This window comes from Brevibacterium sp. S111 (genome assembly GCF_004745075.1).
Lineage (GTDB): Bacteria > Actinomycetota > Actinomycetes > Actinomycetales > Brevibacteriaceae > Brevibacterium.
In genome coordinates this window covers 115,344-173,014 of the sequence record NZ_RHFH01000004.1, presented here as the reverse complement: position 1 = coordinate 173,014, position 57,671 = coordinate 115,344, and the positions used below count along the sequence as shown (strand labels likewise).

General features: G+C 63.8%; 52 protein-coding genes and 1 tRNA gene (1 of these 53 only partly in view). 39 read left to right on the top strand and 14 right to left on the bottom strand.

Annotation, left to right across the window (positions count from 1 at the left end):
- Nucleotides 1-204: 204 nt before the first annotated feature.
- From EB836_RS06495 to EB836_RS06480, 4 genes are read right to left on the bottom strand one after another with little or no spacing between them, the layout of a single operon-like run.
- Complete coding sequence (locus tag EB836_RS06495) at nt 205-885, bottom strand: hypothetical protein (RefSeq protein WP_135538701.1); 681 nt, start codon at nt 883-885, stop codon at nt 205-207.
- Between the two features lie 17 nt (nt 886-902).
- Nucleotides 903-4,040: a type I restriction endonuclease subunit R gene (locus EB836_RS06490; RefSeq protein ID WP_135538699.1), complete on the bottom strand. Its 3,138-nt coding sequence runs from the start codon at nt 4,038-4,040 to the stop codon at nt 903-905.
- Nucleotides 4,037-5,170, bottom strand: a complete 1,134-nt coding sequence (locus EB836_RS06485; protein ID WP_135538697.1) for a restriction endonuclease subunit S — start codon at nt 5,168-5,170, stop codon at nt 4,037-4,039. The genes EB836_RS06490 and EB836_RS06485 overlap by 4 nt, the downstream gene beginning before the upstream one ends.
- Nucleotides 5,167-6,735 (bottom strand): class I SAM-dependent DNA methyltransferase, encoded by a 1,569-nt coding sequence (locus tag EB836_RS06480; RefSeq protein ID WP_135538695.1) that lies wholly within the window; start codon nt 6,733-6,735, stop codon nt 5,167-5,169. Before EB836_RS06480 ends, EB836_RS06485 begins: the two co-directional genes overlap by 4 nt.
- A gap of 218 nt (nt 6,736-6,953) precedes the next feature.
- Here EB836_RS06480 and EB836_RS06475 point away from each other — a divergent pair, with 218 nt between their 5' ends.
- The 4 genes from EB836_RS06475 (at nt 6,954) to EB836_RS06460 (ending at nt 8,693) form a co-directional block, all read left to right on the top strand.
- Nucleotides 6,954-7,265, top strand: coding sequence for a hypothetical protein (locus EB836_RS06475; protein ID WP_205683319.1), 312 nt, complete (start codon nt 6,954-6,956; stop codon nt 7,263-7,265).
- Between the two features lie 228 nt (nt 7,266-7,493).
- The gene (locus EB836_RS06470; protein ID WP_135538693.1) at nt 7,494-7,919 is read left to right on the top strand and encodes a hypothetical protein; all 426 of its coding nucleotides are present in this window, start codon (nt 7,494-7,496) and stop codon (nt 7,917-7,919) included.
- Nucleotides 7,920-8,139: 220 nt separating this feature from the next.
- A complete protein-coding gene (locus tag EB836_RS06465; protein ID WP_135538691.1) occupies nt 8,140-8,424 on the top strand; it encodes a hypothetical protein in 285 nt (94 codons plus the stop codon).
- Nucleotides 8,421-8,693, top strand: a complete 273-nt coding sequence (locus EB836_RS06460) for a hypothetical protein (protein WP_135538689.1) — start codon at nt 8,421-8,423, stop codon at nt 8,691-8,693. The genes EB836_RS06465 and EB836_RS06460 overlap by 4 nt, the downstream gene beginning before the upstream one ends.
- 68 nt (nt 8,694-8,761) lie before the next feature.
- Here the strand turns inward: EB836_RS06460 and EB836_RS06455 are convergent, their stop codons facing one another.
- Both EB836_RS06455 and EB836_RS06450 read right to left on the bottom strand, forming a co-directional pair.
- Nucleotides 8,762-12,334 (bottom strand): hypothetical protein, encoded by a 3,573-nt coding sequence (locus EB836_RS06455; protein WP_135538687.1) that lies wholly within the window; start codon nt 12,332-12,334, stop codon nt 8,762-8,764.
- Nucleotides 12,334-12,576, bottom strand: coding sequence for a DNA-binding protein (locus EB836_RS06450; protein WP_135538685.1), 243 nt, complete (start codon nt 12,574-12,576; stop codon nt 12,334-12,336). Before EB836_RS06450 ends, EB836_RS06455 begins: the two co-directional genes overlap by 1 nt.
- Nucleotides 12,577-12,967: 391 nt before the next feature.
- On the opposite strand from EB836_RS06450, the gene EB836_RS06445 reads away from it, so the two are divergent.
- Nucleotides 12,968-13,522, top strand: coding sequence for an antirestriction protein ArdA (locus tag EB836_RS06445; RefSeq protein WP_135538684.1), 555 nt, complete (start codon nt 12,968-12,970; stop codon nt 13,520-13,522).
- Nucleotides 13,523-13,673: 151 nt separating this feature from the next.
- Here the strand turns inward: EB836_RS06445 and EB836_RS18640 are convergent, their stop codons facing one another.
- Nucleotides 13,674-13,997 (bottom strand): helix-turn-helix transcriptional regulator, encoded by a 324-nt coding sequence (locus EB836_RS18640; protein WP_135538682.1) that lies wholly within the window; start codon nt 13,995-13,997, stop codon nt 13,674-13,676.
- A gap of 26 nt (nt 13,998-14,023) precedes the next feature.
- Between EB836_RS18640 and EB836_RS06435 the strand changes: the two genes are divergently transcribed.
- Together EB836_RS06435 and EB836_RS06430 are read left to right on the top strand one after the other, a co-directional pair.
- Nucleotides 14,024-14,986: a hypothetical protein gene (locus EB836_RS06435; protein WP_135538680.1), complete on the top strand. Its 963-nt coding sequence runs from the start codon at nt 14,024-14,026 to the stop codon at nt 14,984-14,986.
- Between the two features lie 2 nt (nt 14,987-14,988).
- A complete protein-coding gene (locus EB836_RS06430) occupies nt 14,989-15,771 on the top strand; it encodes a hypothetical protein (RefSeq protein ID WP_135538678.1) in 783 nt (260 codons plus the stop codon).
- Nucleotides 15,772-16,775: 1,004 nt separating this feature from the next.
- Here the strand turns inward: EB836_RS06430 and EB836_RS06425 are convergent.
- The 5 genes from EB836_RS06425 to EB836_RS06405 form a co-directional block, all read right to left on the bottom strand.
- Nucleotides 16,776-19,052, bottom strand: coding sequence for a hypothetical protein (locus EB836_RS06425; RefSeq protein WP_205683318.1), 2,277 nt, complete (start codon nt 19,050-19,052; stop codon nt 16,776-16,778).
- A complete protein-coding gene (locus EB836_RS18145) occupies nt 19,052-19,387 on the bottom strand; it encodes a MobC family plasmid mobilization relaxosome protein (protein ID WP_167854372.1) in 336 nt (111 codons plus the stop codon). Before EB836_RS18145 ends, EB836_RS06425 begins: the two co-directional genes overlap by 1 nt.
- Before the next feature lie 591 nt (nt 19,388-19,978).
- Nucleotides 19,979-20,290 (bottom strand): hypothetical protein, encoded by a 312-nt coding sequence (locus tag EB836_RS06415; RefSeq protein ID WP_135538672.1) that lies wholly within the window; start codon nt 20,288-20,290, stop codon nt 19,979-19,981.
- Between the two features lie 14 nt (nt 20,291-20,304).
- Nucleotides 20,305-22,155 (bottom strand): phage/plasmid primase, P4 family, encoded by a 1,851-nt coding sequence (locus EB836_RS06410; protein WP_135538670.1) that lies wholly within the window; start codon nt 22,153-22,155, stop codon nt 20,305-20,307.
- Nucleotides 22,152-22,376: a helix-turn-helix domain-containing protein gene (locus EB836_RS06405; protein WP_135538668.1), complete on the bottom strand. Its 225-nt coding sequence runs from the start codon at nt 22,374-22,376 to the stop codon at nt 22,152-22,154. Before EB836_RS06405 ends, EB836_RS06410 begins: the two co-directional genes overlap by 4 nt.
- Nucleotides 22,377-22,623: 247 nt before the next feature.
- On the opposite strand from EB836_RS06405, the gene EB836_RS06400 reads away from it, so the two are divergent.
- From EB836_RS06400 to murA, 25 genes are all read left to right on the top strand, one after another.
- On the top strand, nt 22,624-23,871 hold the full coding sequence (locus EB836_RS06400; RefSeq protein ID WP_135538666.1) for a site-specific integrase: 1,248 nt from the start codon (nt 22,624-22,626) through the stop codon (nt 23,869-23,871).
- Nucleotides 23,872-24,158: 287 nt separating this feature from the next.
- Nucleotides 24,159-24,935, top strand: coding sequence for an ABC transporter ATP-binding protein (locus EB836_RS06395; RefSeq protein WP_135538665.1), 777 nt, complete (start codon nt 24,159-24,161; stop codon nt 24,933-24,935).
- Entirely contained in the window at nt 24,932-27,481 is a 2,550-nt protein-coding gene (locus tag EB836_RS06390; RefSeq protein ID WP_135538663.1) for an FtsX-like permease family protein, read from the top strand. The genes EB836_RS06395 and EB836_RS06390 overlap by 4 nt, the downstream gene beginning before the upstream one ends.
- A gap of 68 nt (nt 27,482-27,549) precedes the next feature.
- Nucleotides 27,550-28,725, top strand: a complete 1,176-nt coding sequence (locus tag EB836_RS06385) for an MFS transporter (protein WP_135538661.1) — start codon at nt 27,550-27,552, stop codon at nt 28,723-28,725.
- Nucleotides 28,726-28,801: 76 nt separating this feature from the next.
- The gene (locus tag EB836_RS06380) at nt 28,802-29,587 is read left to right on the top strand and encodes a DALR anticodon-binding domain-containing protein (RefSeq protein WP_167854371.1); all 786 of its coding nucleotides are present in this window, start codon (nt 28,802-28,804) and stop codon (nt 29,585-29,587) included.
- Nucleotides 29,587-31,029 (top strand): diaminopimelate decarboxylase, encoded by a 1,443-nt coding sequence (gene lysA, locus EB836_RS06375; protein ID WP_135538657.1) that lies wholly within the window; start codon nt 29,587-29,589, stop codon nt 31,027-31,029. The genes EB836_RS06380 and lysA overlap by 1 nt, the downstream gene beginning before the upstream one ends.
- Nucleotides 31,030-31,061: 32 nt before the next feature.
- Complete coding sequence (locus EB836_RS06370; protein WP_135538851.1) at nt 31,062-32,369, top strand: homoserine dehydrogenase; 1,308 nt, start codon at nt 31,062-31,064, stop codon at nt 32,367-32,369.
- A 2-nt stretch (nt 32,370-32,371) separates the two neighbouring features.
- Nucleotides 32,372-33,457, top strand: a complete 1,086-nt coding sequence (thrC, locus tag EB836_RS06365; RefSeq protein ID WP_135538655.1) for a threonine synthase — start codon at nt 32,372-32,374, stop codon at nt 33,455-33,457.
- Nucleotides 33,458-33,459: 2 nt separating this feature from the next.
- Nucleotides 33,460-34,362, top strand: coding sequence for a homoserine kinase (thrB, locus tag EB836_RS06360; RefSeq protein WP_135538653.1), 903 nt, complete (start codon nt 33,460-33,462; stop codon nt 34,360-34,362).
- Between the two features lie 224 nt (nt 34,363-34,586).
- A complete protein-coding gene (rho, locus tag EB836_RS06355; protein ID WP_135538651.1) occupies nt 34,587-36,656 on the top strand; it encodes a transcription termination factor Rho in 2,070 nt (689 codons plus the stop codon).
- A 1-nt stretch (nt 36,657) separates the two neighbouring features.
- Complete coding sequence (prfA, locus tag EB836_RS18415) at nt 36,658-37,734, top strand: peptide chain release factor 1 (protein WP_135538649.1); 1,077 nt, start codon at nt 36,658-36,660, stop codon at nt 37,732-37,734.
- Between the two features lie 25 nt (nt 37,735-37,759).
- Nucleotides 37,760-38,641: a peptide chain release factor N(5)-glutamine methyltransferase gene (prmC, locus tag EB836_RS06345; RefSeq protein WP_167854367.1), complete on the top strand. Its 882-nt coding sequence runs from the start codon at nt 37,760-37,762 to the stop codon at nt 38,639-38,641.
- A 76-nt stretch (nt 38,642-38,717) separates the two neighbouring features.
- Nucleotides 38,718-39,368 (top strand): L-threonylcarbamoyladenylate synthase, encoded by a 651-nt coding sequence (locus EB836_RS06340; protein WP_135538645.1) that lies wholly within the window; start codon nt 38,718-38,720, stop codon nt 39,366-39,368.
- Nucleotides 39,369-40,478, top strand: coding sequence for an MraY family glycosyltransferase (locus EB836_RS06335; RefSeq protein ID WP_135538643.1), 1,110 nt, complete (start codon nt 39,369-39,371; stop codon nt 40,476-40,478).
- The gene (locus tag EB836_RS06330) at nt 40,475-40,921 is read left to right on the top strand and encodes a hypothetical protein (RefSeq protein WP_135538641.1); all 447 of its coding nucleotides are present in this window, start codon (nt 40,475-40,477) and stop codon (nt 40,919-40,921) included. Before EB836_RS06335 ends, EB836_RS06330 begins: the two co-directional genes overlap by 4 nt.
- 287 nt (nt 40,922-41,208) lie before the next feature.
- Nucleotides 41,209-42,021: a F0F1 ATP synthase subunit A gene (gene atpB / locus EB836_RS06325; protein ID WP_240689662.1), complete on the top strand. Its 813-nt coding sequence runs from the start codon at nt 41,209-41,211 to the stop codon at nt 42,019-42,021.
- Nucleotides 42,022-42,101: 80 nt separating this feature from the next.
- Nucleotides 42,102-42,329 (top strand): F0F1 ATP synthase subunit C, encoded by a 228-nt coding sequence (atpE, locus tag EB836_RS06320; RefSeq protein WP_062861556.1) that lies wholly within the window; start codon nt 42,102-42,104, stop codon nt 42,327-42,329.
- An 11-nt stretch (nt 42,330-42,340) separates the two neighbouring features.
- On the top strand, nt 42,341-42,892 hold the full coding sequence (locus EB836_RS06315; RefSeq protein WP_135538639.1) for a F0F1 ATP synthase subunit B: 552 nt from the start codon (nt 42,341-42,343) through the stop codon (nt 42,890-42,892).
- Nucleotides 42,892-43,698: a F0F1 ATP synthase subunit delta gene (locus tag EB836_RS06310; RefSeq protein ID WP_135538637.1), complete on the top strand. Its 807-nt coding sequence runs from the start codon at nt 42,892-42,894 to the stop codon at nt 43,696-43,698. The genes EB836_RS06315 and EB836_RS06310 overlap by 1 nt, the downstream gene beginning before the upstream one ends.
- An 81-nt stretch (nt 43,699-43,779) precedes the next feature.
- Nucleotides 43,780-45,414, top strand: coding sequence for a F0F1 ATP synthase subunit alpha (gene atpA, locus EB836_RS06305; protein WP_135538635.1), 1,635 nt, complete (start codon nt 43,780-43,782; stop codon nt 45,412-45,414).
- A gap of 31 nt (nt 45,415-45,445) precedes the next feature.
- On the top strand, nt 45,446-46,378 hold the full coding sequence (locus tag EB836_RS06300) for a F0F1 ATP synthase subunit gamma (RefSeq protein ID WP_135538634.1): 933 nt from the start codon (nt 45,446-45,448) through the stop codon (nt 46,376-46,378).
- 26 nt (nt 46,379-46,404) lie between these two features.
- A complete protein-coding gene (atpD, locus tag EB836_RS06295; protein ID WP_135538632.1) occupies nt 46,405-47,853 on the top strand; it encodes a F0F1 ATP synthase subunit beta in 1,449 nt (482 codons plus the stop codon).
- 3 nt (nt 47,854-47,856) lie between these two features.
- Nucleotides 47,857-48,117 (top strand): F0F1 ATP synthase subunit epsilon, encoded by a 261-nt coding sequence (locus EB836_RS06290; RefSeq protein WP_135538630.1) that lies wholly within the window; start codon nt 47,857-47,859, stop codon nt 48,115-48,117.
- Nucleotides 48,118-48,139: 22 nt separating this feature from the next.
- A complete protein-coding gene (locus EB836_RS06285) occupies nt 48,140-48,607 on the top strand; it encodes a DUF2550 domain-containing protein (RefSeq protein ID WP_135538628.1) in 468 nt (155 codons plus the stop codon).
- Nucleotides 48,607-49,920 carry a UDP-N-acetylglucosamine 1-carboxyvinyltransferase gene (murA, locus tag EB836_RS06280; RefSeq protein WP_135538626.1) on the top strand — a complete coding sequence of 438 codons (1,314 nt, stop codon included), beginning with the start codon at nt 48,607-48,609 and terminating at the stop codon, nt 49,918-49,920. The genes EB836_RS06285 and murA overlap by 1 nt, the downstream gene beginning before the upstream one ends.
- Nucleotides 49,921-49,992: 72 nt before the next feature.
- Here the strand turns inward: murA and nucS are convergent, their stop codons facing one another.
- Nucleotides 49,993-50,688 carry an endonuclease NucS gene (gene nucS, locus EB836_RS06275; protein ID WP_135538624.1) on the bottom strand — a complete coding sequence of 232 codons (696 nt, stop codon included), beginning with the start codon at nt 50,686-50,688 and terminating at the stop codon, nt 49,993-49,995.
- A 30-nt stretch (nt 50,689-50,718) separates the two neighbouring features.
- Here nucS and EB836_RS06270 point away from each other — a divergent pair, with 30 nt between their 5' ends.
- Nucleotides 50,719-51,015 carry a hypothetical protein gene (locus tag EB836_RS06270; RefSeq protein WP_240689660.1) on the top strand — a complete coding sequence of 99 codons (297 nt, stop codon included), beginning with the start codon at nt 50,719-50,721 and terminating at the stop codon, nt 51,013-51,015.
- A 112-nt stretch (nt 51,016-51,127) separates the two neighbouring features.
- On the opposite strand, the gene EB836_RS06265 is transcribed toward EB836_RS06270, so the two are convergent.
- Nucleotides 51,128-52,744, bottom strand: a complete 1,617-nt coding sequence (locus tag EB836_RS06265; RefSeq protein WP_135538622.1) for a cell division protein — start codon at nt 52,742-52,744, stop codon at nt 51,128-51,130.
- A 231-nt stretch (nt 52,745-52,975) separates the two neighbouring features.
- Here EB836_RS06265 and EB836_RS06260 point away from each other — a divergent pair, with 231 nt between their 5' ends.
- The 6 genes from EB836_RS06260 to EB836_RS06235 form a co-directional block, all read left to right on the top strand.
- Entirely contained in the window at nt 52,976-54,166 is a 1,191-nt protein-coding gene (locus EB836_RS06260) for an acetyl-CoA C-acetyltransferase (RefSeq protein ID WP_135538620.1), read from the top strand.
- Nucleotides 54,167-54,237: 71 nt separating this feature from the next.
- Nucleotides 54,238-54,552: a thiamine-binding protein gene (locus EB836_RS06255; RefSeq protein ID WP_135538618.1), complete on the top strand. Its 315-nt coding sequence runs from the start codon at nt 54,238-54,240 to the stop codon at nt 54,550-54,552.
- 79 nt (nt 54,553-54,631) lie between these two features.
- Entirely contained in the window at nt 54,632-54,838 is a 207-nt protein-coding gene (locus tag EB836_RS06250) for a hypothetical protein (protein WP_135538616.1), read from the top strand.
- Nucleotides 54,839-54,944: 106 nt separating this feature from the next.
- Nucleotides 54,945-55,018 (top strand) — tRNA-Arg (locus EB836_RS06245).
- 179 nt (nt 55,019-55,197) lie between these two features.
- Nucleotides 55,198-56,895 (top strand): dynamin family protein, encoded by a 1,698-nt coding sequence (locus EB836_RS06240; protein WP_135538615.1) that lies wholly within the window; start codon nt 55,198-55,200, stop codon nt 56,893-56,895.
- A protein-coding gene (locus EB836_RS06235) for a GTPase (protein ID WP_135538613.1) crosses the window boundary here: on the top strand, nt 56,892-57,671 show its start. Its footprint extends 801 nt past the window's final position; the window shows 780 of its 1,581 coding nt (coding positions 1-780); the start codon lies at nt 56,892-56,894; its stop codon lies beyond the right edge, outside the window. Before EB836_RS06240 ends, EB836_RS06235 begins: the two co-directional genes overlap by 4 nt.

Sequence of the window (57,671 nt, the reverse complement as noted above, 5' to 3'; positions counted from 1 at the left end):
CGGAGACTTTCCGCAACCCGAGTGGTTGCTGAACGAGTTTGCGGACAAATTGAGGCGGTGGTTCGTCTAATCCGCGGCCGATCGTTCAGCGTTCGACATACGACCGTTTGGTGAACGTACCGTCACGCCCTTGCGCGGCCCACGTGCCCGGCGCTGGCGCGCTTGTCGCTGGGGCTGCACTCGGAATTGCGTGCGGCAGCCGTCTTAGAAGGACAGCGCCGCGAAGCTGTGAGCTAGGTTGGCTATGCTTGGAGAAGCAATAGCCGCTTGCGCAGCGATTCCGCCCGTCTTCGATGCGGCTCCACTTGTCATCTTCATCAGCAACGTCTTGAAGATCTTGCCCGCGGCCTTCTCGTCCTTTGCGGCGCGTTTTGCAGCATCCTCCAGCTCCTTCCCTGCTCTACCGAAGAGTTGAGGGCACGCTTTGAAGAACGAACTCTCGTCTAGAACGATTCGCTCACGGTTAAATGAGGAGTCCGTGTAGACGCCTGCCTTTTTTAGCCGGTTGGTGAGTTCGTTTCGCCAGAAGCGATCCTCGACGTTCAGCGTGACTGCCCCGTCACGACTATTCTTCAAGTCAGTGGCCACCTTGGTGACGTTCGCTAGCTTTTCTCGGACGCTCTCTTCAGTTTCGTCAGAGACCGATCGAAGCCTGTAGTTGAAGACCAGGCTGCTTGCCTTGGCCGGCGAGCAGCGCAGTCGTCGGGCTAGATCAAAGGTGTTGGATGTCTCTAAATCTATGATCTTGGACTGTATGAGTTCAGAGAATACGACAAGCTCTAGTTCGGACTTTGGCAGCGACCCAAATGGGGCTTCCATGATCCGATCGTGCATCGCCTCACCGAATTTGGCTAGCTGATCCGGATCAGGCTGATGGTCAGTCATTTTCACTCCCCTTGTTGTCATTTGGATCCAGTCTCACCAGCGAAGAGTTCCGCTTGCTCAAGCACAAGCTCGATCGCCTTCGCCTCGGCATCAGGCGGATAGTCGTACCGAGCAAGAATTCGGCGAACCTTGGACCTCATCGTCGCGAGGACCGACTGCTTGAGGTTCCAGTCGATGGTCGCCGACTGCCGAACCGATCTCACTAGATCCTGAGCGATCGCTTTCAGCGTCTCGTCCCCGAGCTCCATCACCGCAGAATCGTTCTGGGCCACGGCGTCGTAGAACGCGACCTCGTCTTCACGGAGTCCAAGCTCCTCATGACGCTGCTGCGCATCACGCATCTGCTTTGCGAGCTTGACGAGCTCGGCGATGATCTCCGCTGTCGACAGAGACCTGTTGGTGTACCGGTTCACCGCCTCGTCGAGCATCTCCGAGAACTTCCGACCCTGCACGATGTTCTTGCTCTGCACCGTGCGGATCTGGTCATTGAGGAGCCGCCTCAACAGACCCATCTGGAGGTTGGGTCTCTCCTTCTCGGCCAACGAGTCAAGGAACTCATCGCTGAGGATTGAGATCTCCGGCGTCTCCACACCGGCCATCTTGTAGACATCCACGACCTGGTCCGCTGCGACCGCCTCGTTGATGAGTTGACCGAGTGCGGTATCGATCTCCACGGCACCGGAACCACCCCGACCGGAGTCCGGGTTCTGGATCTTGAGAATCGCGGCTCTCACGTCGGTAAACAGACGCACGTCATCCCGGATCGCTGCTGCTTCGTCACGAGCGCCAGCCAGGGCGAAGGCTTTGACCAGTGCGAGGACCACGTCGTTGAACCGCGAGGTGCGATCCGGGTCCGCCATGACGAAGTCGAGGACCTTCGCGTACTCATTCAACCGCTGCGATGCTGTGAGCTCGGGCGAGGAGTCGAAGTTAACGCCATGCAACAGTCCACAGACGACGTCGTGCTTTTCCATCATGACCGCGACCATCTCGTCGATGGGTACACCGGCCTGCTCACGATCCGATGGCGAGTATTCCGACAGAGCGGTCTGCAAGTTGGCGAACACGCCGATGTAGTCGACGATCAGCCCACCAGGCTTGTCACGGAACGTACGGTTCACCCGCGCGATCGCCTGCATGAGCCCGGCACCCTGCATGGTCTTGTCCACATACATCGTGTGCATCGACGGAGCATCGAATCCCGTCAGCCACATGTCCCGCACGATCACGAGCTCCAACGGATCGTCGGCGTTCTTGGCCCGAAGCTTCAGCTCCTTGCGGACGTCCTTGGAATGGATGTGCGGCTGGAACTCTGACGGGTCCGAAGCAGACCCTGTCATGACGACCTTGATCTTGCCCTTGTCGGCTTCGTCCGAATGCCAGTCGGGCCTGAGCGCCACGATCTTCTCGTAGAGGCGCACAGCGATCCTGCGGCTCATCGTCACGATCATGCCTTTGCCGAAGAGAGACTCCCGGCGCTTCTCCCAGTGCTCGACGATGTCTTTGGCCACCAGATCCAATCGTGCCTCGGCACCGACGATTGCTTCGAGCCGTGACCACCGCGACTTTGCTGCCGTCGCTGCGTTCTCCTCGACGGTCTCCGTGATCTCGTCAGCCAGATTATCCAGCTTTGCGAGATCGGCCTCAGAGACGTCGATCTTGGCCAGCCTGGACTCGTAGAAGATCTTGACCGTTGCACCGTCCTCGACAGCCCTAGTGAGGTCATAGATGTCGACGTAGTCACCGAAGACAGACCTCGTCGACTTGTCGTCCGACTCGATCGGCGTGCCGGTGAACCCGAGGTATGTTGCACCCGGCAGTGCGTCCCGCATGTGCTTGGCCAAGCCCGACCTGAGACGACCCTGCCGGTCAAGGGTCTCGCCGAATCCGTACTGGCTGCGATGGGCCTCGTCGGCGATGACGACGACATTGCGTCGGTCAGTGAGCACCGGGTTGCTGTCTCCGTCCTCGCCTGGAGCGAACTTCTGCAACGTGGTGAAGACGATCCCGCCCGAGGCCCGTTTCAGCTTTGCTCGAAGATCTGACCTCGTTGAAGCCTGTACCGGTGTCTCCGGCAAGATCTGAGCCGGGGCGAAAGCCTCACCGAATAGCTGGTCGTCGAGGTCGTTCCGGTCCGTGATGAACACCAGCGTCGGGTTCGCCATCCGCGAATCGCGCATGATCTTCGCGGCGTAGAACACCATCTCGAAACTCTTGCCCGAACCCTGCGTGTGCCAGACGACGCCACCGCGACGGTCACCGTCGGGCCTGGAAGCCTCCACCGTGGACTCCACGGCTAAGTTGACCGCCCAGTACTGATGATACTTCGCCACACGCTTTACGAGAGCCCTGGTGAGCTGTCCGGTCGCTTTGTCGGTGACAGTCTCGTCGCTGAACACGATGAAGTTTTTCAACAGATCGAGGAACCGCTGCCGCTCGAACACGCCCTTGATAAGTACTTCAAGCGCGGAGCGATTGCTGACGACATCGCGCCCGTTGATCGTCTTCCACGGCGCAAAGTGCTCGAATGCTCCCGAGTAGCTGCTCATGACAGCAGAGGTGCCATCAGAGATCACGGTGACTGCGTTCGGCACGAACACCGAGGGGATGTCGTGCCTGTAGGTCTGCACTTGGTTCCACGCCGACTTGAGGGTCGCATGCCCCGCGGCCGGGTTCTTCAGCTCCAACAGCGCCAGCGGCAAGCCGTTGACCATCACCAGCACGTCAGGACGACGGTTCTTTCCGTTCTCCACGATCGTGAACTGGTTGACGGCGACCCAGTCGTTGTTCCGCAGGTGTTCGAAGTCGATCAGCCAAAGTCGAGTCGTACGGAGCTGGCCGTCGTCACCGCGATGCTCCACAGGGACACCGTCGGTGACCAGCCGGTGCAGCCGAGCATTCTCATCAATCGGGCTCTGCGATTCGGCACGACGGATTTGCTTCACGGCCTCATCGACGAGGGCGGGGGGCGTACCCGGATTGATTTGGCGGATCGCTTCACGCAGGCGGCCCCAGAGCACCACGTCCCCGTACGACTGCCGCTCTGAGGCGAGTTCGCCGGGAGCTAAGTCAGGTCCATGCAGCCGGTGATAGCCAAGTTCTGCGAAGTACTCCAGAGCTGCTTGTTCGACGACATTCTCATTGAAAGCTGTCATGGCGTGAATCCTTCCGCCGGGACGCGGATACGACCGGAGAGCAATTCGGGGAGCAGCGTGTCACGCAACGCGGCGAGACGCTGTATCTCGGCGGCGAGCTGGTGGCACCGATTCTCAATAGCGATTAGATCGCTCTCAAGGGCAAGCGCGGATTGGCAAGTGGGAAGTCGAACCAGAAGCTCTGCTAATCGTGCAGCGCTGAGCTCTGTCTGCCCAGTGCTACCTGTCGCTAGCTCCTCAATATCTGATTCTCGATTAAGGAGCGAGTATGCCAATGTAGTCGGCGGGACACACGTCGGGTCCGGCTTAACGACGGAGACATGCCCGTCTACAAACACGTCGCCCGCGTGCCAACGGGCGACTCGCCCCAGCGTCCCGGTACCGGTTGAATTGACAAGAATGTCACCGCCGCTAGCTCGCTTCTCTACCTTCACCTTACGATCCGACATCCTCCGCGCTAGCTGAAGCGAAACCCATCCGTCTCGAATGCACCTCTGGTTGACGACGTACGGTGCAGTTGGGTCGTCATCCGTATATTTGGGGGCCACTCCGCGAGCAATGGAAACTGTGACATCAGATAGCGGAACAGTTCGGCTTTCGCTCAGAATGGCGGATTCGTATCTGGCCTTGCCGAGCGTTCGAAACAATGCTCGCTGCCGTCGATTCGAATCGATCTTATCGTCGAGTGCGCCGAGCGTCGCGGCGATTGCGCGCCAGTGCTTACGCTCTGGGACTTTAACTGTCTTGGACTTCAACGGCCCGGCCGTAATCTGTGGTTGGGCAGAACCGGAAGTTACATCGTCAAACCGCGTGTTAAGGGCCAGATAATAGATAAAATCGTTGTCTTGCTGCGATCCTGCATTTAAGGCCATGGCATTGTTGTTTACCCAAACTGGTTCATTCGGGTACTGAATGAGCCCGCAGTTTGAACCCCGGCATGTAACAAGCGGGACACGCTGAGAATAACTCGCATTGCCGACAAAGCCCAAAATTCCGTTGGCGCCGACAGTAGGAGTGGGGTTTTCAGCGGATCGGACACTAAAAAGTCGGTCTTTCGAAACATACCTTCCTTGCTTGACCGAAACTAGCTCTCCCCACGTAGTTTCAATAATTTCAAAGCTCGATGTCATTTTTCAAGAGCTCCCAGCCGCTGGCGAACTTCATCCTCAAGCTTGTGCCCACGGTCGAACTCTGCGAGCAGTTCGCCGACGACACGCTCGATCTTCTCCTCGATCGGCTCGTCGTCGACCTCGGATTCCTCAGCGCCGACGTAGCTTCCAGGCGTAAGGACGAAGTCGTGCTTCTCGATGACGTCGAGCTTCGCCGCCTTCACGAAGCCCGGCACGTCCTCGTAGGCACCGTGGTGGTTGCGCCAGGCGTGATAGGTACCTGCAATCTTCTCGATGTCCTCATCCGTCAGGACGCGCAGTCTTCGTGACTCCATCGTGCCGAGCTTGCGGGCGTCGATGAACAGTACTTCGTCACGACGTTCGCGATGACCATTTTCGTCGCGGCCTTTCGAGACGAACCACAGGGATACCGGAATGCCGGTGTTGAAGAATAGTCGGTCAGGCATCGCGACGATGCAGTCCACGAGACCGGCCTCGACGAGCTTGCGGCGGATCTCGCCCTCGCCGCTGCTCTTCGACGACAGAGAACCATTCGCGAGGACGAACCCCGCGGTGCCGTTGGGAGCAAGGTGATGGATGAAGTGCTGCACCCATCCGAAGTTCGCATTGCCCTGCGGAGGAGTCCCGTATTTCCAACGAGGATCGTCGCCAAGCTTCGCATCCCACCAGTCCGAGACGTTGAACGGCGGGTTCGCGATCACGTAATCGGCCCGCAGGTCGGGGTGCAGGTCCTCGGTGAAGGAGTCGGCTGAGTGCGTTCCCATGTCGGCTTCGATACCCCGCAGCGCGAGGTTCATCTTCGCAAGTTTCCACGTCGTGTCTGTGAATTCTTGCCCGTAGACGGAGATGTCGGTGCGCTTGCCGCCGTGGGCCTTCACGAACTCGGCTGACTGCACGAACATGCCGCCGGAGCCAGCAGCGGGGTCATACACGCGACCCTTGTACGGTTCTAGCATCTCGACCAGCGTCTTGACCACTGACCGTGGCGTGTAGAAAGCACCGGCATCCTTGCCGGTCTCCTTGCCCGCGAACTGCCCGAGGAAGTACTCGTAGACCCGGCCAAGGACATCGTCGGCACCGTGGTCATCGGTGACCGTGAACCCGATCGAACCGATCAGATCGACCAGCTCGCCCAGGCGGCGCTTATCGAGGCCGTCTCGACCGTAGTTGCGCGGGAGGACACCCCGAAGGGATGGGTTCTCCTTCTCGATGAGGTCCATCGCCTTGTCCAGCTCCTGGCCGATCCCCGACTGCTTGGCCAGCGACTGGATGTGGCCCCAACGGGCGAACTCTGGCACCCAGAACACGTTGTGGCTTGTGTACTCATCGCGCTCTTCGAGGAACGACTCGATGCGTTCCGGCTTGATGCCGTCGGCTGCCAGCTCATCTTTGAGGTCGACGCGGCGCTCATCGAAGCGGTCCGAGACGTACTTGAGGAAGACCAGGCCGAGGACCACGTGCTTGTACTCGCTGGGCTCCTGGTTGCCGCGCAGTTTGTCAGCAGCATCCCATAGCGTCTGCTCAAGCGTCTTGGACGGTTTGGCCTTAGCGGCTCGTCGTGCCATGTGTTGCCCTCTCTTGCACGCTTGGATCGCGTGACGAAGTACTGCCTCTGAAGTTTCTTCTACCATATCCGCAGTTCACAGTGGTGCACTCCTGCCGCGCCGCCGAACGTGACGTCAAGGCTGTACTAACACTGCGTCGTTGGCCGCCAGAGGCGTCCCGGGTTCTCGGGTGCACAAGCACAGACCATGTGCCTTCACCCCTGAGAACGGAGATCACCATGACTGCACAGTCCAATGCCGAAGCCCACGCCCGTGAGTTTCACTGGTTCAAGGGCGACCCTGATCTCAGCGAGGAAGAGGCTCGATTGCACGATCTCATCGCCTTGCGCAATGCCACGACTGAACTCATCCGGGAGCAGCGTGATCTGCTCGGCTACTACGACTCTGACGAAGAACTGTTCGGGCACGAGTACACAGTCGAAGAGATCGTCGACATCGTCGACGGGGCCGGACTGCTCACCGACAGGGACGACATCCGCGCCCGTGTGCTGCGCTTCATTGGCGCCGAGACTCGTCCTTCGGATGGCTGACCGTCCGACGGCGTGTCTGCTCTCTGTACCGCAAGATCCTTTCTGTCGAGGTTGTCTCGTTGGGGTCCGGCGGAGACCGGCCCTGCGTCCTGAACGGAACAATGTGCGCCCGTCTAGGCGCATGTAGTTATTGCCACGACACTGGTAAGTCGGCCGCGCGTAGCGCGGCTCGGGAGTTCTCCCGGTGAGCAGAGCCCGTCTGTTCACAGTCGAACAGGAGAACACGCCATGACCTGGACCACGATCCGAGAAAACGCACTGCTCAGTCTGACCAGTCTCGACCGGGCAGGAGAGATCCGATACGACAGTCGACAGCACGCACTAGTGCTCATCGACCCCACAACTGAGGAGGAAGAGGTACTCACTATGAACCTCCTCAGCTCCGGCTACGTCGCCGAACCTGGTGAAGTCTTCGTCAAGGACTGGACCGAGCACTCTGGCCTGGCTGCTGCGCTCGTCGCTGCCCGTGTGGCAAACCATGTCGAGAGCCTACGAGTGGGTCCCCACGGTGGGACAGCCCATCGATTGCAGATCCTCGACGAGACCAAGTGCGTCGACGACTTTCCCGGCGTCTCCACCACCGGTCGCGATCCTGTGTTCGAAGAGCAGCTTGCCGCAGCTTCCAAGAGGGTCGCGTACCTCGATCAGCACTGATCACTCGGGAGGATCAAGAACGAGCTGCTGTTCTTTCCCGACCTTGGGGTCGGCAGAGTCGTCTACTGCTCTGCCCACGGGGTCCTGCCCATCTCTGAAGTGGTGAGGACAAGGCGGTGACTGCCCTGCCGCCAGTGTGGCTGATGGCCCGCCGGGGGGCGGGCCCGGGGGCATGGGCGAAGGAGACGTCCCTCAGACCGAATCTACCTAGGAGGTTCACATGTCCGCTATCACCGAAGTCCAGCCTGTCGGGCTCGCCCGGCTTCGGCAGATCGACCCTGTCGCGGCGCTGTCCTTCGCGTTCGGCATCGTCGGGCTCGCAATCGTCGCCGTGCCACTTGGGCACGTCGCCCTGCACCGGTCCACGTCCCGGAAGGACAACGTCGCTCGCACCGACAGCCGGCTGATCGCCGTGTTCGGCCTCATCGCCGGGTACCTCGTCATCGCTGTCGTGCTCGCGCTGGCCACCGCGGCCGCAATCACCTACGTCAAGGAGGCGTCATGAAGCGCTCAGACAGCTACCGCCGCGTCGCGGCCGCACGAAGGGAGCAGGCACAGAAGCTGCGCACGATCGCGAACCAGCTGGTTGCTGGCGGCGACGACCCGCTGGACGACCTCGGGCTGCTGAGGCTGGCTGAGATCCAGATCGAACCGACTCGGAAGGCCATCGTCAAGGAGGCCAAGACCGATGGCTTCGACTGGCAGCAGATCGGCGACATTCTGTGCATGAGCGCGGAAGACGCCGAGCTGCTCTACGGAGATAAGGAGTCCTGACGAACACAGAAGATCCCCGGGGGCATCCGCCCTCGGGGATCTTCTTTTCCTCGTCGACTGGCCGGCGTCTACCGGGTCTTGGGGCCTCCCTTCCGTCCGCGCCGCCGCTTGGCCGCATCCGCACGGCGCTTGACAGTCTGCGCCTTGCGCACACCGTCACGAGCGGCCGCCGTGCTGCCACTGCGGCGAGCCTGAGTCGGAGTCGACTTGGCTGCCGGCTTCGGCTGAGCCGCCTGATTCGGCGCGGTAGGACGCGGTGCTGCGGGACGCGGAGCCGGGGGCTTGGGCGTCTGCTTCGGAGCCTGCTTCGATCCCTGCGAGGTCGACCGAGCCGGGGTCTGGGTACGATCGCCGCCACCGTTGCCACGGCGGGTCGGGGCCGAGCCTGAGGGCTGACCCGAAGGTGCCTTCGGTGCCGACGACTTCGGGCTGCTGGGAGCCTTCGGTGCCGAGGCGGAAGGAGCCATGCCGCCGGTCGACGGGGTCTTGCCCCCACCGGTCGGTGCCTTGCCACCGGAGCCTCCTCCGACGCCACCAGCCGCGCCAGCAACACCGGAGACGGTCTTACCCGCGCCGGAGACCTGCTGACCCTGCTTGATCTGCTGCTTGCGCTGCTTGTCCGCCTGGGTGTTCTGCGAGTCGAGGCTGGACTTGCCAACATCCGCAGACGCCTGACGGGAGCGAGCATCGGCCGAGGCGGACTGGCCACCATGGTCGAGAGCATCGCCCGCAGACTTCGCAGCTCCCGCCTCATCACCAGCCACAGCACGACCGGCTGCCAGAGCACCATGACCAGCAGCCTGAGCACCCTCAGTGCCAGCCGAGAGCTTCGCCTGGTCAGCCTCCTTGTACCCCTCCTGCGAGTCCTGCATCGAGCCGGACGCCGCGTCCATGGCATCGCCGTCACCCACGGCAGGCTGTTCGATGTTGCCACCTTCGGCCCCGCCATCAGCGGCGGGTTCGTCGATGCTGCTGCCGTCAGCACCACCCTCGGCACCATCGGCTGCGTCACCCGTCGGGTTCGACAGACCGCTGCTCTCGACCTGCTTGCCGAGCTCAGTCTCACTGGCCGGGTCCGAGCCGTCAGCGCCCGCGGAACCGTCTGCACCGCCCATGGGCGAGCCGGAGCCCTGAGAGCCCTCTGCCGCCTGAGCGGCAGCACCCTCAGCAGCGCCACCTTCGGTGTCGTTGCCTGCCAGAGCCATGGTTCCATCGGAATCGAGTGCGCCATCAGTGTCGACGTCGCCTCCGAGGAAGCCACCGCCCTCGGGGCCCGGACCGTCGGGGGCGACGGCACCGGGACCGTTGGTGCCACCGGTGTTCGAGCCCGAAGGCTTCTTCCCACCGCCACCGCCGCCGCTCATCATCCGGTTACCGACCGCAGCACCGGCCCCCGCCGCAGCACCACCGGCGAGGGCAGGCATCATCCCGCCACCACCTCCGGGTGCACCGACCGAAGAGTCCACGAACTTCTCGACGATCTTGGTCGTCGCCTCCTCGATGGCCTTCACGATCGACTTGCGGGCACGCAGAGCCATGACCGTGAACATGATCGTCAATACGATCGCGGCCAGCGTGATGATGATGGCGATCAGGCCACTGGAGCCCAGGTACAGCATCAGAGCATTGCCCTCATCACCGTTGTTGAGCACGCCCGCGAAAGGCTTCTCGAAGATGGACGGCAGAGCGATGAGGAACTCCTGGACGAACTTGTACAGGAAGATCGTGATGATCACTTCCATGATCAGCGCGATCGAGTACACGATGACCTTGGCGATACCCGCGATGGCTCCCAGCGTCGCGAAGGGGATCGCCGTCACAAGCTGGAGACCACGACGGAGGTTGCCCATGATCATCGAGAACGCGTAGCCGAAGCCGATGAGCACGAACGAGCCCAGCAGCACGACAGCGTTGAACCAGTAGATGAAGCTCATCGTTCCGGTTCCGACCATGCTCACCGAGTTGTGGACCGAGCGCGTTGCTTCGGAGCTCGAACGGCCCGAAGAGTACGTGTGAAGCGACGTCGAGCCGAAGTCCGTGTTGAGGTAGTTGTACATCGCCAGCGGAGCCAGGTTGCACGACATAGGCGCACCACCGGGAGTAGAGAGCTGGCGTCCGCACTCGCCGACATCGCCTGCCGTGTAGAAGGCGAAGTTGCTGTCGGTCCGACCCGACTCCTGGTTGAGCGTCAGGCCCGTGCCGTCAGCCGTGACCAGCAGCGGGTTCACGTTCGGAGCAACAGTCTTGTCCGGCTTCGCCGAGTCCTCGGGGTCCTTCATGTAGCCCTCGAACCAGTCGGGGGCCAGCTCACGCGCCTCAGGTGAGAGCGTGGACTTTGACTCGGTCTCGAACGCAGAAGCCGACACCTGCTCGTTGCCCATGTAGCGCCACAGCATCGACATGATCTGGCCGTACTTGACCTCGTTCCAGTCGGTCTCGCCGCCACGGATGGCTTCGCCCCATGCCACGTCCTCGTCGGTTCCCACAGCCTCGACACCAGGCAGGTCGAAGACCTGGGCGTTGATGAGCAGCGCCGTGTCGCGGACATTGGCCTGCGACGCACCGGAGGGCTGATTGCTGAGGTTGTTCCACTCGATGGTGGCACCCTCAGGGACCATCAGACGCTGATCGAGAGCCCAGCCCTCGAAGTCCACGTAGGTGGAGAGCACGACCTTGGTCGAGCCGGCGTTGCCGTCATCGGTGGCGTTGTTCATGGCGCCCAGGGCGCCGGTGTACATCGAGCCCAGCAGAGGCAGGCCCAGTCCGATGAACAGCAGGCGGATGAAGAGCTTCTTCAGACCCGAGCCCTTGTCCATCTTCTTGAACAGCAGAATGCCCATGACGAAGGTCGCCATAAAGATCGGCACCAGCACCGTCCAGGACAGCGAGTTCAGCACCTGGTACCAGCCGCCGACCCACTCCGCGAGAGAGCCGAGGAAGCCAGGAGGTCCTTCACCACCGGTCATACCGTTGGCGAACTGGGGGCTCACCGCGTTCACACCCACATAGAAGAGCTTGAACGGGTTGAGCCAGTCCATCACCGTGAGGACGATCGAGAACAGCCCGTCGACAGCTGCCGTGAGGATGTAGAGCAGCATGATCACGCCGCCGAGCATGGTGTTGAAGAAGCCCAGCGACAGACCGGTGCTGGTCGAGTCCAGGCCCATTCCGTTGAGCGTGGCTCCGAAGTAGGAGTAGTGCTGTGCACCGCTGAGCCCACCGATGCCCGTGCCTTCGTCGAAGGTCATGAGCGTGCCGTAGCCGATGGCGTCCGAGGACTGTGCCGTCTTCGAGTTCAGCCAGCCGGCGATGGGGTTGAAGTCGCTGTCGACGTAACCGACCATCGACCCACCGCTGGACGCGTTGGTGAAGACCGTCGGCCAGCCCGTATCGGTGAGATCGAGCTTCGACTTCGGCTTGGTCGCCTCAGAGAACAGTGCCGTCACCGAGGAGCTCAGCCGGTAGAAGTTCATCGCCGCGACATCCTCAGCCTCATCCTCCTGGGCAAAGGCGCCCGAGGCAGAGCCGAGCACCAGAGTGATCGGGATGATCAGCATGAGCGCCAGCGCGAGTACGCGCCGGGGCGTCCAATTCCTCCAGGCGCGGATGCCCGGCGTGTGCGTCTGGGTGATGGCGCTCATCAGGCCACCCCCGAGTCGGTGGAGTGCAGCCCGGCACGAAGCCAGGTCTCTACGGCGGGGCGCGGATAGAGGATCGTCCGGCCCTGCTTGATGTGGTCAGGCATTTCGCCGCGGCGACGGCGTTTGCCGAGCCAGTCGCGGGTCCAGCCGAGACGCTCTGCGAGGTCTGCTTCGGAGATGAGGCCCTCGTCGAGCAGCCCGCGAGGCTGCGAGGCCGCTGCCGTTGAATTGTTGTCGTCCATGAGGTCTTCCCGTCATTGACACCTACGGGCCGCGGGACAGCGGTCCGCACGCCCCCGGGTGACGGTTTCACGAGCCAGGACGACAGCGGGTTCTCACATCCGGACCTCTGCCAATTCTACCGCAGTTCCGCGTGATTATGCGGGTTATCAGGGGTTTTGGACGGTCTTGTCGAATGGTCATGGGTGGCCACTTTCTGGCCACATTCTGGCCAGAAAGTGGCCACAGGTGGGCCAGACGTGGGCACATTCTGACCACGCCTGACCGGGCAGGCTTCTGTGGTCACAAGTGGGCCAAACGTGGGCAAATTTTGGCCACAGGTGGGCCAGATGTGGCCCGGCCGCCGGAGGCGGCTCTGGAGAGCACGCGAACTCAACGAGAGAGGAACCTGATATGACAATCGCCAACACCTCCACAGATGAAACCCCTCGGGCCTGGGTCGGCAGTCTTGGTGCCTACAACGCGGGGAACCTGATCGGGCACTGGTTCGACGCTGTGGACTGCGACGACATCACCGCCGACGACGTATACCGAGGCTCAGGACTATGCCCCGAAGCCGATGAGGAGCTTTGGGTCTTCGACCACGAGAACATCCCTGTCTCCGGTGAAATGAGCCCACAAGACGCTGCCGAATGGGGACGAACGCTCGCTGAGGTGCCCGATCAGCAACGATCGGCGCTGTGCGCATGGGTGCGCAGCGGGGATTACGTCGCCTTGGGCACGGGAGACCTGCCGTCCGTCTCCGACTTCGAAGAACGCTACGCCGGTGCCTGGGATGACTTCAACGAGTACGCACGCCAGCTCGCCGAGGACATCGGCCTGCTGACCGATGTGCCCGAGGAGGTCGTTCGATACTTCGACTGGGCCGCCTGGACGCGGGATCTGGCCTTCGACTTCACCGTCGAGGATGCGCCCGGGTCCGGCGTCTTCGTGTTTTGGAACCTGTGATGACGGACAACGATCTGAAGCTCTGCTTCTGCTTCGAGTGCTCGCCACCTCAGTTCGCAGAACGTGCTTATGTCGCCCTACCGGGCAGGGGTCTCTGGTGTGTCCACACTTGCCCCCTCCACGGCCCCGTCTCGGTGGCAGAGCTCGCCGACTAGCCGGCCAGCATCTCGATCGGATCCTCACCGAGAGCGAAGGCGACCTTCTCCATCGTGAGAAGGGTGATGTTGCCGGCCCCGGTCTCCAGGGTGCGAACGTACCGAGCACTCAGCTCTAGCTTCTCTGCCAATTGCTCCTGCGTGATGCCGCGAGACGTGCGCCATGCGCGAAGATTCGAGCCGAATAGCCGTTGCAGGCGAGGCTCGAACTTGCGGTCTTCACTATGAGGCACACCTTCCAGAATCCGCCTGATTATCCACGATAACCAGGATCTATGTGTTCCGGTTGCGATAGAATAGAACCAAGCAATACGACCCATGATCACGACCAGAGAGGCTCGCCACCATGCGCCGCACCACGACGATGACCACCACTTTCGCCGCCCTCGGAGGCGCCGCCCTGCTGCTGGCGGGCTGCTCGGGCGGCTCCGACGCCTCCGCAGGTACCGACGAGACCGGCGGCGGGACCGCCGCGAACGTCTTCGAGTTCCAGACCAACGGAATCGACCCGGCCGAGGAGATCACGGTCCAGGTGCCTGACGACCTGCGTGAGGCGATGGGTACCGAGGCGGACGGGCTCGTGCTCAACGGCTTCACCGTCCGGGCCCACGACGTCGAGAGCGCCGAGTTCTGCGCCGCTGAGCTCAACCTCGACTGGGCCGATGGGCAGCCGGCCGGTTTCATCGAGAACAACACGGAGGACCTCGCCCGCGCCGAGGGCGAGCAGCAGCTGCTCGACGCGACCGGAGAAAGCTCGCTCGACTCCCTGGCCCGCACGCTCGATGAGGTCTACAGCAGCGCTGGCGTCCTCGGCGACGCCTACTCCTCGATCGGTCAGGACTCCTGGGACGAGATCAGAACTGGCTTGGCGGAGAAGGGCGAGGGGTATTCCATCTTCTCGGAGTACGCGACCGTCCCTGACACGCTCACCGGCCAGGAGATGATCGATACTTTCCTCGACACCTCGGTCGAGAACTCTGGTCTCGACGAATCGTCCGCCGTCGCCCAGCTCCTCGGTCAGGATTCCAGTGACGCCGCCTCGATCGACGAGTTTGATCCGAACGCCCCCGAGGAGGGCACCTTCGTCGCGGCCGACCATTCGTCGGCCGTCGTCGTGGGGCACTGCGCAGCCTCCGCCACCGATCCGGACAACGCCTTCGAGGTAGGCCTTGGCTCCGTTGACTCCGACGGCGAGGCCAGCTCCATCGCGGAGGTCCAGCTCTCCGTCATGACGGATGGCACTATCGGAGTTGCAGGTGAAGTCGCCAGCTACATGCGCGACGCCAACGGCAACTGGATAGCGAGCTGAGCGTGAACATGGACAGTGACCCGCGGACGGCTCTCGTCCAGCGCCTCGGATACTTACACCAGCTCCTCCAGTACATTGACGCCCAATGGCGCGCCAAAGCAGCCCTCGGCCAGCGTTATCAGGCGCCCGTGCCGTTGAAGCGGAGGTGGCGCACCTGGGTCGTGCTCCTCATCGCCGTAGGCGCAGGCATCGTCTACATCGCAGGATTCACGACGTTCGACGCGGCGATCGCGATTCTGCCCGCCGCATTGCTTATCGGCTTCCTCGTCCTACTCCTACGCAACCGCGTGGTCGTGCCCAAGCAGCATGCGATCGCCGAGCGAGAGAACGAGAGACGGGAGCAAAGCAATGCCGCGGTTCGCGCCGAGGAGCAGCAGATAGACGGGCAGCTGGTCCAAGCCGGCCGCGACCTTGCGCAGCGTGTCGGCACCGACTTCTATCCGGAGGCGTATCGTCACGAGGAGGCCGTCGCGTTCTGTGCCCAGGCCGTGCAGAACCATCGGGCGAACTCGATCACGGCAGCACTCAACCTCTACGAGACTGAGCTGCACAGGCGCCGCGTCGAGGACATGCACGCCGCACAGCTCGCCGAAGCACAGCGTGCGACGAAGATGCAGGCCGCGGGCAATGTGATCAACGCAGCGATGACCGGTGCTGCCATCGGCACCATCCGTGCTGAGGGTGCGGCCACGCGGCGAGCCAACGCTGCGAACGCGTCCCGCGTAGCCGAGGCTGCCAAGCAGCCGCGGACCGTGCATGTGAAGAAGACTGGTGGCATCTGGTAAAGCAGTTGGTCGGAGAACATGGAAGCCCCGGCAGGAGAGCATTTGCTCTCCTGCCGGGGCTTCTTCTTTCGCTCTCTCAAGATCCCCAGAGATCGCCCTCGTCGAACCCGAATCCGGTATCGATCGATTCGAGTTGTTGAGGCGAGAACAGGTGATTGCCGACCGGCTCGGGATCGCGACCGTAGGCATTTTTCTGAGCTGGGAGGAGAGAACGACTGGTCGTCGAAGTCTGCCGGTCACGGATCGGCGAGAGAGCCGAGATGTTCGCCTGACTCAGGGCGAGACAGCAGTGCGCTGCGGCAGTATGTGGCAACCGCGGATGCCTGCCGGCCACGGAGTGGCAAGGAAGCACGTTCTGTAGCCAAACTCACGGGGTGTGTAGAGGGCCTGCAAACACCATGTTTGCCCAGGTCAACCGGTGTTTAGCGGTGCTTTTAGTGCCTGTAGCGCCTGGCGCCCCAAAACTTTTCTCGATAGGCGCCCTCATGTTCAACGGGTCGCCTTTATATAAACCCTATTTCTGCGATACATCCCCTACATCGCTACAAATCACATATTTTCCCTGGTCAGAGAGCTTTTCCGGTGTAGGGCATCTGAAGCCGGGCAAGACCGACCGCTCCAGACACCGGCACCGCCAGCAGGGCTCTCCACCCGAGCGCACGCTCCCACCCGAGCACCCATGGCCAACTGCGGCCACCGGGCAAGACCGACCGCTCCAGACACCGGCACCACGAGCCGGGCTCTCCACCCGAGCGCACGCTCCCACCCGAGCACCCATGGCCAACTGCGGCCACCGGGCAAGACCAACCGCTCCAGACACCGGCACCACGAGCCGGGCTCTCCACCCCGAGCGCACGCTCCCATGCCGGCACCCATCGCCAGCTGCGGCCACCGGGCAAGACCAACCGCTCCAGACACCGGCACCACGAGCCGGGCTCTCCACCCGAGCGCACGCTCCCACCCGAGCACCCATGGCCGGCTGCGGCTGCCGGGCAAGACCGACCTCACCCGAGGCTCGGCCCGTCCGGCTGGCGCTGCTGATCAACCTGCTCATCATGCCCGGGAGCAACGTCGGGCGCCTTGCTGCGGACGTCCTCGTACACGCCATGCGCGATCTCTTCCCGCAGCTGGGCCCGCCGCCGGTTCGCGACGTTCCTCTCCCGGATCAGCTCCTGCGTCGTCTCGGAGTGCTGCCACATCCCCGTGAGGTCACCACCGAGCTCGGCATTGGTCTTGACCTCGTCGATCGCAGCCTGGGCCTTCTTGCCCTGTTCGAATGCAGCGTTGGCCTTCTCCTTCTTCGCCTGGCGCAGCCGGAGCTGCACGGCGACGGCCGAGTCGAGCTGCTGTCCGAACGCATCGAGGAACTTTGCACCGATGCCCTTGGGCACGGTCTTCTCGTCGATCCGCTCACCACGGGCCAGCACCTTGCGGGCTTCCTCGTCGAACGCCGCCACGCGGGCGTACAGCACCCGACCCTTCTCGCTCTTCGAGGGCATCTCACGCATCGGCGACCGGTATTCCTCGTCCTCACCAGAGGCGGACGGAGCGGGAGCGACCGAGGTAGTCGTGACGACCGGACCCAGAGCCGAGGACGTGTCCCCGGCGACCTCCTCGTCATCCTCTCGGGGCCGAGCGGGTGCGACGGGCAGCTTCTCCTTGGTCTCGTCGTCATGGCGCTCCTCCCGAGCGGCAGGAGCCGTCTCGGTGCGATGAGGCGCTTCCTCGACCCCCCACTTCTGAAGGAGAGCCTCGGCTGCTGTTCCCGACTCCTGCAACTGGCGGTCGACGTCGGCGCTGATGTCCAGAACCCCTGCGGCCCGCCGGGCAGGCTGCCGCGAGCCCGCTGCGCTGGGACTCTTGCTCTCGGGCTTGCTGGTCGCAGTTGTCTGCGGCTCCGACGCCGTGTGATCCTTCTGCCGGGCTGCCCTCCATGTGTGCATGGACCGTCGGAGCTTCTCACGGTCGCCCTCGTCGTCGATCGACATCCCCCGCTCGTCCAGAAGCTCTTCGACAGAGACGTCTTCCGCACGAGCCCAGTCCTCGACCCAGGCGTCGAGCTCTTCCTCGCGGACGAGTTCTTCGATCGTGGCCCTGGCCTCGGTCAGCTCGTCGTCGGTCGGCTTCGTGACCTGGCGTGCTGGCCCCACGACGGCGCTCTCGACGCGCGGCTCGACGTCCCGGCCAGCGGCGACCGCGCACAGCTGCCGGTAGATGAAGTCGGCTTCGTACTGTTCGCCGAGTGTTTCGCCACGGACGTTCGTCGCCATGCCGTCGAGCTTGTAGCTGATCTTGCGCTGCTTCGGCGGCTTGCCACGACGCCAGCCTGGGTCCTCGACCGACAGACCGTGCATGGCCCCGTACTCGGCCATGACGGCCTCGAACGCGCTGCGGTCGACCGTGCGGGGGTCGCCCATCGTGGACAGGAAGGCGTCATCGACAGATCGAGGATCGTGCAGCGCGGACCACATCGCGTCGCGGATGATGTCGTGGTTCGACCGTTCACCGCGCGAACGCATGCGACGGTCCATCACTGAGCGCTTTTCCTTCTTCTGCTCGGAGACAGGCTTCGCCTTCTGCGTGAAGCCCCATTCCGGGTTCTCACGCATGAAGACGTCATGCCGTTCGCGGACGCTGTCGATGTCCGTGAGCGCACCGGACATCTTCGACCCCGTCTGCCAGACGCGGCCTTCGACATCCATGTCCTCATAGACAACGGCGTTCGCTACCGCGTGCACGTGGAACTTCCCGCTGACCTCACCGGTCGTGGGATCGGGTGTCATGCCCTTGCCATCGGCCTGTCCAACCAGGTGGACCTGGAGCCCGGGCATGGTCTCCCGGAAGAGCGCGACCGTGTACTCGAATGCGTGAGCGACCTGTTCGGGATCCTCTGGGTTCACCTCATCGGGTCCGAAACCGATGATGAAGTGCACCGCCTCGTTCTGGCGCACGTACCCGCCCTCGTGCTTGACGTGCGTCGCCGTCTCATCGTCCCGAGCCTCACGCCAGTACCTGCGGCCACCGGGGCGAGTATCGCGCACGTGCGTGGCCTCCTCGCCGTGTTCGGGAAGCTCGAAACGGGCCGGTGACTTTCGCATCGCGCCCTGCTTGCCGTGGCGACGCCGCACTGCTGCGAATTCTTCGGTGGAGGTCTCAGGACGGCAGTGGAGTCCCGCTGCATGCAGCACTCGCTCCTGCTTTGTCGAGCCCGGCTTCGGCTTCACCGTGTACCGCAGCAGGCGCCACGCGACAGGCGTCTTGCCGATCGTCATCGAAGGCATCACAACCACCGCCGAAGCATCGTGGAACGTGCACCATCATCATCGGCCAGGAGCGCCAGGGACTCCTCGATCCGTGCCAGACGACGCGAGACCTGCTCCAATGCAGCAGCAGGCACGCGGTCGCCTGAGTTCGCTGACCGCGCAAGCTGGTTCACGTTGTTGCCGATCTTCTGGAACTGGAAGGCCGCATCCGAGTAGCCGGTTGCGTTCCGGTCCAGCGACTCCTTCAACGAGGCGATCTGGCTCTCGTCGAGGTCGACAGTGCGCAGCTCCTGTGCTCGCGAGGCATCGGTGTACTTCTCGTCGCGCAGTGTCGCAGCCGTGATCTCCACCATCTTGCGAACTGCATCGGATGATGACGACTTCCTGCCGACCAGAGCTGACTTCACGAAGGCGAAATCTTCTGACCCAGACTCGTCGAGTCGAGCGGAAACTACGGTGTTCTTGACCGGTCGTGCCGACCGAGGCTGGACACTTTCCGTGGTGGCGACGGGTCCGTCGCCACTATCGCGAGTCTCAACGCCGGAGGCGTCTCGACCGCGAGAACGGTGCTCGTCGGACACGTCCTCCTCGCCGACAGTCGGGTGCTCTATGTTCACTCGTTCCTCGTTCACTGCACCCTCCCACTGGCCAGGGCCCTGGGGCTCCATTCGTCAACGACGCATTCTGGCGAACGACTCGTACTTCCATTTTGCCCCAGGGCCCTGGCTACTGGCAAGCAATCCGACCGTTTACATTCTCGCTTCGCTCGAATGTTCCGGTCGGCACGGTAGTCGTCGCTGGCGCGACGACTACCTTTGCTTGCGAGGGGCTCCGTGTCCGCGCTCCGCGCGTCCCCTCTGCCCCTTCGAACCCCGCGGGCATGACGAAGCCCCGAGCACCAGAATCGGTGCTCGGGGCTTCGGCCAGAGGGTCTCCGCCCTGCACTACTCCGTAGCGGGGAGACTCAGTGCGTCACGCAGACGAGACAGCCGCTGGCCTTCGCCCACGTCGCCGGTGATCGCCTCGATGCCGTGCAGCTCGTACAGTGCCTCGACGATCTCGACGCACTCCCGTGAGCGCTGAGCAGCGACCTGCTGCTTCAACGTCTCCTGCTGGCGCATGACATCCGCGAGACGCTCCCGGGGAGTCTTCGGCTTCCGGCGACTCGGGGTCTTCTTCGGCTTCGACGACGCCTCCGCGCTCACTTCGGCGGCATCATACTGCCGCCCGCTCATCTCTTCATTCCGATCGTTCATCTCTTCTTTCCTCTCTAGTTTTCACCCGGCGTGTGCGTGTACGTGTGTGTCGGATGCCGACGTTCGAAGCCCTTGTAGTTGGTCTTCTGCGGATGAGGGACACACTTGCCGTAAATGTCCGGACCCCGATAAGAAGGGTTCATCCAGTCCGTGAGGTCGTACTCGGCGATCAGCGGTTCAGGGTTGATCATCAACGCCCCGGGGCGCTTGCAGACGGTGAACTTCCAGGTCGGCGAATCTGCCAGGACGTCCTTCGACTGCTTCGTGAACTCGTTGCGACTCAGCGGAATCCCTGCGGGATGCGTCTCCCGGAACCAAGCGATGAACAGCTGATAGAGGAACGCCGTGGGCAGCAAGTCCCAGACGAACTGGTCCCCGAACTCTGCCCAGTAGTCGTCGACCGGATTGTTCTCGCGCTGGAACTGCTCCAACAGGTCCTGGCAGGCCGCCGGGTTGGAGAACTCCTCATGGTTCTTCTCCAGGGCCACCCGCAGCACGTAGCGCAGGACCTCAGGGCGCTTCAGATAGTCCTGCTTGATGTACCCGCGCTCGGTGTCACCGAACCACTTCCGGAAGGGTACGAACAGCTGACGACGCGTGTACGAGGCAGACTTATCGCGTGACTTCGGGAAGTCGTTGACGCACTGGACCACGAGACCGGAGAACGACACCGAGACCGGATCCTTATACTTGCGGTCAAGAGTGAACGCATCACCGGTGATGACCGACTTGAAGTCACCGAGGTCCTTGGAGAACGCTCCCACGGAGTTCTCGTCGGTGATGATCGCCCGGGCGTGGACGAGCTCGGAGAGGGCGAACGGCTTGCTGAAGTTGGCGATCGGCACCGAAGCGCAGCCGTCGGGTCCCACGAGCTCGCGCAGCAGGGCGCAGAACGTGCCCTTGCCGTTGTTGCCCCGGCTCGAATGCAGGAAGACGGCCTTGTTCCACCGCACACCGGGCCTGAGTGCAGCGCTGATGATCTCCCACAGCAGCTCGGGCACGCCCTCGTCGTCGGAGAGCTCGACGATCCACTTCCCGATCTCCCAATCCACGCCGTCAGGCATCGTGATGACCGGAGACTCGGCCTGCGGGTCGTAGTCGACCGGCGACTTCGCCAGGAAGACGTACTTAGGATCGAACGGCAACAGCTGCTTCTTGTGGTGGTCGAAGATGCCGTTGTTGACCGGGATCAGGTGCGCATCGAGGGTGCGACCTACCACGTCAGCATGCGCCCTCAGAAGCTTGATGATTGACATGACCCTGGGCTGAGGCATGCTCGGCACCAGCTGGCCGATGAGCTTGACGAAGACCCGCTCGCTCGTTGCGTAGGTACCCTCGCCAGAACCTGACGACTGGTAGATAGCGAGCTGCGAGAAGTCGTCACCGGACTGCTTGCCCACCAAGTTCACATTCTTGATGTCGTAGCGATCGAGCATGACCCTGACGATGATCAGCTCATCAAGACAGCCGTCTACCCGAAGAGGCTTCAGCTTCTCCGCCTTGCGCAGAGTGTTCACCTCCTCGATCTTCCGCTCGGTCAACGCCAGGAGCGTGTCGCAGTACTCGCGCAGCCCTACCTGCTTTCCGGACATAGCGGCACGGTGTTCGAGGTAGGCGTCTTCGATGAGTGTGTCGCGGGAACGCCACACAGCCGTGTCAGTGGCCTGAACGTCCACCTCGGCCTGCGGGGTCGGCGCCGGGCGCTCCCGCTGGGCCTCGGCCAGCTCACGCTCCAGACGGGCGATCTCATCTTCCGCCGAAGGAGGCGCAGGCGCCGAGCTATCGGTAGAATGGTGGGAAGAATCCGCCCGATTCTTGATGGCCGTCTCGGTGTCGCCGCCGGGGCGGCTTTCTCTTGTGTTCATGCCCGACCACCGCCGACGCAATCGAGTGAGTCGAGCCAGCGATCGAGATCTTCGACCATATAAAGGGCGCGAGCGCGCGGACCATTGCCGACACGACGGTAGTCGGGGCCGGTACCCTTCACGCGCCAAGCTTCGAGGGTATGACGGCTGATGCCGAGGTACGTCGCAGCATCGCCAGTGGTGTAGGCGCGCTGCGGAATTGAACGGGTAGTTGTAGGCATGACAGAGTGATCCTTCTGAACGAGGAATCACTCCGTGGCTATGGGCGGAGCTGGCGCCATCTTCAGCGCCCAGGTGTCTACGGACCCTTGGCCTTACGCCTTCGGCTCACCATCATCAGTAGGACTCTCGCCAGGGGCGCCCCTTATCAGCGTGGATACTTGCCTTGCCTTCTAGGGTACTGGTCTGTGTCAGTCAGTGTCAACGAACATCCACCATTATTACCGATGTAACTAGTACGCTTTGGACATGTCTACATCGAGAGCATCATTGCAACCCGGGCAGCATTCCATTGACAGAGTTCCACCACGACCCTTCGGTGAGGGCTGGGCCATCGACTGGACGATCAAGCTTCCGGACGGTCAGACTGCGCGCAAGCGCTCCAGGGGGAAGACCAAGGGTGAGGCGCGCGCTCGGGCAAGGGCGGCGGCAGATGAACTCCTTGCGACCGGTCAGAACGCGGCGTGGAAAACTTCCACGCCTATTGGCCAATTCATCGAAGCCGTGACCCGCCCGATGATCACCGACAGCACCACACTCCGCGAATCCACTCGGGAGCGGTACCTCCAGACGCTCGACCTCATCCTCGGGCACTGCAGCCAGCACAAGCACAAGCAAGCCCTTGGTAACGTGCCGATTGCAACGGCTGGACGATTCCCCGCCCTGGAAGGCTCTCTCCAAGAAATTGCGCGAACGCACGGGGCAGGTACGGCTCGGCATGCTCGGGCTGTACTCACCAAGTACGTCATCAGGCCCCTGGTGCGGGAGGGCGTGCTTGCGGGTAATCCGCTTGCGGGAGAGCGGATCGACCTGGACCGCTCCTTGACTGACACCAAGACATCTCGCGGCGGCGTGGCGATCTCTGAGACAGATCATGCACGACTGCTCGACGGACTGCTCGCAATGGATCCTGCCGACGGCGTCGAGGCCCCAAAGCGGGGGCCGGCGACCTTAGGTGTCCGAGTCGCTCGCCGGCAGAATGTTCGCATCGCGACTCTCATCCAAATGACGATGGGACTGCGGATTGGTGAAGTGCGCACGCTCACGTGGGATCGGGTGTGTGATGTTTCCGGCATACCGTCTATTGCCGTGCCGTCCGAAATTGCGAAAAACAAGACGAGCCGGGTAGTCCCGTTTTTGGATTCCCGCGTGCTTGAGGCTGTTGAAGCTCATCGCGAAGAGTGCGGGGGAGAAGGGTATGTCATCGGCACGCCCACGGACCGGTCGAAGATCTGGAATAAAGATAATGCGCAGAAGGCCATCAAGGAGGCATACCAGGAGTGGGCCGAAGTTTACGGGATCCCCGAGCTTCGAGACGCTCGGTCACATGTGTGGAGGGCGACCTTGAACACGATGTATCTAGAAGTTCCCGAGGTTGCGCGCACCGCATACTTCGGTCACACGGCACCGGTGAGTCGGGAGCACTATACCGATTTGGCGCAGGTGGGGCCGATGTTGATCGCTGCCGAGCAGCGTCGGTCGAAGGGTACGCACTAGAGTACGCATTGAGTCCCGTCTACCGCTGTCAATCACCATCCGTCGCTATCAACCGTGGAGACACTTAAATACGGTCTTACCTGGTAAAATGATTACCATTGGTGTGATTCATGGCGTCTGCCTCCGGAGCAGAAGGTCGTAGGTTCGAATCCTGTCGCGGGCACCACGTACCGTCCATCTCATCAGGTGAGGTGGACGGTTCTGCATTTCCGCCTCGAGTGGTCGGCGATGCCGACACGCTCTAAGGTAGTCGGAGGAGAACCCCGAACCGCGATGTGAGGCATGCGATGTCGAAACCTGCTGATGAGCCCTTGCGCGCCGCCTCGGCGGACGAATCCGATATCGTGCTGCGGGCGCAGGATCTGCGGAAGAGCTTCGGTCGCGGCGACACTGCCGTCTGTGCTCTCGATGACATCAGCGTCGACTTCGAATCGGGACGCTTCACCGCCATCATGGGTCCCTCCGGCTCCGGCAAATCGACCTTCATGCACGTACTGGCCGGCCTCGACCGCGTCGACTCCGGCTCGATCATCATGCGCGGCAAGGACATCACACGCCTCAACGACCGGCAGCTCACTCAGCTGCGGCGTGATCGCGTCGGCTTCATCTTCCAGGCCTTCAACCTCGTCCCCACTCTCAGCGCCGAACAGAACATCGAACTGCCCGTGTCCCTGGCGCGGAAGAAGATCGATCGGGAGTGGAAGGCCGAAGTCGTCGAACGCCTCGAACTCGGAGATCGTATGCAGCACCGGCCCCACGAACTCTCCGGCGGTCAGCAGCAGCGCGTCGCCGTAGCTCGAGCTCTGCTGACCCGTCCGGATGTCATCTTCGCCGATGAGCCCACCGGCAATCTCGACTCCCATGCCGGGGCCGAGGTGCTGTCGCTGCTCGGTCGCGCCACGACTCTCTACGGGCAGACGATCATCATGGTCACTCACGACCCGGTCGCGGCCTCGCACGCCGACAGAGTGGTGCTGCTCAAGGACGGGCGGGCCACAGGAGAGGTCCGTCAGCCCACGCGGGAGAGCGTGGTCACAGCACTGAGTGAACTGAGCACTCTGTGATCGCTGTCGCGCTGGCGCAGATCCGGATCCATTGGGCCCGGTTCCTCGCCATCGGTCTCGGCATCGCCCTGGCAGCGGGATTCGTCGCTACAACGCTCATCATCAATTCTTCGCTGCAGAGCAGCCTCGAAGGTGCGGTCGGACGATCATTCGCGCACGCGGATCTCACCGTCATCCCCGACGAAGACGTCTTCGTCGGGGGAGACGAGGTCGCTCCGCTGCTCAAGCCCATGTCGGAGATCGAGGGCGTGCGCTCCGCGTCGCTGTCGGCGCGAACCCTGACCACCGGGCGGGGGACCGCGTTCTCAGAGAGCTCCTTCGCCCTGTCACCCGTGCCCGCCGATGAGCGACTCGACACCTTCACCATGGTCTCCGGCGACCGCCCGGAGGCAACCACCGATCTCGTCCTCGACACTCGGACGGCCGCCGAGCTCGACCTCGGCATCGACGACGAGGTCCGCTTCAGCGTCGACCCGGTGCCGGTCGAGACCGGAGATGCGGACATGCCCGTCTACCGCGGGCCCAGCCACAGCAGCATCACCTTCACCGTCGTCGGCATCGCCGAGATGGGACAGGACCCCGGACTGCCCGGGGCCACCCGTGCACTGACGACGGCCTCGGGCTACCAGGAGTACTTCGCGCAGCAGGGCGATGTCATCGCCGTCCAGATCGCCCTCGACCCCGATGCTGACCCGGACAGGGTGTGCGAAGAGCTGCAAGCGGTCATCGACTCCTCCGCGCTGAACGGCAGCCTCAATGCCCTCAGCGTCCCCGACGCCGTGTCCGTCAAGACCGATCGTCTCTCGGGCGGCAACATCGCCGTGACGGGACTGCTGCTCGTCTTCGCCGGCATCTCCGTCGTCGTCGCCATCCTCGTCGTGTCGAACACGTTCTCCGTCATCGTGGCCGGCCGCCGTCGCGAACTCGCGCTGCTGCGCTGCCTCGGCGCGACCCGCCTCCAGCTCTACAGCTCCGTCGTCGCCGAAGGACTCCTCGTCGGACTGATCGGCTCGATCTTCGGTGTCGTCGCCGGTGTCGGAGTCAGCTGGGCCCTGATGGAAGCGGCCGTGCGCTTCTGGCCCGACGAATTCCCCTACGAAACCCTGTCCGTACCCGTCTCCGCGCTCCTCGTCGGCGTCGCCGTCGGCGCGGTCCTCACGATCATCGCGACGATCCGCCCGGCCCGCAGCGCCATCGCGGTGACACCGCTCGAAGCCCTCCAACCCTTCGACGTATCGGTATCCCCGTCGACCCGCAGACGTCGGCGACACCTCGTGGGCGTCGGCGTCATGCTCCTCGGTGCGGCTCTCATCATCGTCTCCCTCTACGCCGTGTCGACGACAGAGGTCTGGATCGCCGGCGGCGCTCTGGGCGGAGGTCTCATCGTCACCGGACTCATCATCGGTTCGACGAGGATCATCCCCCCGATCGTCGGCTGGATCGGCGAAGTCGCTGTCAGTCCCTGGGGCGTTCCTGGCCAGCTGGCGACGCTGAACACCCTGCGCAACCCGCGTCGAACCGCGACGACTGCGACGGCGCTGATCATCGGCGTGACTCTCGTCGCGACCATCCTCGTGGGCGGGATGTCGACGAAGGCGACGCTGAGCCACGGACTCGACCAGCGCTATCCGGTCGACATCGCCGTGCCCCTGTCGGGACTCGTCGACGCCGATGAGCTCGACGATGTGCGCGAGATCCCCGGGGTCGCTCGTGCCATCACCGCTCACCGCGCCGAGGCGGTCGAGGACTTCAAAGGCGCCACACCATCGGTCTTCGTCGTCGACCCGGAGACTGCGGCGACTGTGCTCGGCGATTCCGCCGCCGACCTGGTCGCCGGCCGCGTCGTGGTTCCCGAGGACTATCCGGACGCGACCGTGCGGGTCCGCGGTCTCAACGAGCTCAACGTGCCCGTGCGCAAAGAAGGGCTGTCGAGCCTCGCTTTCTTCACGACCCCCGATGTCGGCAACGACCTCGGCATCTCGGCGACGACGACGGCGGTGCTCATCCGCCTCGACGAGGATGTCGACATCGACGAGATCACACGGATCCAACAGTCCGTGGCTGAAGCTCTCGACGTGCCCAGCGACGAGGTCGGCGGGTCCGCGGTCGCCCGGGGCGCCTACTCCGAACTCATCGACGTTCTGCTCGCCGGTGCGGTGGCGCTGCTCTTCGTCTCCGTGCTCATCGCGCTCATCGGAGTCTCGAACACCGTGAGCCTGTCCGTCATCGAACGCCGACGGGAGAACGCACTCATGCGGGCCCTGGGGCTGAGCATCGCCCAGCTGCGGGCTCTGCTGGCTCTGGAAGCGGTGCTCATCTCGTCGGTCGCGGCTCTGCTGGGCCTCACCCTCGGCGGGGCGCTGGGCATCGTCGGCACACGACTGGTCACCCACGACTACTCCACCGAACTCATCGTCGACTTCTCCGCACCCTCCTTCCTCGGCATCCTCGGGGTCGCCATCGTGGCAGGAATCCTCTCGGCCCTGGTGCCGGCCCGACGCGCCTCGCGACTGTCTCCCGTGGAGGGCCTCAAACTCGACTACTGAGCCCGAAGCCGTCCGTCGAGCGACCCCGACGACAGGAATGCCTGTGGGAGTCTGATAGGAAAGAGCCCATGAACTCTGCGCGCACACGCATTCTGATCGTCGTCGGAATCGTCATCGCCGCATTCAATCTGCGGCCCGGAGTCACCGGTCTCTCGCCGCTGCTCGACGCCATGGGCGAACAGATCCACCTGAGCGCAGCGTTCCTGGCGATCATCGGCATGCTGCCGCCGCTGCTCTACGGACTCAGCGGCTTCATCACTCCGCGGCTCTATGCCCGCTTCTCCGGCCTCGGCCTGACACTGGCCGCGATGATCATGGTCGCCATCGGCCTGGGAGCCCGCTCCGTCATCGATTCTCCCGCGCTCTTCCTCGCCCTCAGCGTGCTCGCTCTGCTGGGCATGGGCATCGGCAACGTCGTCCTCCCTCCGTTGGTGAAGTCGTACTTCCCAGACCGTGTCGCTCTGATGTCGACCGTGCATGTCGGCCTGCTGCAGTTCGGCACCTTCATCCCCCCGCTCGTCGCGGTTCCCCTCGCCACCGGGTTCGGTTGGCGCGGGTCCTTGCTCGTCTGGGCCGGATTCGGTGTGGTGGGCGTCGCCGTCTGGATCCTCATCCGGCTGATCAGGCCCGCACCGGCCACCGAAGTCGCCGCCGCCGTCGTCGGCGGCAGCGAACTGGCCCGACTCATGCGCAGCAAACGTGCGTGGGCGCTCATGACGATGACGGGGCTGACCTCGTTCAACAATTTCATCCTCTTCACCTGGCTGCCGAGTCTGCTCACCCGCTCGGGGTTCGACGCGGCGTTCGCCGGGGCCATGCTCGCGCTCGTCACCGCCATCCCCCTCGTCCTCGGCTTCGTTCTGCCCGCGCTGGCACAGAAGATGGCCTCGGCCTACCTCATCGTCGTCGGCTTCTGCCTCAGCCTGGCCGTCGGCTATATCGGACTGTGGCTGCTGCCGACCGTGGCCCCGGTGCTGTGGACCGTGCTGCTCGGAATCGGAATCTCGACCTTCCCGCTGGCCCTGACGCTCATCACTCTGCGCGCCCGCGACGCGGAATCGGCGGCGTCTCTGTCGGGATTCGTCCAAGGCGGAGGCTATCTGCTGGCCTGCACCGGCCCGCTCATCTTCGCCTTCCTCGTGCAGAGCTTCGACAGCATGTGGCCGGCGTTCTCCGTCGTGCTCGTCTCGGTGGCAGTGAAATTCCTCGTCAGCCACGCCGCGTGCCGCCCCGGGGCGATCTGAGGCCGGTCGTCTCGTCATGAGAGCGAAGATGACACCTGATTCGTCCCCGCAGACCGGCCCCGAGTACTCTGTTCGAGTGACCCCGGAAGACCTGCAGACCGCACTCGCACGCGCTTTGGCGACGGCTGATTCGGGTCTCGTGTCTCCGGGGGCCGATTCGGAGGTCGACCTCGTCGCACCCGCCCGACACGGATTGGGCGACTGGTCGACGCGTGTGGCGCTGCGGACCGCGGTCGAACCGGGCCGCCGTCTGGCACTCGCCGAGCATCTGTGCGCCGAACTGCGACTGCTTCCCGAAGTGGCCACCGCTGTGGTCGCCGGGCCCGGGTTCGTCAACATCGGGCTCACCGACTCCGCACGTGCGCGCGTGGCATTCGACATCATCGCCGCAGCCGAGTCGTCGGCGACCGGCACCGAGGCGGCCGCGACAGAATCGCGGCGATGCTGCGGCAGTCTCTTCGACGCGGCTGCCGACGATGCCGCGGTGTCCGTGCTGCAGCGCGGACATGCGGCCGCCTGCCGGGAACGGCGTCGGGCCGAGTGGGCCGAGATCACCACGGATGCGGCCGAACCCTCTCGCCTCAACCACCCGAGCGAAGCTCGTCTGCTCACCGCCATCGCCTCCGTTCCCGCCGGACTCGAACGCTCGTGCCGCCTCGGCGAGAGCGAACCGTTCCTCAGCTGTCTGAGCCTGGTCGCGGCCGCGGCCGAGGACTGGCTGAGCCGGTGCGCGGTGACTCCGACCATCAACGTCGACATCACCGCACTGCATGCTTCGCGGCTCGTGCTCGTGCGAGCCGTCATCATCGTCCTCGCCGCAGGACTTCGACAACTGGGTGCTTCGGCCCCGGAGAGGATCTGATGCCCGCACATATCGCAGGGACTCTGCACGCGACCCCGGCACCGGTGTGGCTGCCCTATCCTGACGACGTCAACGCGCTGCTGCCGAGCCTGTGGTCGGACAATGTCACGAAGACCGACGACGGTGTGCTCACCATCGCCGGCCATTCGGTGACCGACCTGGCAGAGCAGTACGGCACGCCGACCCTCGTCATGGATGCCGCTGACTTCCGCACCCGGGCAGAAACCTATCTGACGACCTTCACCAGCGCCTTCTCGCCCGAGAAGGGACTGGCTGGAGCCGATGTCTTCTACGCCGGAAAGGCCTTCCTGTGCACTGCGGTGGCCCGGTGGGTCCATGAAGCCGGCCTCGGCCTCGACACCTGCTCATTGGGCGAGATGATGATCGCCCGCGCCGCCGGAATCCCAGGGGACCGAGTGGGCCTGCACGGGAACAGCAAATCCGTCGCGGAACTCGAGTACGCCCTCGACTACGGCGTCGGACGGATCTTCGTCGACAGCCTCGATGAGATCACCCGGCTCGAAGCCGTCGCCGCGGCCAAGGGAGTCTTCGCCCCAGTGATGCTGCGAGTCACCGTCGGCGTCGAAGCCCACACCCACGACTTCATCGCCACCGCGCACGAAGACCAGAAGTTCGGTCTCTCACTCGCCGACGGCACCGCCGCACGAGCCGCCCAGATGGTCGCGGACTCGGCGCATCTGCGCCTCGACGGACTCCACTCGCATATCGGTTCGCAGATCTTCGACATCTCCGGCTTCCAGGTCGCCGCGGCCAGAGTGCTGGCCTTCCGCGCCGAAGTCATGGCCGAACACGGCATCGATCTGCCCGATGTCGACCTCGGCGGGGGCTTCGGCATCCGCTACACCAGCCAGGACACTCCGATCCCGGTGGCGGAGATGGCCGAGGAACTCGCCGCAGTCGTGCTCAAGGAATGCCGCGGACTGGGCACGAACGTGCCGCGTGTCTCCATCGAACCCGGCCGCGCCATCGTGTCCCCGGCCGTGTTCACCCTCTACGAAGTCGGCACCGTCAAAGAGGTGAGCACCGACAGCGGAACCCGCACCTACGTCGCCGTCGACGGCGGCATGAGCGACAACATCCGCACCGCGCTCTACGATGCGGACTACTCATGCACTCTGGCCAATCGAGCCTCGGGAGCGGAGCCGGCGATCGTGCGCGTCGTGGGCAAACACTGCGAATCGGGCGACATCATCGTCCGTGACGAATACATGGGGGCCGACGTCACCGCCGGCGACCTCGTCGCAGTCCCGTCGACGGGCGCCTACTGCCGGTCCCTGGCCAGCAACTACAACCACCTGCCCCGGCCGGGTGTGCTCGCCGTTGAAGCCGATAGAGTTGAGTGGATCGTGACCCCCGAAGACCATTCGCAGATGTTCGCCACCGACCCGGGGATGGTCGGTGGAGAGCAGGAGAACAGATGAGCGTCAACGACAACAGCGGAAAAGGTGAGGATATGCAGGCACTCAAGGTTGCCATGCTCGGATGCGGAGTCGTCGGCACAGAAGTCGCCGCCCGCATCCAGAACCGTGCAGACGGCCTGGCCGAACGCATCGGCGCCCCATTGGAACTCAGCGCCATCGTCGTCCGCGATGCGACGAAGGCACGTCCGGGCATCGACGAGAAGCTTCTGACGACCGACGCCGAGGCGGCCATCGCCGGAGCCGATATCGTCGTCGAGCTCATGGGCGGGATCGAACCGGCGAAGTCGCTCATCACCGCGGCGCTCAAACAGGGGTCCTCGGTGGTCACGGCGAACAAGGCGCTCCTGGCAGCCCGATACGGTGAGCTGATGTCCGCCGCCGATTCGGCCGGTGTGCGACTCGAACACGAAGCCGCCGTGGCCGGAGCCATCCCGATCATCCGTCCGGTCGGCGATTCGCTGGCCGGTGACCGGATCGAACGCATCATCGGCATCGTCAACGGCACGACGAACTTCATCCTCGACCAGATGGACTCCGAAGGCTGGGACTTCGACCGGGCGCTGAGCACCGCTCAGGAACTCGGCTACGCCGAAGCCGACCCGACAGCCGATATCGGCGGCCACGATGCGGCGGCGAAAGCCGCGATCCTGTCCTCCCTGGCTTTCCACGCTCCCGTGTCGATCGACGACGTCCATGTCGAAGGCATCGAAGGCGTCACCGCAGACATGGTCGAGACCGCCCGCGACCAGGGCTTCGTCATCAAGCTCCTCGCGGTCTGCGAACGCGTGGCTTCGTCGCCCGCCGGTGCCGGTCTCTCTGCCCGCGTCTACCCGGCGCTCCTCGATCGCAACCACGCTCTGGCCTCCGTCCGGGGTGCCTTCAACGCGGTGTTCATCGAAGCCGAAGCCGCCGGCGAACTGATGTTCTACGGGCAGGGAGCTGGGGGAGCTCCGACGGCTTCGGCGGTGCTCGGAGACATCGTCTCAGTGGCTCGGCGGAAGGTCCTGGGCGGACGCGGACAGTACGAGCGTCCCTTCCACGACGACTACCCGATCCTGCCCATCACGGCGATCACCACCCGTTACCACATCACCCTCGACGTTGTGGACCGTCCCGGTGTGCTGGCGTCGGTCTCCGAGGTGTTCGCCGACGAGGGCGCGTCGATCGAACTCATGCGCCAGACCATCGGCGACATCGACGAGCAGGGCGTCCAACACGCCAAGCTCGTGCTCGCCACCCATTCGAATACCGATGCGACGCTGCGGAAGACGGTCGATCGACTCAGCGATCTCTCCGTCGTCCATGCCGTCAATTCCGTGATCCGCGTAGAAGGACAGTGACAATGAACTACCCCAGACACCAGTGGCAGGGCGTCGTCGAGGAGTACCGCAGTCTCCTCGACATCTCTGCGGACACTCCGGCGGTCACCCTCGGCGAAGGCGGCACTCCGCTGATCAAGGCGGACAAACTCAGCGCACGCACCGGCGCTCAGGTGTGGGTGAAGTACGAGGGTCTCAACCCGACCGCGTCCTTCAAGGATCGCGGCATGACGATGGCGATCACGAAGGCCGTCGCCCACGGGGCGAAGGCCGTCATCTGCGCGTCGACGGGCAACACCTCGGCCTCGGCGGCCGCCTACGCCACGAAGGCCGGTCTGACCTGCGCCGTGCTCGTGCCCACCGGCAAGATCGCCCCGGGCAAAATGAGCCAGGCCATCGCCCATGGTGCAACGCTCCTCGAGGTCGACGGCAACTTCGATGACTGCCTGACGCTGTGCCGCAAACTCTCCGAGTCCTACCCGGTCCACCTCGTCAACTCGGTCAACCCCGACCGCATCGAGGGCCAGAAGACCGCGGCGTTCGAGGTCGTCGACGTCCTCGGCGATGCCCCCGACATCCACGTCCTGCCAGTCGGAAACGCCGGCAACATCACCGCGTACTGGAAGGGCTACACCGAATACCGGCAGCACGGCATCGCCGAACGTCTGCCGCAGATGTGGGGCTTCCAAGCCGCCGGCGCCGCTCCTCTGGTGCTGGGCCACCCGGTCGACGAACCGGATACCATCGCCACGGCGATCCGCATCGGCAACCCGGCGAGCTGGAACCAAGCAACGACGGCTCGTGACGACTCCGGCGGCTTCATCGATTCGGTCACCGACGACGAGATCCTCGCAGCGCACCGATTCCTCTCCAGCGAAGAGGGCATCTTCGTCGAACCCGGATCGGCCGCCTCGGTGGCGGGTCTGCTCAAGTCGGCCGAGGCCGGAAAGGTTCCCGCCGACGCGACGATCGCGGTGACCGTGACCGGGCACGGTCTCAAGGATCCTTCCTGGGCCCTGCACACCGCAGACGGCTCCGAGATCGAAACCAGTCGGGTCTCCGTCGACGCCGTCAGCGCCGCCCGCGCGCTCGGCCTCGAGGACAGCTGAGCGTGCGGCTGCGACTCGAGGTCCCGGCCACCTCGGCGAACCTGGGGCCCGGCTACGATTCCTTCGGCCTGGCCCTGAACATCGTCGACACGCTCACCCTGACCGTCCACGACGCCCCCGTCGACCCGGCCACCTGCGTCGAGGTCGCAGGGGAGGGCGCCGAGGTGCTGCCGCGCGACCGCTCGCATCTGATCATGCGCATCATCGGCGAGGTCCTCGCCGCGGAGTTCCCCGGCGCAGAGACGGGCTTGGCCGAACGACTGAGTCTGCACTGCATCAACCGGATCCCGCATTCGCGCGGGCTCGGCTCCTCGGCCGCGGCCGTGGTCGCCGGGATCGGTCTGGCCGTTGAACTCGGCCGCGAGTACACCGGGATCGAGCTCTCCCGCGAACGGGTCCTCGAACTCGCCACCGCGGTCGAGGGGCACCCGGACAATGCCGCTCCCGCGATCTTCGGCGGGCTCACCGTATCCCTTTCCGACCCGGTCCTGTCCTGGCAGGTGCCGGTGCGCACGCTCGATGAGGTCACGGTGCTCATCCCGGCGGTCCGTTTGGACACCGACGTCGCCCGAGGGCTCATCCCCGCCGCCATCGATCATGCGATCGCGGCGGAGAATTCGGCCCGGGCAGGACTGCTCGTCCACGGTCTGGTCTCCGATGCCTCGGTCCTGTTCGAAGCCACTCGCGACCAGCTGCATCAGGAATTCCGCCGCAGCGCCTACCCGGAATCCATGGCACTCGTCGATTCGCTCAGGACGCAGGGGCTGCCGACCGTGATCTCCGGTGCCGGCCCGACGGTGCTCGTCCTCGCCGAGGCGGTGCCCGAGTCCGCGGTGCCCGCCGATGTCATTGCGATGCGCACCGCGATTGACCTCGAGGGATACCGAGTGAGCCGAGAAAATTGACGAAACGATTCGCAAGATCGGCTCCGAACAAGTAGACTGTGGGTGTTCCGACAGTGCACGGCTTCCTGCTGTTCTTCACAGGTTCGCCGCCGATGTCATATATTCTGGAACATCTCCTGCTCATTCTTTAGCAGGTTTTCTTTCACAACGCACCGTCAATGGTGTTTCCGTCGCCGTGAGCAAACGGCACATGCCGCACGGCCGAAAGAGGGAGAAGGACCTTCGTGTCTGAAACCACCACTCAGGATTCCACGCCCCGTACCGGCAGCCTCACAGCGCTGCGGTTGCCTCAGCTTCAGGAAATGGCAGCCGGCCTGGGAATCAAGGGTTACCGTCGTCTTCGCAAGAGCGAATTGATCGACGCCATCAACAGCCATTCAAGCGGATCTTCGGAGACGAAGGCCGCTTCTGTCGAGAAGAAGCCCGCCGCCGAGGAATCGCGCAGCAAGGCCCCGAAGTCGGAGGCGAAGCAGGACGAACCGAAACAGGAGGCGACGGGTCGTCGCTCCTCGCGTCGGGCCGCCGCTCCGTCGGCCGAGGAAGCTCCGGCACTCATCGTCGAACCGAAGTCCGATGCTTCTGCGCAGTCCGATGACTCCGCACAGGCCGATGAGTCTGCCGAGCACTCCGGCGGCCAATCGTCGGACGACGGCGATCAGGAACGTCAGCGTTCCCGTCGCAGCCGCAGCCGGTCGCGCAGCGGCGAGAGCCAGAACGACGACCAGGATCAGGGTTCCGACGAGTCCTCCGGTCGCGGCGGTCGCAGTGACCGCGGCTCGGATCGTGAAGGACGCGGCGGACGGGACAACGACCGTCGCAGCCGAAACAGCGACCGATCCGACGACGACCGCGGCGGCAATGACCGCGGCGGCAACGACCGCAACGGCGGAAACGACCGTGGCGGCAACGACCGCGGACACCGCAATGACCGTGGCGGCAACGACCGCAACGGCGGAAACGACCGGGACAGCCGCAATGATCGGGACAACCGCAACGGCGGAAACGATCGCGACAACCGCAACGATCGCCGCAACCGGAACAATGACGACGACGATCGCGGCAACCGTCGCGGACGCGGTCGGGACCGGAAGCGCCGCGGTCGCGGCAACGATGAGCCGGACATCCGCCACGATGATGTGCTCATCCCCGTCGGCGGCATCCTCGACGTCCACGACAACTACGCCTTCCTCCGCACCTCCGGTTACCTGCCGGGGCCGAACGACGTCTATGTCTCGGCCTCGATGGTGCGCAAGAACGGCCTGCGCAAGGGCGATGCCGTGGCCGGAGCGATCCGCCAGCCGCGCGAGAACGAACAGCGCAACAGCAAGCGTGAGAAGTTCGATGCACTCGTCCGCCTCGACTCCGTCAACGGACTGACCGTCGACGATGCGCGCTCCCGGGTGGAGTTCTCGAAGCTGACGCCGCTCTACCCGCAGGATCGTCTGCGCCTCGAAACCACCTCGAAGCTGCACTCGACTCGACTCATCGACCTCATCACCCCGATCGGCAAGGGCCAGCGCGGTCTCATCGTCGCGCCTCCGAAGGCGGGCAAGACGACGATCATGCAGCAGATCGCGAATGCGATCACGGAGAACAACCCCGAAGCGCACCTCATGGTCGTCCTCGTCGACGAACGCCCCGAGGAAGTCACCGATATGCAGCGAGCGGTCAAGGGTGAGGTCATCGCCTCGACCTTCGACCGTCCTGCCGATGATCACACGACGATTGCCGAACTCGCCATCGAACGCGCCAAGCGCCTCGTGGAGATGGGCTCCGATGTCGTCATCCTCCTCGACAACATCACTCGCCTGGGACGTGCCTACAACATCGCCCAGCCCGCTTCGGGCCGCATCCTCTCCGGCGGTGTCGACGCCAACGCGCTCTACCCGCCGAAGAAGTTCTTCGGCGCAGCGCGCAACATCGAAGGCGGCGGTTCGCTGACCATCCTCGCCACCGCCCTCGTCGAGACCGGCTCGAAGATGGACGAAGTGATCTTCGAGGAGTTCAAGGGCACCGGAAACATGGAGCTGCGCCTGAGCCGTCAGCTCGCCGACAAGCGGATCTTCCCGGCCATCGACGTCAACTCGTCGAGCACCCGCCGCGAAGAGATGCTCATGACCAAGGAAGAGACCAAGGTCATGTGGCAGCTGCGCCGACTCCTCTCGGGACTCGAACAGCAGCAGGCAGTCGAACTGCTCATGTCCAAGCTCAAGGAAACCGGTTCGAACGTCGAGTTCCTCATGCAGGTGCAGAAGACGACACCCCTGCCGAAGTCCTCGACCGACAACAGCTGAGATGGCCGACGACACCCTCACGGCCAGCGTCAGCGCACTGCTCGATGAGCATGCGCGGGTGCAGGAGGAACTCTCCGACCCCGCCGTGCATGCTGACGCCGGCCGGGCGAAGAAGCTGACCAGGCGGTACGCGGAACTCGAAAGAGTCGCCGCGGCCGCCCGGCGCTTCGCCCAACTCGAGGCCGACCACGCCGCAGCCGTGGAACTGGCCGACGATGATGATGATTTCGCCGCGGAAGCCAAACGTCTGTCCGTGGAGATGGAGAACGTCGAGGGTGAGCTCAAAGACCTCCTCGTGCCCAGGGACCCCGATGACGCACGCGAAGCGATCATCGAGATCAAAGCGGGGGAGGGCGGCGACGAATCCGCACTCTTCGCCGCAGATCTGCTGCGCATGTATCAGCGGTGGATCGATTCGCGCGGCTGGTCGAGCCAGATCCTCGATGCCACGCACTCCGACCTCGGCGGATACAAGGACGTCAGCATGGCCGTCAAAGCGAAGGACGAAGGTGCCTACGGCTGGTTGAAGTTCGAAGGCGGAGTCCACCGCGTCCAACGCGTGCCCGTCACCGAGTCCCAGGGCCGCATCCACACCTCAGCCGCCGGAGTGCTCGTCTTCCCCGAAGTCGACGAGCCCGAAGAGATCCAGCTGGACGAACACGATCTGCGCATCGACGTCTACCGGTCCTCGGGACCGGGCGGTCAGTCCGTGAACACCACTGACTCGGCCGTGCGCATCACCCACCTGCCCACCGGCATCACCGCGAGCTGTCAGAACGAGAAGTCGCAGCTGCAGAACAAGGATGCGGCCATGCGCATGCTCCGGGCTCGGATCCTGGCCAAACAGGCCGAGGAAGCCGCCGCTGAAGCCGCCGACATCCGCCGCTCCCAGGTCCGCACCGTCGACCGATCCGAACGGATCCGCACCTATAACTTCCCGGAGAACCGGATCACCGACCACCGCACCGGGTACAAGGCCTACAACCTCGACCAGGTGCTCGGCGGAGACCTCGACCCCGTCATCGGCTCCTGCCGCGAAGCGGACAAGGCCGCACGCCTGGACGCACTGGGAGACTGAGCTGGACACCGTCACACCCGCACGCGTGAGCGACGTCCTGCGCGGCGGCATCGCCCTCTTCTCCGAGGCGGGAATCGCCACCCCCGAGGCAGACGCCGTCGAGCTGCTCGCTCACGCCTGGCACATCGACCGAACCGTGCTCAGCCGTCGTCGGCTCTTCGACGACATCGTCCCCGCAGAGACGACTGCGGAATTCGCACGACTGTGCGAACTGCGACGGCAGCGGATCCCGCTGCAGCATCTCACCGGCATCGCCCACTTCCGCCACCTCGAACTGCGGGTGGGCCCCGGGGTGTTCGTCCCCAGACCGGAAACCGAACTGCTCGCCGGAGCGGTGCTCGCAGAACTCGCGGAGCTGAGCGGAGAACGGCCCCCGTTCGTCATCGACCTGTGTTCGGGTTCGGGCGCGATCACTCTGTCCGTGGCGACCGAACACAACGGCGCCGTTGTGATCGGTGTCGAGCGCGAAGCCGACGCCCTCGACTGGGCACGGACGAACCTCGATCACACCCGCCTCGGCGATTCGAGTGTCGAATTCGTCCACGCGGATGCGACGACACTCACACACGGGCGTCCGGAACTGCTCGGGCGGGCCGATGTCGTGGTGACGAATCCTCCCTATGTTCCGAACGCAGCGATTCCCCGCGATCCCGAGGTTGCCGGTCACGATCCCGCCGCCGCGCTCTACGGGGGTGAGGACGGGTTGGAAACGCCTGAGCTCATCATCGCCCAGGCTCTGCAGCTCCTCCGGCCCGGCGGACTCTTCCTCATGGAACACAGCGAAGAACAGGGCCCCGGCGTCCGCGAGCTGCTTGCGACGACGGCCAGCCTGACAGCTGCCGTCACTCACCAGGACTACACTGGACGCGACCGCTATACGGTGGCACGCCGGCAGACGGAGGAATGACTGATGACGATGCGGCACCACCGCTGAAACGCAGAGTCATCGAAGCCACAGCCCAGAGATTCGAAACGGAGAACTCGTGTCGAGACGATTCGACGTCACCCAAGCCGACATCCGCGACCTCGTGTTCGACGAGTGCGCACGCGTCGTCGACACCGGCAACCTGCTCGTCATCCCGACCGACACCGTCTATGGGATCGCCGCCGATGCCTTCAGCGCCGCGGCCGTGGCGGCGCTGCTGGCGGCGAAGGGGCGCGGACGGGACATGCCTCCACCGGTGCTCGTCCCACGGTCGGAGACCATCTTCGGACTCGTCGACGGAGTCGATGAGAGGCTTCTGGCACTCACGGCCCGTTTCTGGCCGGGTCCGCTGACGATCATCGCCAACGCACAGCCCTCTCTGGACTGGGATCTCGGTGACACGCACGGAACCGTGGCCGTGCGCATGCCTGATGACGAATACGCTCTGGCACTGCTGGGCCGCACCGGACCGCTCGCGGTTTCGAGTGCGAACATCTCCGGACGTCCCGCGGCGACCACTGCAGATGAGGCCCAGGAGATGCTCGGCGAAGACGTCGATATCTACGTCGACGGGGGAACCCGCGAATCGCTGATGTCCTCGACCATCGTCGACCTCAGCGGCGACGTGCCGCGCATCCTCCGGCGCGGACCCATCGGCGCGGAAGAGCTGTGCGAGATCGTCCCCGAACTCATCGACCTGGACGGCTGAGTGCGCGCCTACCTCGTCATCCTCATCGTCTCCGCCCTGGTGGCGTACCTCTTGACTCCGATGGTCAAGCGGGTCGCCGAACGCGGGCGGATCTTCTCACCCCTGCGGGATCGCGACGTGCATTCGGTGCCGACGCCGAGGCTGGGGGGAGTGGCGATGTTCGGCGGACTGCTGGCGGGGCTCGTATTCGCCTCCCAGATGCCGTTCCTGCAGCGCATCTTCGTCGAGATGGGACCGATCATCGGTGTTGCCGGAGCCGCGGGCCTGCTGTGCCTGCTGGGAGTCATCGACGATATCTGGGACCTGCATTGGATGGCGAAGCTCGCCGGGCAGGCTCTGGCTGCCGGCTTCATGGCGATCAAGGGCGTTGCCCTGCTCTCGATTCCCTTCGGCGGAGTCATCATCGGTTCTCCGCGCATGTCGATCATCATCACCGTGCTCGTCGTCCTCGTCACGATCAATGCAGTGAATTTCGTCGACGGGCTCGACGGCCTCGCCGCTGGGGTCGTCGCCATCGGCGGCAGCGCGTTCTTCATCTACTCCTATTGGCTGGCCCGCGACGCCTCCCCGGAGTCCTACGCGAACCTCGCCTCGCTCATCATCGCGATCCTCGTGGGAACGTGCCTCGGCTTCCTGCCGCATAACTTCAACCCGGCCAGAATCTTCATGGGCGACTCCGGTTCGATGCTCATCGGGCTTCTGCTCGCCGCTTCGACGATTCGCGTGACCGGACAGGTCGATCCTGCACTCATCGGACAGGAGCGTGCCTTCGCGACGTTCATGCCGATCATCCTGCCCATCGCTGTGATGTTCCTGCCGCTGCTCGATCTCGCCCTGGCTGTCGTCCGGCGGCTGCGGGCAGGGCAGTCGCCGTTCTCCGCCGACGCCAAGCACCTCCACCATCGGATGCTGCGGCTCGGCCATTCGCACGCCCGAGCGGTTCTCATCCTCTACACCTGGACGGCGCTCATCGCGTTCGGATCCGTGCTGCTGCTCTTCCGGAGCTGGCTGTTCGTCCTCGGCATCGTCGGAGGGCTGTTCGCCGTGACCCTGGTCTTCACCTTCTACCCCCTGCGTATGCGTCAGAAAGCCAGAGAGGAAATCTCGTGACAGATCCGACCTCACGACCAGAAACCGAAGTCGAAGCCGCCTGGACCCGGGTCTGGAGGACGCTGCTCATCCGCGGCATCATCCTCGTCCTCGTTGTCGCGGCGCTGGGCATGGGCATCGGGTGGCTGGTGTCGGGCTCCACCGGACTCCTCGGCGGAGCCGTCGGCGGGGGATTGGCCGCCGTGTTCATCATCGTCACTCTGGTCATCATGTACCTCGGACGGAACATGGGACTGACGACCATCGCCGGGCTCCTCGGCGTCGGGTTCCTGTTCAAGGCCTTCATCTTCATGATCGTCATCTGGCGGATCAAGGACGCGACGTGGCTCGACGGCACGGTCGCCTTCTTCACCATCGTCGTCGCGGTCCTCTCCACCTCGATCGTCGAGGCGCTCACGGTCGTCAAAGGGCGAGTTCCGTACGTCGATCCCGATGCCGGATAGCCCGCCGCACAACGCAGATGACGACGGTGCGAACCTGTGCCGAAAGGTGCTCGGTCTCCGTGCCGCGGGTCGGGATCCCCGGTGAATGACGTGTTGAGCGCAATCGCTGACAGAAATTGCACAGACAAGCCTGATGAATTTGTCGGTGACTCTCTACAATTGGTAGAGTAGACCCGGTGCTAGGGCGTATCTGCGCCCTCTGTCGCTCCTGAACCTCACGCCGTGCTGTAAGCGCACGGCCAAGGCCAGGCCATCAGGGCCCTTGACCATGGGAGAGAATTTACAACGTGGGAACTCTTAACGCCGCGAACACAATGATCAATGCTGCAGAAGGTGGCTACCACGCTCCTTCGATGTCGGAGTTCTTCCCGGCATCGTTCCTCTTCGAGGGCACTCCATTCGAGATGAACCGAGTGATGCTCATCCGCCTCCTGGCGACGATCGCCGTCGTCATCATCCTCGCGGTGTGGGCCAAGCGCATGAAGCTCGTCCCCAGTCGTTTCCAGTCGACCTTGGAACTGGCCATGGAATTCGTCACTGTCGGCATCGCCGAAGACACGATGGGCAAGGAGAGAGCGAAGAAGTTCATGCCGCTCATCGTGGCTCTCTTCTTCGGAATCCTGTTCTGGAACGTCACGAAGCTCATTCCGTTCCTCAACATGCCGGGTACCGGTGTCATCGGTCTGCCCCTCGTGGCCACCCTCGCTGTCTACGTCACCTATCACTGGGCCGGCATTGCACAGAAGGGCTTCGGCCGCTACCTCAAGGACGCTCTCGTCCTGCCCGGTGTTCCGCCGGCCATGCACATCCTGCTCATTCCGATCGAATTCATCACGAAGTTCGTGACGCAGCCGTTCACACTGGCAATCCGACTCTTCGCAAACATGATGGTCGGCCACCTGCTGCTCGTCCTCTGCTTCTCGGCCACGAGCTTCTTCCTCTTCGATGCCTCGAACGGCTTCCAGTTCTTCTCGATCCTGACTTTCGCCGGAGGAATGTTCGTCTTCCTCCTCGAAATGCTGGTCGTGGTCCTGCAGGCGTACATCTTCGCCCTGCTCGCCTGCGTCTACATCAATTCGGCTGTCTCGGAAGAACACTGAGTCAGCTCCCAAGATCCGTAACTCACGAGTTGCACGGTCGGGCCAACCACCCGACTCCATTATGAAAGGAATAGCATCCTATGGATATGCTCGCCGAAGTGACAGGTAGCGTTTCGACGATCGGTTACGGCCTCGCCGCAATCGGCCCCGGTGTCGGTCTCGGCATCGTCATCGGAAAGACCATCGAAGGAACCGCACGTCAGCCCGAGATGGCCGGCGCCCTGCGCGGAAACATGTTCCTGGGCATCGCTCTGATCGAGGCTCTGGCCCTCATCGGCATCGCGACCCCGTTCTTCCTTAATCAGTGAGGCACTGAGATATGACTCCGGTAACCATCGTCGCCTCCGCGGAGAACCCGCTTCTCCCGGGCCTGTACGACATCGTCTGGAGTGCCGTCTGCCTGCTGATCGTCTTCCTGGTTGTCTGGAAGTACGTCCTCCCGGCCTTCAACAAGACCCTCGACGAGCGCGCTGCGCGCATCCAGGGCGGAATTGAGAAGGCCGAGAAGGTGCAGGCCGAAGCCGATCAGGCTCTGGCCGAGTATCAGAAGCAGCTCGCCGACGGTCGTGCAGAAGCTGCACGGCTGCGCGCCGAAGCTCAGGAAGAAGGCGCTCAGATCATCGCCGAGATGAAGGCGCAGGCTCACTCCGAGGCTGACCGCATCATCGCATCGGCTCAGAATCAGATCGACGCCGAACGTCAGTCCGCCATGGTGCAGCTGCGTTCGGAAGTCGGTTCACTGGCCACGGATCTGGCTTCTCGCATCGTCGGCGAATCCCTCACCGATGACCAGCGTTCAGCCAATGTGGTCGATCGCTTCATCTCCGATCTCGAGTCCGAATCGTCCGCGCAGCCGGTCAAGGGGGCGTGATGCTCCAGTCGAGCAGATTGTCCCTGCAGGCCGTCCTCGAGACCGCGAACTCCGAGATCTCCGGGGGAGACCCGCGTGAGATCGGCGAGGGCACTCTGGCTGTGGTCGGAGTTCTCGCCGAGAACGTCACGCTGCGCAAAGCCTTGGCGGATTCGTCCGAATCGGCCGAGAGGAAGCAGCAGCTGCTGCGGACTCTGTTCTCGACTCGGATCACGGATGCGGTTCTGCGGATCAGCGATGAGGCCGTCGGCCGTCGTTGGGCGCGGACCCAGGACCTGGTCACCAGCCTGGAGGTCGCCGGAGTCACGGCGATCGCCGCTGCCGCACAAGCCGGCGGACAGCTCGGCCAGGTCGAAGAGGAGATCTTCCGCTTCGCGCGTCTGCTGGAATCCGACCACGAGCTGTCTCGGGCGCTCGATTCGCAGGCCGATGGGCAGAGCAAACTGACTCTCGTCTCCGACCTGCTGTCGGGTAAGGCTCAGCCTGACACCATCACATTGGTCGGGCAGGTCGCGCTGCACCCGCGCGGGCTGCGCGTGGCGAAGGCTCTCGACCAGTACAGCGACATCCTCGCAGCCAGGCAGCAGCGTTCGGTTGCGGACGTAACCGTGGCCAAGCCGCTGAACGAGTCCCAGACCGAACGGCTGCGGGCAGCTCTGTCAGCCAGCTACGGCCGCGAACTCGTCCTCAATATCCAGGTCGATCCCAAGGTCATCGGGGGAGTCCGGGTGCAGGTCGGCGACGAGATGATGAACTCGACCGTGGCCGATCGACTGGCCGATGTGCAGCGCAAGCTCGCAGGTTGACACTAGGGGCCGGCTTTTCCGGCATAGGCGGCCCACCGGTCGTCGGACGCAAGATTTGAGAAAAGGAAGCAGGGAAACCAGATGGCGGAACTGACAATTCGCCCGGAAGAGATCCGGGACGCTCTCGGGAAGTTCGTTGATTCGTACAACCCCGAGAGCTCGGAAAAGGCCGAGGTCGGCAAGGTCGTCACCGCTGGTGACGGCATCGCCCACGTCTCGGGTCTGCCCGGCACCATGGCCAATGAGCTCCTGCGGTTCGAAGAAGGAACCCTGGGCCTGGCACAGAACCTCGACGAGCGTGAGATCGGCGTCGTCATCCTCGGTGAATTCTCCGGAGTCGCCGAGGGACAGGACGTCTACCGCACCGGAGAGGTCCTCTCCATCCCCGTCGGCGATGGCTACCTCGGTCGCGTTGTCGATCCGCTGGGTCGTCCCGTGGACGGCCTCGGCGACATCGAGACCGTCGGTCGTCGTGAGCTCGAGCTCCAGGCCGCAGGTGTGATGGATCGGCAGGAGGTGCGCGAGCCTCTCCAGACCGGGTATAAGAGCATCGACGCGATGATCCCCGTCGGCCGTGGTCAGCGTCAGCTGGTCATCGGCGACCGCAAGACCGGTAAGACCGCGCTGGCGATCGACACCATCATCAACCAGAAGGCCAACTGGGCGACCGGCGACCCGAAGCAGCAGGTGCGCTGCATCTACGTGGCCGTGGGCCAGAAGGGCTCGACCATCGCCGGTGTCCGCCGGTCGCTGGAAGAGGCCGGTGCTCTCGAGTACACGACCATCGTGTCCTCGCCCGCTTCGGACCCCGCCGGCTACAAATACCTGGCTCCCTACTCCGGTTCGGCCATCGGCCAGCACTGGATGTATGACGGCAAGCATGTCCTCATCGTGTTCGATGACCTGTCGAAGCAGGCCGAAGCCTACCGCGCCGTGTCGCTGCTGCTGCGTCGTCCGCCGGGCCGTGAAGCCTACCCGGGCGACGTGTTCTACCTGCACTCGCGTCTGCTCGAGCGCTGTGCGAAGCTCTCCGATGAACTCGGCGGCGGTTCGATGACCGGTCTGCCGATCATCGAGACGAAGGCCAATGACGTCGGTGCCTTCATTCCGACGAACGTCATCTCGATCACGGACGGCCAGATCTTCCTGCAGTCCGACCTCTTCAACGCCGGTCAGCGTCCTGCTGTCGACGTCGGTGTGTCCGTGTCGCGAGTCGGTGGTGCCGCTCAGACGAAGGCTCTCAAGGGAGTCTCGGGCACGCTGAAGATCTCGCTGGCTCAGTACCGTTCGCTCGAGGCCTTCGCGATGTTCGCCTCCGACCTCGATGATGCCACGAAGCGCGATCTGGCCCGTGGCGCTCGACTGACCGAACTGCTCAAACAGGGTCAGTACACTCCGATGCCGTTCGAGAAGCAGACCGTGTCGATCTTCGCCGGTACCAACGGCTACCTCGACGAGATCCCGGTCGACGACGTTCTGCGCTTCGAATCCGAACTGCACGACCACATCGAACGCAAGACGGGCATCTTCACGACCATTCGTGAGACCCTCAAGCTCGATGACGACACCGCCGAAGAGCTCAAGAATGTGCTCGCCGAGTTCTCGCAGAACTTCGCCAGCTCGGATCAGGGTGGGTCGAAGGCCGGCAGTGAAGACAGCGCCACGGCCTCCTCTGACGAGGTCGAGCAGGAGCAGATCGTTCGGCAGAAGCGTTGAACCTGTTCCGTAACGGCGAAAGGAAGAACTGATGGGAGCCCAGCAGAGGGTCTTCAAACAGAAGATCCGCTCGACTCAGTCCTTGAGGAAGATCTTCAAGGCGATGGAGCTCATCGCTGCGTCGCGGATTCAGAAGGCTATTGCCCGCTCGCAGGCCGCCAGCCCGTACGCGAACGCCCTGACCAGGGCCGTCTCGGCGGTGGCCAGCGAGTCGAACGTCGACCACGTTCTCACCACCGAGTCGGACAACGTCAAGCGGGCCGCTGTGCTCGTGATGGGGCCCGACCGCGGATTCGCCGGCGCCTACTCGGCGAACCTGCTGCGCGAAGCCGAAGAACTCATTCGGCTTCTGCGTAACGAGGGCAAGGACGTGCAGCTGTTCACGGTCGGAGGCAAGGCCAAGAACTACTACACTTTCCGCGATCGCAAGATCGAGAAGTCCTGGACAGGCATCTCCGAGAACCCGACGGCGGAGAACGCCCGGGAGATCGGCGAAGCTCTGTTGGAGAACTTCGATCCTGAGTCTGCGGAGTCGGGTGTGGATGAGATCTACATCGTCTTTACGAAGTTCGTATCCAGTGTCACGCACGATCCGGAATACCGGAGGCTGCTGCCGCTGGAGGTCGTCGATGCCGATGAGGCGTCGACGGGCGGACAGTCCGCCGGTTCATCCGATGCGCCCGCGTTCCCTCTCTACGAGTTCGAACCGAGCGCGGAGGCTGTGCTCGACGCCCTGTTGCCGCGATACATCGATTCGCGCATTCTGTCGGCTCTGCTGAGCGCATCGGCATCCGAGCAGGCCTCGCGACAGGCGGCGATGAAGACAGCCACGGACAACGCGGATGATCTCATCAAGACCTACACCCGGTTGGCCAACACGGCTCGCCAGGCGGAAATCACCCAGGAACTCACCGAGATCGTCGGTGGGGCGGATGCCCTCGCGGCATCGGCAGCCGGCGACTGACCGGCGAGAGCAGAGAGAAAGAGACCATGACTGCCACAGCAACGGAAACCTCTCCGGCACAGGGCACTGCCCTCGGCCGGATTTCCCGAGTCATCGGCCCGGTTGTCGACATCGAGTTCCCGCTCGACTCCGTGCCCGAGATCTACAATGCACTGACCACGACAGTGGATCTGTCCGAAGGAACCAGGAAGCTGACCTTCGAGGTCGGACTGCACCTGGGCAACGGACTCGTCCGCGCCGTGTCGCTGCAGCCGACCGACGGCCTCGTCCGCGGCCAGGAAGTCGTCGACTCCGGTGCGCCGATTTCGGTGCCCGTCGGCGACGTCACCAAGCACCACGTGTGGAACACCACCGGTGACTGCCTCAACCTCGCCGATGGCGAGGAGCTGGAGATCTCCGAGCGGTGGCCCATCCACCGTTCTGCGCCGGCGTTCGATGAGCTCGAATCCAAGACCGAGATCCTCGAAGTCGGCATCAAGAGCATCGACCTGCTGACCCCCTATGTCCAGGGTGGAAAGATCGGTCTGTTCGGTGGTGCCGGTGTCGGCAAGACCGTCCTCATCCAGGAAATGATCTTCCGTATCGCGCACAACCACTCGGGCACCTCGGTGTTCGCCGGCGTGGGCGAGCGGACTCGTGAGGGCAACGACCTCATCATGGAGATGGACGAGGCCGGAGTCTTCAAGGACACCGCCCTCGTGTTCGGCCAGATGGACGAGCCGCCAGGCACCCGTCTGCGTGTGGCGCTGTCGGCGCTGACCATGGCGGAGTACTTCCGCGATGTGCAGAACCAGGACGTGCTGCTGTTCATCGACAACATCTTCCGCTTCACCCAGGCCGGTTCCGAGGTCTCGACCCTGCTGGGTCGTATGCCCTCCGCCGTGGGCTACCAGCCCAACCTGGCTGACGAGATGGGTCTGCTCCAGGAGCGCATCACCTCGACGCGTGGTCACTCGATCACGTCGATGCAGGCGATCTACGTTCCGGCCGATGACTACACCGACCCGGCTCCGGCGACGACCTTCGCACACCTCGATGCGACGACCGAGCTCAGCCGTGACATCGCTTCGCGCGGTCTGTACCCGGCTATCGACCCGCTGGCCTCGTCCTCGCGGATCCTCGATCCGCTGGTCGTCGGTGACGAGCACTACCGTGTGGCCAACGAGGTCAAGGCGATCCTGCAGAAGAACAAGGAGCTGCAGGACATCATCGCCATCCTCGGCGTCGACGAACTCGGTGAAGAGGACAAGCTCGTCGTCCACCGTGCCCGTCGCATCGAGCAGTTCCTCTCGCAGAACACCTACACCGCGGAGAAGTTCACGCAGGTTCCCGGTTCGACCGTGCCGCTGACCGACACGATCGAAGGCTTCGCGAAGATCTGCTCCGGCGAGGTCGACCACATCCCGGAACAGGCATTCTTCAACGTCGGTGGCCTTGACGATGTCATGCGCAACTACGAAGAGATGCAGAAGTAAGCCATGGCGACACTTGAAGTCAATGTCGTGGCTGCCGATCGCGAGGTATGGGTCGGTGAGGCCAAGCGCGTCATCGCCCGTACCCTCGACGGCGAGATCGGCATCCTGCCGGGCCACGAGCCCGTGCTGGGGGTCGTCGCCGACGGCGAAACGCGGATTCTCACGCCCGGAGAGGACACCATCAGGGTCAAAGCCGATGGTGGTTTCCTCTCGGTGGAGAACAACCGCGTGATCATTGCCGCTGATCAGGCCGAACTTCTCTGATCCGCAGGTTACACTGGCAACCGTGAACCCTTCTGTCCTGCTGATCGTTCTGCTCTCGTTGGTAGGACTTGCGCTTGCTCTCATCGTCGTTGTGACGATTCGACGCAGGTCGATCTCGAAGCTCTCGGGCGCCTTTGACTGCTCCATCAACGTGGGCGAGGAGTATTCTTCTCGCCCACGTTGGCGTTTGGGCGTGGCCGTGTTCTCGGTCGCCTCCTTGGACTGGTACCCGGTCTTCGCCCTGACCAGGCGAGCAGCATTCAGGCTGCCGCGTGCCGACCTCGATATCTTGGTCCGCCGCAAACCCACATCGGGCGAACAGTATTCGGTGCTGCCCGACGCCGTCGTCGTCGACTGCTCCTACGGCAAAGCGGATGGTCGTCCGCGCTCGGTGTCTCTGGCGATGGATACCGAATCACTGTCGACGATGGCCTCATGGCTGGAATCCTCGCCTCCCGGCTTCAACCCGACGATGGGACGTTTCACCTGATGGATGTCTTCCGTTTGACCGGCCCGGCGCGACTGGACGGTGTCATCGACGTTCGAGGCGCGAAGAACAGCGTCCTCAAACTCATGGCTGCGAGCCTGCTGGCTGTGGGGCGCACGACGATCACGAATGTCCCTGCGATCCTCGATGTCAGGATCATGGTCGAACTCCTCGTCCGCCTCGGCTGCGATGTCGACTACGATTCCGAAGACGGAGTCGTCAGCATCGATGTCCCCGCAGCAGTCGGAATCCAAGCTGACTACGAACTCGTCCGCGCGATGCGCGCCTCCATCTCGGTCCTCGGACCGCTCACCGCTCGTATGCGCGCCGCTCATGTCGCTCTTCCCGGCGGTGACGCCATCGGCTCCCGCGGGCTCGATATGCATCAAGCCGGCCTCGAAGCCCTCGGGGCCCTCGTCCATCTCGATCACGGATACTTCGTCGCAGAGGCTCCCTCCGGGCTCAAAGGCACCGAGATCGTCCTCGAATTCCCTTCCGTCGGCGCCACCGAGAACCTCGTCATGGCAGCCACCCTCGCTGAGGGAGCGACGACGATCTCAAACGCCGCTCGCGAACCGGAGATCGTCGATATCTGCACCATGCTCGTGAAGATGGGTGCACAGATCGAGGGCATCGGCACCTCAGAACTGACCATCAGCGGTGTCGAGTCCCTCCGGCCCGTGACCCACCGGACTGTGGGCGATCGCATCGTCGCGGGCACCTTCGCCTTCGGCGCCGCGCTCAGCGGCGGTGACGTCACCGTCCGCGGCATCGGGCTCGACCTCATGCCGAACATCGGATTGAAGCTGCAGGATTCCGGAGCCACGGTCGAAGAACTCTCGAATATCACTCTCGGCGATGGAACGACCGGTGCCGGTTTCCGTGTCATCGGTGCTCCTCGGCCGCACCCGATCCGGGTGGCAACGATGCCGTTCCCGGGATTCCCGACCGATCTGCAGCCCTTCGTCATCGCTTTGAACTCGGTCTCCGACGGCGTGGGACTGCTCTCGGAGAACCTGTTCGAGGCGAGATGGCGGTTCGTCCAGGAGATCGCCCGCCTCGGTGCGAAAGTGCGCATCGACGGTAACCACGCGCTCGTCACGGGCAGCGACAGCCTCTCGGGGGCGGAAGTCGAGGCCTCGGACATCCGTGCCGGTGCCGGTCTGGTGATGGCCGCGCTGCGAGCCGGCGGAGTGACGGAGGTGTCGGGAATCGACCATATCGAACGCGGTTACGAGAACTTCGTGACCAACCTGCGCAGCCTCGGCGTCGACATCGAACGCGTTGAGAAACGCGACGTGCTCAACTTCGAATAGACGTCGGGCCACTGCCCGAATCGCCGACTGGCGATCCACGAGGCTTCGCAATGATGAGTGGGTGTCTGTGCCTCAGAACAGCCGAGAATCGGGATCATCCATCCCGCGCAGTGCATCATAGTCGAGGACGACGCAGCGGATGCCGCGGTCTTCGGCGAGCGTGCGGGCCTGCGGCTTGATCTCCTGCGCCGCGAAGACCCCCTGGACCGGGCTGAGAAGCGGGTCACGGTTCATCAGCTCGAGGTAGCGGGTGAGCTGTTCGACGCCGTCGATGTCACCACGACGCTTGATTTCGACTGCGACTGACTGGTGGCCGGGATCCCGCGCGAGGATGTCGACGGGTCCGATCGCCGTCATGTATTCGCGTCGAACCAGACTGTAGCCCTCGCCGAGGGTGTCGATGTGCTCGGCGAGCAGCTCCTGCAGATGCGCTTCGACTCCGTCTTTGACCAGCCCCGGATCGACCCCGAACTCGTAGCTGTCATCGTTGATGATCTTCGCGATGGAGATGACCAGACGATCGCCGGTCTTCGTCTGGGAGACCTCCCACAATTCGGTCAGACCCGCTTCTGCCTGCTCGGCATCAGGCTCGAGATGCCTGATCGTGCATGGGGGAGTCATCCAGTTCAGCGGTTTATAGGATCCGCCGTCGGAGTGGATGAGGATGGACCCGTCCGATTTGAGCATGATGAGGCGGGTGGCCATCGGCAGGTGGGCGGTCAGACGACCGGCATAATCAACAGAGCATTCGGCAATGACAAGACGCACGCGCAACAGCCTACGTGAGACAATGGCCCAATGCCACGATCTTCATCTTCGCGTCGCAAGAACAAATGGCAGCGGGAGCCGCGTGACCTTTCGGAGACCACCGCGGGCATGCGGACGAGCAGGTCGCTGCCGGACGGCACCTGGTCGGTGCAGACCGTGAAAGGCAATGACTCCGGAAGGTCCTACATCTGTCCCGGCTGCGGGCGGGATGTCAACGCAGCATCGAGCCACATCGTCGCGTGGCGGCAGGAAGCCCGGCACGGCATCGAGATCGGTGTGGAGAGTCGACGTCACTGGCATTCCCGCTGCTTCGACCGCTTCCGCTGAACCCTTCGCTTTCTGAAAGCTGCACAGATAAAGAAGGGCCCCGCTTCGGCGGAGCCCTTCTTCATGCTGCTTCGGCGTCGCTCAACGAATCAGAGCGGCGCGTGCGACAGCGTCAACGCAGAGAGTTGCGTGAGCGAGTCGTCTTCGAGCTGTTCTTCTTCGATCCGGACACCTGAGCGTCGATGGCGATCGTGTCTTCGTCGGTGGCTCCGTTCGGCAGGTTCTTGCCCTTGCCGGTGGACTCACCGGACTGCTTGGCCTCTCCGGACGGAGCTGACTGCGAGTCTTCAGCCGCCTCGGCGTCAGATTCCGTTGAAGTCTCCGCCTGCTGAGCCGACTCTCCATCCTCCGGCGAGTCCTCTTCGTCGCTCGCCTTCTCCGCAGAATCTGCGGAGTCCTTGGCTGCCGCAGTATTCGACGCTGTCGATGCGCTGTCGGACGAGTCCGCGGCGTCTTTCTCCTCCACGTTCTCCGCAGCTTCCGAATCGTCGTCTTCGGCCAACAGGTCTTCGAGCTCCTGGCCGTCGGCGATCTGCTCGGTGGCGTGCGAGGCCGATTCTGCCTTCGCCGGATCGACGCTGTCGCCGCCCATCACGCCGGGCATGGCGAACAGCGACCGAAGCTGATCGAGCTGGGCGGTGATCGTCTTGCGCTGCTTCGTCAGCAGATCGACCTGCGACTGTGCGGAAGCGACATTGCGCTTGGCTTCGGCCGCCGATTCCTCGATCGTCGCCTCGGCAGTGGCTCGCGCCTCGGAGATGAGCGTCTGGGCACGGGACTTGCCGTCGGCGATGATCTCGTCGGCCTTCTTCACCGCATCGGTGCGCGTCTTCTCTGCGCGCTCGGCTGCTTCCTTGGCTTCTGAATCGGCCTTGCTCGCACGAGCCTGGGCTTCCTCGATGAGCTTCTTGTTCTCGGCCTGAGCCTGCTCGTAGCGCTTCTTGCGTTCGGTCTCGGCTTCCTTGCGCTTCGCGGCGAGCTCGACGTCGAAGTCGTTGCCAGCCTTCTTCGAAGCCTCGTCGCGGGCCTTGGCGGCGGCAAGCAGCTCGTCGGCCTGCGCCTGCGCGGCGGCGATCGTCTCTTCGGCCTCGGTCTTGGCCTCGGCCAGCAGATCCGCAGCTTCCTTCTCCGCGGTGGCACGGAGTTCGGAGAGCTCGAGGTCGAGGCTTTCCCGGGCCTCCTTGGCGGCGGCCGCATTGGCCTCCTTGGCCTGATTGGTCTCGCGCTCGGTGGTCGCCTTGAGCTCGGCGGCCCGCTTCTCAGCGGCCTTGACGGTCTCCTCGGCACGCAATTCCGCCGAGGAGGTGATCGCATCCGCTTCGGACCGGGCATTGGACAGAGTGTCGTTGCTCTCGGTGTGCATTCGGGCGCGAGCAGACGCCGCCTCGGCGCGAGCCTTGTTCCTGATCGTCTCGGCATCGGAATTGGCCTGAGCCAGGGTCTCGCGCGCCTGGGACTCAGCGATCTTGAGCAGATGGTCGATGCGGCTTCCGGGAGGGCCGGAAGCCTCGGCGTTGTCGTTGGCCGCCTTCTTCAGCTGGGCTTTGGCCTCTGAGAGCTCACCGGCGATCTGCAGCTTCGCCCGATCCGCATTGATGACCTGGCTGCGCGCATCGGCAAGCGCTTTTCGGACCGACTCGACTTCGGTGCGCAACTGCTGCAGACGCGAATCGACTTCACTCTTTTCGTAGCCGCGCATCGCTGTGCGGAATTCTTCGGTGGGCGTCACTGAAGCGAACTCCTGTCGTCTCGGAAAGGGGGGTGATCTGGGCTGTCCTCGTCCTACTCTAACGGAGACTCTATGAGTGTTGGGTGCGAATGCGCAGGGGTGGACAGGCTCCTGTGGGAACTCGATCGCAGACCCCGTGACGAAGGCCACAGCTGACTCGACTAGTCTGGTGGATGTCGAAAAGCACACGTGCTGGGACCGAGTCCGGGCGCGAGAATCCGAGGAGGAAAAATGGCTGATGCAGTGATCGTCGCCGGAGCGCGCACCCCGTTCGGGCGTCTGCAGGGCGAGTTGTCGAAGCTCAGCGCCGTCGAACTCGGGGGCAAGGCCATCGCCGGTGCCCTTGATCGGGCCGGGATCGAAGGCGGCGACGTCGACTACGTGATCATGGGACAGGTTCTGCAGGCCGGTAACAGTCAGGGGCCGGCCCGACAGGCCGCCGTCGAGGCCGGGATCCCCATGTCGGTTCCCGCCGTGACCGTGAACAAGCTGTGTCTGTCGGGCATCAACACGATCACTCAGGCCGCGCAGCTCGTGCGTGCCGGTGAATACGACGTCGTCGTCGCCGGCGGCCAGGAGTCGATGAGCCAGGCTCCGCACATGCTCATGAAGTCGCGGTCCGGGTACAAGTACGGCGATGTCGTCGTCAAGGACCATATGGACTACGACGGGCTGTGGGACGCCTTCACCGACCAGGCGATGGGCGGACTCACCGAGGATGCCAACGCCGGCGATCGCGAATTCTCCCGAACGGAGCAGGACGAGTTCTCCGCACGCTCGCATCAGCGGGCCGCACAGGCGCAGGAGGCGGGAGCGTTCGACGATGAGATCGTTCCGGTGACGATCAGCTCGCGCAAGGGCGACGTCACCGTCTCCGTCGACGAGGGAGTGCGTCCCGACACGACTGCGGAATCTCTGTCGAAGCTGCGGCCCTCCTTCCGCAAGGACGGGACGATCACGGCCGGCAACGCCTCGCAGATCTCCGACGGTGCCTGCGCCGTCGTCGTCATGTCACGTGAGAAGGCCGAAGAGCTCGGGGCCCCGATCCTCGCCGAGGTCCGTTCTCATGCCTGGACCGCAGGGCCGGACTCGACTCTGCAGCACCAGCCTTCGCAGGCGATCACGGTCGCCGCTGAACGCGAAGGCGTCGCCGCGGACTCCTTCGACCTCTACGAGATCAACGAGGCCTTCGCCGCAGTCGGCCTCGCCAGTTCGAAAGACCTCGGCGTCGCCGCGGACAAGGTCAACGTCAACGGCGGAGCGGTTGCGCTCGGTCACCCGATCGGCGCCTCCGGGGCACGCATCGTCCTGACCCTGGCCCTCGAACTCCAGCGCCGAGGCGGCGGCTCGGGAATCGCCGCTCTGTGCGGCGGCGGAGGACAGGGCGATTCGCTGATCATCAACGTCCCGGCTCAGGCCTGACCCGGCGATGTTCCGCAGAGCGGCGGAGTGCCCGAGGGCCCTCCGCCGCTCGCTCAAGGAAGGACAACAACATGCTCGCAGCATTCTCGGTCGCGCCCAGTGGGGGAGAAGGGGCCGACGCCTCCGTCCATGTCGCCGTAGCCGCGGCAGTCGACATCGTGCGCCGCTCCGGACTTCCGCACCGCACCGATTCGATGTTCACCACGATCGAGGGCGAATGGGACGAAGTCTTCGCCGTCATCAAAGATGCCACAGATGCCGTCGGTGAGTTCGGCACCCGCGTCTCCCTGGTGGTCAAGGCCGATATCCGCCCCGGCTACACCGGTGAGATCGACGGCAAGCTCGAACGTTTGGAGACGGCGATCGAAGCGCGCGAACAGAACTGATTGAAATTTTCAAGGAATTCCCAGTGACGTGAGTCACTGAAGGCGCTAACCTTTTTCCAACGGAAGAAGGAGATGAGCAATGAACGGTGCCAAATACTTTTCGATCGCCACTGCACTGACGCTGGTGGCTCTGTTGGGCTTCATGCTGGCCGGGTTCTTTCCGGTGGTCGTCGACTTCGCCTTCGGAATCGAAGCGATTGCCGTCATCCTGGCGATGACCGGGGTCGCGGTGGTGTCTTTCGTGACCGTGCGCAAGTCAATGGAGCAGGCAGCGCGTCGTCACTGAACCCCTATATCAGCGATACGGCCCCGTGCGGGGAGGGAACCGAAGCGGTTCCGCTCCGCACGGGGCCGCTTTCTGTTCACGTTCGGCCATCGGTTACGATGTTTGAGCCTCCGTAGCTCAGTCGGATAGAGCAACCGCCTTCTAAGCGGTAGGTCGCGGGTTCGAGCCCCGCCGGGGGCGCTTCTGCTGTCTCGGGCCCTCGCACGAGGCTCTGCTCGGATCCGACCGGCTCCGTGCCGCCGGGCGTATTCGGGCGCGCACCCACACTCGTGCCTGCCCCTGCATGCTGTGAGCAATTCGGCGCTGGCACGGCGTGGCAATTGGAGCCGAGCTGGGAAAACATAGAGAGTGGGAGCGTGATGACAGAGAGCAAGAGTGCCGTGACGCCGCCGGTCGGCCAAGCGCTGAACGATATCGTCAAACGCGTCTCTGAGACGCGCTTCCCGCTGCGGACCGGTGACTTCGAAGACGCTCGCGGCGCGCACGCGGCGCTGACCGCAGAGCTCAATGACTACGTTCTGCCTCGGATCAACCGCTCCCGGACCCCGTTTCTCATCGCGGTCGGCGGATCGACCGGTGCCGGGAAGTCGACGTTGGTGAACTCCCTCGTGGGGCGGGCTGTCAGCCCCGCCGGAGTGCGTCGTCCGACGACGGGCAACCCGGTTGTCATCCACAATCCCGCCGATGCCAAGTTCTTCGAATCCGAGCACTATCTGCCGGATCTCCCACGCAGCAGCGACCCGGAATCGGCGGTGCCCGGCGTCGTCATGGTCGCCGATGAGAACATCGCCCCGGGCACAGCGATCCTCGACTGCCCGGACATCGACTCGATCTCCGAGACGAACCGTGCACTCTCACGCAGGACCCTGCTCAGCGCCGATCTGTGGCTGTTCGTCACCACGGCCAACCGCTACGCCGATGCCGCCCCTTGGGCGCTGCTGAAGACGGCCGCAGCCCGTGACACTTCCGTTGCCATCGTCCTCGACCGGGTTCCGCCCGAGGCGAATCGCGAAGTCAGGCACCATCTCTCAAGCCTGCTCTCGGACGCCGGACTGGCGAACTCACCGATCTTCTCCGTGGCCGAGCTCGAACTCGAGAACGGTCTGCTGCCGCATTCGGCGATCTATCCGATCCGTTCCTGGATCTCTCAGGTCGGTGCCGAAGGAACGTCTCTCGAGCGCATCCGGACACGCACCCTCACCGGCGCGGTCGCTGCGCTGCCTGCCCGTGTCCGCGAGCTCGCCGACTTCGCACAGTCGCAGGAACAGGCGCACGCCGCACTGGCGGGATCCCTCGAGGAGAGTTTCCGCTCGGCCGATGCGGGGCTGGCCGAAGTGTTCTCGGACGGCCGTGTGCTCCACGGCGAGGTCAACGCTCGTTGGCAGGACTTCGTGGGTACGGGGCAGCTGTTCCGCGGCCTCGAGCCGACGATGGCGCGGATGCGCGATCGCATCTCGGCGGCCGTGACCGGCAAACACGATGCGGCGACCCCGCTGCATGTCGCGATCCTGCGCAGCGCCGCTGTGTCGCTGCGTGAGCAGGCCATCGCTGTGGTCGACGACGTCAACACCGAATGGCGCAATACCGCGGCAGGTGCGGCCCTCATCGAGGATCAGGCCGAACTGCGGCAGGTCGCCAGCGATCTTGAGGAGTCAGTGAAGGCCGCCGTCAGCGCGTGGTCGGACGACGTCAACGCGCTGGTGCGCGACATCGGGCAGGGAAAGAAGTCCAAGGCCCGGATCCTCTCCTTCGGAGTGGCGGGTGTCTGCGCGGTCGTCGAATATGCGGCGTTCTCGGACCCGCAGCGTCCGCTCGGCAAACAGCAGAGCGAACGCCAGGGTGCAGGAGTCGCCGTCAACTTGGCTGAAACGATCTTCGGCGAATCCGAAGCCGCCGGCATCATCGCCTCGATCCGCCAGCGCTTCTTCGACGCTGCGACTGGAATCGTGAGAGGCTGCCGGACCCCGTTCGACAACGCTCTGAGAATATCCGCGGTACCGGCGCGGCAAGCGGGCGCGCTGCGCGCCTCCGGTGAACGACTTGAGGTGGCATTGTGAACAGTTCTGCACAGACCGAGATCCGACGACTGGCCGAAGGGATCCGGCATTCGCTGTCGCTCAATGAGGACAAACTCGCCGGAGACGTTCGAGCCGATGCCCAAAATCTGCTCGACCGGGCCGAGGACCGATTGGGCCTGGGCGAGGACTTCACCGTTGTCGCCTTCGCGGGATCGACCGGTTCGGGCAAGTCTTCGCTGTTCAACGCGGTGGCAGGTCTCGAGATCGCCCGCGTGGGGGTTCGGAGGCCGACGACGTCACGGCCGACAGCCTGCGTGTGGGGAGACGGCGGAAACGACGTCCTCAACTGGCTGCATGTTCCCGAACGCAGCCGCACCTGGCGCGAATCCGCCCTCGACGGTGACGACCAGCGCCGACTGCACGGACTCATCCTCCTCGACCTGCCCGATCACGATTCGACCGCGGTCGAGCATCGGGTCGAATCCGATCGTCTGGTCGGCCTCGTCGACGTTGTGTTCTGGGTCGTCGATCCGCAGAAGTACGCCGATTTCTCCCTGCACTCGGAGTATCTGACGAAACTCGCCGAGAACAGCGCAAATATGGTCGTCGTCCTCAACCAGATCGACAAGCTCAGTCCGGAAGAGCAGAAGGCGGCGGCCGACCATCTGCGACAGCTGCTCAATGAAGACGGTCTCAGCGAAACGAATGTGCGCGTCTCCTCAGCAGCGACCCGTGAGGGCATTCCCGAGCTGCGCAGCATCCTCGCCGATACCGTCGACTCGAATGAAGCGGCCGCCGAACGACTGCTGGCGGAT

What these genes read in the sequence shown, in the direction of transcription:
- EB836_RS06495 (WP_135538701.1), bottom strand. Translation starts at nt 885, where the DNA reads ATGACTGACCATCAGCCTGATCCGGATCAGCTAGCCAAATTCGGTGAG.
- EB836_RS06490 (WP_135538699.1), bottom strand. Translation starts at nt 4,040, where the DNA reads ATGACAGCTTTCAATGAGAATGTCGTCGAACAAGCAGCTCTGGAGTAC.
- EB836_RS06485 (WP_135538697.1), bottom strand. Translation starts at nt 5,170, where the DNA reads ATGACATCGAGCTTTGAAATTATTGAAACTACGTGGGGAGAGCTAGTT.
- EB836_RS06480 (WP_135538695.1), bottom strand. Translation starts at nt 6,735, where the DNA reads ATGGCACGACGAGCCGCTAAGGCCAAACCGTCCAAGACGCTTGAGCAG.
- EB836_RS06475 (WP_205683319.1), top strand. Translation starts at nt 6,954, where the DNA reads ATGACTGCACAGTCCAATGCCGAAGCCCACGCCCGTGAGTTTCACTGG.
- EB836_RS06470 (WP_135538693.1), top strand. Translation starts at nt 7,494, where the DNA reads ATGACCTGGACCACGATCCGAGAAAACGCACTGCTCAGTCTGACCAGT.
- EB836_RS06465 (WP_135538691.1), top strand. Translation starts at nt 8,140, where the DNA reads ATGTCCGCTATCACCGAAGTCCAGCCTGTCGGGCTCGCCCGGCTTCGG.
- EB836_RS06460 (WP_135538689.1), top strand. Translation starts at nt 8,421, where the DNA reads ATGAAGCGCTCAGACAGCTACCGCCGCGTCGCGGCCGCACGAAGGGAG.
- EB836_RS06455 (WP_135538687.1), bottom strand. Translation starts at nt 12,334, where the DNA reads ATGAGCGCCATCACCCAGACGCACACGCCGGGCATCCGCGCCTGGAGG.
- EB836_RS06450 (WP_135538685.1), bottom strand. Translation starts at nt 12,576, where the DNA reads ATGGACGACAACAATTCAACGGCAGCGGCCTCGCAGCCTCGCGGGCTG.
- EB836_RS06445 (WP_135538684.1), top strand. Translation starts at nt 12,968, where the DNA reads ATGACAATCGCCAACACCTCCACAGATGAAACCCCTCGGGCCTGGGTC.
- EB836_RS18640 (WP_135538682.1), bottom strand. Translation starts at nt 13,997, where the DNA reads ATGGGTCGTATTGCTTGGTTCTATTCTATCGCAACCGGAACACATAGA.
- EB836_RS06435 (WP_135538680.1), top strand. Translation starts at nt 14,024, where the DNA reads ATGCGCCGCACCACGACGATGACCACCACTTTCGCCGCCCTCGGAGGC.
- EB836_RS06425 (WP_205683318.1), bottom strand. Translation starts at nt 19,052, where the DNA reads ATGCCTTCGATGACGATCGGCAAGACGCCTGTCGCGTGGCGCCTGCTG.
- EB836_RS18145 (WP_167854372.1), bottom strand. Translation starts at nt 19,387, where the DNA reads ATGGTGGAGATCACGGCTGCGACACTGCGCGACGAGAAGTACACCGAT.
- EB836_RS06415 (WP_135538672.1), bottom strand. Translation starts at nt 20,290, where the DNA reads ATGAACGATCGGAATGAAGAGATGAGCGGGCGGCAGTATGATGCCGCC.
- EB836_RS06410 (WP_135538670.1), bottom strand. Translation starts at nt 22,155, where the DNA reads ATGAACACAAGAGAAAGCCGCCCCGGCGGCGACACCGAGACGGCCATC.
- EB836_RS06405 (WP_135538668.1), bottom strand. Translation starts at nt 22,376, where the DNA reads ATGCCTACAACTACCCGTTCAATTCCGCAGCGCGCCTACACCACTGGC.
- EB836_RS06400 (WP_135538666.1), top strand. Translation starts at nt 22,624, where the DNA reads ATGTCTACATCGAGAGCATCATTGCAACCCGGGCAGCATTCCATTGAC.
- EB836_RS06395 (WP_135538665.1), top strand. Translation starts at nt 24,159, where the DNA reads ATGTCGAAACCTGCTGATGAGCCCTTGCGCGCCGCCTCGGCGGACGAA.
- EB836_RS06385 (WP_135538661.1), top strand. Translation starts at nt 27,550, where the DNA reads ATGAACTCTGCGCGCACACGCATTCTGATCGTCGTCGGAATCGTCATC.
- lysA (WP_135538657.1), top strand. Translation starts at nt 29,587, where the DNA reads ATGCCCGCACATATCGCAGGGACTCTGCACGCGACCCCGGCACCGGTG.
- EB836_RS06370 (WP_135538851.1), top strand. Translation starts at nt 31,062, where the DNA reads ATGCAGGCACTCAAGGTTGCCATGCTCGGATGCGGAGTCGTCGGCACA.
- thrC (WP_135538655.1), top strand. Translation starts at nt 32,372, where the DNA reads ATGAACTACCCCAGACACCAGTGGCAGGGCGTCGTCGAGGAGTACCGC.
- prfA (WP_135538649.1), top strand. Translation starts at nt 36,658, where the DNA reads ATGGCCGACGACACCCTCACGGCCAGCGTCAGCGCACTGCTCGATGAG.
- atpE (WP_062861556.1), top strand. Translation starts at nt 42,102, where the DNA reads ATGGATATGCTCGCCGAAGTGACAGGTAGCGTTTCGACGATCGGTTAC.
- EB836_RS06315 (WP_135538639.1), top strand. Translation starts at nt 42,341, where the DNA reads ATGACTCCGGTAACCATCGTCGCCTCCGCGGAGAACCCGCTTCTCCCG.
- EB836_RS06310 (WP_135538637.1), top strand. Translation starts at nt 42,892, where the DNA reads ATGCTCCAGTCGAGCAGATTGTCCCTGCAGGCCGTCCTCGAGACCGCG.
- atpA (WP_135538635.1), top strand. Translation starts at nt 43,780, where the DNA reads ATGGCGGAACTGACAATTCGCCCGGAAGAGATCCGGGACGCTCTCGGG.
- EB836_RS06300 (WP_135538634.1), top strand. Translation starts at nt 45,446, where the DNA reads ATGGGAGCCCAGCAGAGGGTCTTCAAACAGAAGATCCGCTCGACTCAG.
- atpD (WP_135538632.1), top strand. Translation starts at nt 46,405, where the DNA reads ATGACTGCCACAGCAACGGAAACCTCTCCGGCACAGGGCACTGCCCTC.
- EB836_RS06290 (WP_135538630.1), top strand. Translation starts at nt 47,857, where the DNA reads ATGGCGACACTTGAAGTCAATGTCGTGGCTGCCGATCGCGAGGTATGG.
- murA (WP_135538626.1), top strand. Translation starts at nt 48,607, where the DNA reads ATGGATGTCTTCCGTTTGACCGGCCCGGCGCGACTGGACGGTGTCATC.
- EB836_RS06270 (WP_240689660.1), top strand. Translation starts at nt 50,719, where the DNA reads ATGCCACGATCTTCATCTTCGCGTCGCAAGAACAAATGGCAGCGGGAG.
- EB836_RS06260 (WP_135538620.1), top strand. Translation starts at nt 52,976, where the DNA reads ATGGCTGATGCAGTGATCGTCGCCGGAGCGCGCACCCCGTTCGGGCGT.
- EB836_RS06255 (WP_135538618.1), top strand. Translation starts at nt 54,238, where the DNA reads ATGCTCGCAGCATTCTCGGTCGCGCCCAGTGGGGGAGAAGGGGCCGAC.
- EB836_RS06250 (WP_135538616.1), top strand. Translation starts at nt 54,632, where the DNA reads ATGAACGGTGCCAAATACTTTTCGATCGCCACTGCACTGACGCTGGTG.
- EB836_RS06240 (WP_135538615.1), top strand. Translation starts at nt 55,198, where the DNA reads ATGACAGAGAGCAAGAGTGCCGTGACGCCGCCGGTCGGCCAAGCGCTG.